Here is a 57,671-nt window from a genome sequence, read left to right as displayed (position 1 = left end):
CAATGCCGCCGAGGCTTTCGGCGTAAGTCGTGGCACGGTTCGCGAAGCGCTGAACCGGTTGCGCGATCGCGGGCTGGTCGAGAAATCCGCATATTCGCACTGGCTATGCGGACCGCTCACCGCACGTGCGGTGCGTCAGGACTACGAGCTGCGCGCGTTGCTGGAGCCCGCCGCGTTGCGAGCAGGTGCGCCATCCTTAACGCGTGCGCAGCTGGAAGCGGCACTACACGATGTCGAGCGCGCGATCGAAACTCCCGATTCCGTTGATGCGGTTGCGTTGCACAAACTTGAAACGACGTTGCATGACACGTTCCTCGCCGGCGCACCGAACCCCAAACTGGTTGCCACGATCAGTCATGCGCATATGCCGTTGATCGTCAACCATGCATTCTACGATGCGTTTCGATTACATCCGGAGCCAGGGACGCTGGCGGAGCATCGGGACATTATTCTGGCACTGTTGCATGACGATCTCGACACCGCTTGCAATGCGCTGGCGACGCACCTGCAACACGGGGAAACGCGAACGCGTCAACGGTTGAAGGTGCTCGCAGTGCTACCCGATCCCGATCTGCCCGGTTATATGCAGCGAATTGCGTAGTGGTTAGTGCCAGCTCACTTTTGCTTCAAGGTTCAACACCGTTGGTTGTCGGGATGATCTTCGTCAAAGAACGCCACAAGCTTCCGGCATCTTCACGCACAACCATCCTGCTGCCATCGCACATTCGTTGGAGCAGTTGTCTGAGCATGGCCTGAGTCTGCGCGATGATCGCGACCGCGGTTGCGGCGTTTCTGAAACACCTGAAACCGAGCATCACGTTCGTTCTCGACTTGATGTTTCGATGGGCCTGCTCAACCACATATTGTTCAGATACTTCGAGGACCGGACTTTCATGTCTTCAAGCAGCAGGCCATCGGCGTTCGTCTCCCGCACCGCACGGTGCGATGCAGGGTAACGATCGAGCGTGATAGTCTCTGGTGGCTGGCCCTGGTGTAGGATCGCCTTGCGAAAAAAGCTTTGGCTGCGGCTACTTTGGTTTGGCCCTAAGTAAGAAGTCCACTGTCCGGCCATCTCGATCAACCGCCCGGTACAGGTAGACCCATCTGCCACGAATCCTCATGTAGGTCGCATCGACCCGCCACGAGCCACCCGCAGGGATCGCGATGCGGCGCCACCATTTAGCGAACTCCGAGGTAGAGCCTTTCACCCAGCCCATCGTGGGAGCCAGCGATAAACCGCGCTCAGCCATCATTTTCAACAGATCGCGTAGGCTGAGCTTGTAGCGAAGGTACCAGCGCACGCACAGGACGATGGTTCATTCACCTCTGGCGTTGATTTCCGCAAGACGCTCGTCAATTGTATCGAAGTAAGCTTCACCCTTCGCATCCATCACCTCTCGAGGATGGGGCCGACCGAGGCTCTCGAACATCTCGATGACATCGTCCCCGCGCAGCCGCTCCGGAAGCTTGGCGAACGCCGCCCTGAGCGTCTCCGCTGGAGACGCTTGCTCCTCGACGATTTCATCGGCTTCGTGATAGTCCGCGTGCTGAACATGCGTGTTCTGCAAGATGCCGGGTAGAATTTCTCTCGCCTCGTCAGCAGACGTGGCTCCGAGTGCCTTCAGACTGTTGGCGATCTCGTACAGGAGACTCTGATTCTCCGTCTTCTGCAGTTCTTGGAACTCGTGGATCACATCGGCGGGATCGACATTGCCGAGGTCGGCGCCTTCTAGTGCTTCATGAGGCACGATCCCTTGCTGGATACTGGCGTCAAAGGTTCCCGCAGGATGGCTTTTTACGAGCATGGAGAGATTTTGCGCGGCAAACAGTGCATCCCGCCGTCGCGCGGTGTTGCTCCTCCTCAACTCAGGCGAAGAATCCACCACCACATTGTGTGTGGAGAATCGTTTGGAGGCTATCCTGCTTAGCTTACCGGTCTCATCGACGACCTTAGCCTGTTCGGCGAACCCCACGCTTTTGAGAGCATGTCCCGGCTCCGCATGACGAAGAAATGCGGTCGTGAGTTCCGTCTGTTGCTCGGCGTGCATGAGCTTCACCAAGGAATTCTCGGGAAGTGGCTTGCGCTTGAGCGCACTGCGAGGCGGCATCGACGACGTCGCAGCGGATGCCGCCGAGGACTTCGGGCCGCGATTTGTCAAGAGTGGTAGCGAAAATGGAAAAGACAGGCCCTTCCTGCCACCGCTCGCCGGGGCCTGCTTACCACTGGTCGCAGAGGCCGTTGTCGTGCTGGCATCTGTGCTCGAAGAAGCGTGCTGTGTCCTGCTGCGAAAAAAGCTGATGGCACTCATGGTCGGCTATCTTTTTCTGAAGGTGACAAATAAAATCGGCCCAATACCTTCATAGTCCCCCTTGGAAAGACGCGAGGTTGCAGTGCCAGCGAAAAAGAAGCGAAATCAGCGAATATTTGATGCGCGTGGCATGCTGGGGATTGGAAGAGAGCCCCTCTCGAAGTACGCGAGCTCTGCCACCTGTCAGTTACGAACCGGCCAGACCCGTGCGCATTCTCCCGACGCCACGCAGTTACGCCTTAAGCACAAAAAAGATATTCATAAATACAGCGCAACGCGGTCAAACGGGTTTTATCAATACGTCTATTTTATGTGGAATCCCTGCACCCTCGGCGGCGAAGACACAATGCATGTTCGTTTTTCACCGGCGACGATAGCGTCCCTCAATTTCTCGTCATTTGCAGAAAGCCACTGCCCTTCGTGAGAAATTCGCTTTCCCGCTTCATCCCATTTATTCAGCTTTTCAATCAGACGCCTGTTGAACTCTGGAGCAGGACAAGCGATATTCAACCATGGGTCGCAGATAATTATGCCTTCGTCCCATTTACTCATATCGCGCTCCCAAATTTTTTGTTCCGCGCACCCATAAGGCAGAATAGCGGCAAAAGCATGTGCAATCGTGGACCCACCAATCACGATATGAGCAGCCTTAACATTCCTGCCAGATAGCCTTTCCATCGCCAGCCTCGACAACTCACCGCAGTTATGTGCCGTTGCATTTTCGATGTCGCATAGGTTTCGCAAACTATTGCCGCGCAAGCGGCTTAAACTGGCGCTGGCCGCCTTCAACCTTGCGACTTCCAATTCCTGATCGACTTTGGTTCGCCATTTATTGCTGGACTTAAAATTCGGGCTTTTATAATACGTCGTTCGGATATCCTTTAATACTTCCCGCGCAATAGACAAGTTTGCGATCGTGGTGTTTCCCGGGGTATCGATTGCAGGAATAGCGCGACTTGGGCCCGGCGCGGCGCCCTGAACGGTTCGCGGTAGCGCACAGTTCGCCGCCTTAAACAAACCAGAAAGACCACCTAAGTGGACAGTGCGGCTCCGTCGCGGCGACCCGGGCCGTGCTGCCGCTTCTGCCGGGTTCACATCAGCATTCCCCGATTGCGTTATACCAGCAACGTTAGCTACTGTACCAATTATGGGTTTCATACTGACTGAAGATTGTAAGCAACGGGGGCGTCATCAACGATGACAAACAACAAAGCCTTTCGCGAATGTCTGGTGCGAAAGATCAACGCACGGGACAACGTAAAGCGCCGATCCCGTCTCATTTTCGGGTCGCTTTAGACAACATGCTTCGCGCAATAGGCAACGGTTCGCTCCAAAGCGGTATCCATGCGGTCTCTGAGCATCTGCTTGCCCGCCTTGCCGTCCGCTAGTTCCGCGATCAGTTCATACCCACCACGAAAATCTTCCGGCAAACCGCGCGGTTCGCTGCCCGGCGTATGTAGATCCCTGATCGCGTCGAGCGCGAACAGCACCTCCTCGGTCGAGTGGCCGCCGTTGAACACCAGGCAAATCATGATCGTCAAATGCAAGTCTCGCTGTGACAACTGCGGACGACTTTGTCCGAGATGGTGACCAAAGGACGCTACCATGCCGGTCTGGCCTGACGCACCGTTGACGATCGGCTGGCCGCGCGCGAGGGCGTCCTGTTCGAAAGCGGAAAGACGTTCCGGAGTGACCACGCGACTGTGCGTCCAGCTTTGTCCTTTCCAAGGACTCTTCGTGTTGGCGGCGTTTGGCTGATAGTGCAGCCAGTTACCCGGATCCTGCGCGCGCACACCGGACAGTTGAGACTTACCTCCGGGCTTTTGTGTGCTAAGGAAATCGCAGTAGAAATCGAAGCATCGGCGGTACCACTCGGGACGTTCTATTTCACCGCGCTCAGACACGTTGTGAATCGCCAAAACCATGCGCTGTGCGACGTTGACAGTTTTAATTGCTTCAATGCCGTTCGAGGTGTCCGCCATACATGCCTTTAGCGTGTCCATCGTCGGGTGATCCAAAAAGTTCCGCATCGACTGCGACAGCCCGAACCAAGGCCGCACGTCACTGCGGAGTATGCTCACCAGCTCATTGAACACGGCAGGCGGATACGACTCCATTGTTTCAACAATACCGTGCCCGAGCTCACGTGAGACGCGTAAAACGTTTTTTGGCGGCCAGCGTACCAGATCTTCTACCAGCAACGATTCGAATGTGCGGCCGTACAGGTTGTCAGCGAGCTGCGGGACGGTTACCGGTTTCGCGATTTCGGCCGCGAGTTTGGTGAATTGATCGTGCAGCAACACGTCGTCGCCAACGCGAGCGAGTGCGTCATGGACAAATGCTGCGACCGCAAGACGGCTGAACCCACTGGACAGGAAGAGCTTTTTTGCATCGACGAGCAACGCCTGGTTGACTGGATTGCGCTCCATGCCGAGCAGATGCATCGCGCGCACCAGAATGTCGCGTTCGGCGCGCGGTGCCTCGCGCGGGCCGCGAGCGTTCGTCGTCGTCAGCGGTTTGATTACCGCGTTCTCGAGCATGGTAACCAGCGCCGGGGATATATGGTGCAGTGGCGCAAGATCCTCGATCCTGCCGAAACCGTCGAACGTAACTGGACTCTTGGCATCCCCAGCGTCGGCGAGAATCTCGTTAGCCACCTTGGGATCGATGGTGGCGCCGATCAACCGGTCGATCCGTTCCAGCATCCGCTCGGGGGGATTAGTAGGCGACACCGCAAATGCTCCGGACGCCGACACAGTCGACCTTTCGGCGCGCGGCATGGCGGGGGGCGACGAACTTGTAACGAGCGTACGAATATCCCGGCGCGGTGGCATTGAACGCACGGTTGCAGCCGCATGCGTCGGAATGTCCGTTGCATTAGGCATCCGCGCGCATGCGGGAAGGCATGCCAATCCCTCAAAAGTCGGTAGCGACAACGGACGGCGTTTCGGCTCGGATGCGGCAGCTTCGGACGAATTCGATGGCGCGCTGCTCCTTGGCGGAGATACCTCAGCAGATTTCGACGAGATTCGCATCATGGGTGCATGTAGCCAGCCAGTTAAGCTGAAGTATTAGCGGTTAGCTCACCAATACTATGCATCAGGCATGCGCGCGCTGACCGTCAGACCGAAGGATAGGTGCCTCTAACGAATAAAAATAGCCTACGAAGCGGTTTTGGTGCAAATAGGTGAGCGTGTTGAAATTTTTTTACATGTAGGATGTCTTATCAAAAAGACAGAACAGCATTCCATACGGCAAGCAGAGCGGCATCTTTGAGACAGAGTTTAGTCACATCGAACGGGCCCTTGCGAATGCGATGCATCAATTGGATGCCGGAGATCGTTACCGCGGCATTTCTGAACCGTTTGAAACTGAGCATCACGTTTGTTATGGACTCGATGTTTCGATGGGCCTGCTATATCACATTGTTCAGGTACTTCGAGGAGCGGACCGTCATGCCTTCAAGCAAGCAGGCCATCTGCCTCCATCCCCCGCACCGCGCGGTGCGAGGCAGCGTAACCATCGAGCGTGATAATCTCTGATGGCTAGCCCTGGTGCATTCTCGTTGCGCAAGCAATGTCGGAGCTGTTGAGATTGGTAACTTCGGACGGGCATCTGTTGAAATACACCGAACTCGTCATCTCGGTGTAGGGAATTACGCCGCCGCAGGCCGCATCGGAAAGCGCATCGATGCCGCCGCAGCGCTGGCTCAAGTAAACAAGGCGTAGGAAAACCGACGTAAGATGTCGTGATGAAAAAAACCAAAATCGCTCTATACCAGTCATCGCTTCCCGCCTTCGGTCATCAGCTGCGCGGTGTGTTGGTATTTCCGCTTCCAGCTAAGTCTGCGTGACACTGCGCAATTGCTTTTCGAGCGTGGGGTCGGCGTGTGCTGCGCTCGAACCCGGTACCGGGCAAGATCGTCACCGATCAACTGCGCAGCTCTCCGGCGGCGAAAGCAGAGATTCCGGATCTAGCGAATGTGAAACACGTGTTCGTCAAAAGCGGCTGCTCGCCTCAACGGCCGAGCCAAGAACCGCCACCAACCTACACGCGGACGCGAACGACGTATTCGCGGTTTTCGCAGCCCGACACGCACTCGGAAATTTCTATAGTGCTTCGGGCCGATCCGTCAACATGTCATGTCACGCTCAAGCGCCATCAGCTGCGCGCGTCAGTTCATCGCAAAAAACTCGCAGCCCAGTTCGAGGCGTGGGGCAAATTTACCAACATCACCCAAAACCGGTCTACTGGTTTCTGACCGGCACTCGCTCCCTGACCTTGTGCTGTCCGTGCTCCCCAAGTTGACAGTGCCCAGCCGACGCTGACTGCTACCATGCCAATGCTGGCTTTCTCACAGAGCCTGGTGAGGTCGTCAGCCTTTGGCTTCCAATCGCACCCACCTTGAACGCCGAAACTGCGTCCTTGAGCTTGATCGATTGCTCTTCGAGTGACTGTGCTGCTGCGGCGGCTTCCTCGACCAGCGCGGCATTCTGCTGTGTTACTTCGTCCATTTGACCTACCGCCTGATTCACTTGCTGAATGCCACGACTTTGCTCCTCCGAAGCGGAGCTGATTTCCCCGACGATATTGGAAACTTGCTTGATGGCTTGCTTTACCTGGGCCATCGTGGCGCTAACCTCTGTTGCTTGGGAAGCACCTGCCTCAATCGTCGTCACGGAAGAGGTGATCATTTCCTTGATTTCCTTGGCTGCAGCGGCGGAGCGTTGAGCCAGATTGCGGACCTCGCTGGCAACCACCGCAAAACCGCGGCCTTGCTCACCGGCACGCGCGGCTTCAACAGCGGCATTCAACGCAAGGATATTTGTCTGGAAGGCAATGCCTTCAATGACCCCTGTAATTTCAGAGATCTTGCTTGAGCTGCTGCTGATCCGGCCAATAGTGCCGACCATAGACTGAACAGATTGCTCACCGGCATCGGCGATGTCGCTGGCTTTGGTCGCCAATGCATTGGCTTCGCGCGCGTTATCGGCATTCTGTTTGACCGTTTCAGTCAGCTGCGTCATGCTTGCAGCCGTCTCCTCCAGCGATGCCGCTTGTTGTTCGGTACGCGTGGAAAGCTCGGCGTTTCCGCTAGCAATTTCATGCGATGCAGTTGTAATGTATTCCGTTGCCTGGTGAATGCCACCAATCGTCGATGTCAACTTGTTGCGCATGACCTGCATCGAATACAGCAAGCTGGAAGCGTCGTTGTTTTTCAGCAGAAAATCGACCGTAAGATCGCCGTCTGCAATCTGCCCGACAACGCTGGCCGCGAGATCCGGCTCACCGCCAAGCTGCCGCTGAATGCTACGCACGATCAAGATACAGACAGTTAGCGCAACCAAGATTGCAACAGCAATCAACGAGAGCATCGCAACCCTGGCAGAGCGGTACGTCGCATGCGCAGCCGCGGCCTGGATTTCCCCTTGGCTCACTACATAATCTCTTAACTGAGCGAGCGAACCGGTCCATCGATCAAGCGCGGGTCCTGCTTCGTTCATCAGAAAATCGGGGCCTGCAGGATCATTCGCCAAGCCGAGCTTTGCTGCCTTATCGACGAGCGGAATAGCGGCTTGCCGACTTTCGGCGGCCTGGAGCAGTAGCGCATCTTTCTGGGCGTCTTTTTGCGGGTCCTTCTCCATGAGGGCGTGAGCCTGCTTCGCGACCTGCAAGTAGTCTTTCATCTTGCTATCGTAAATGCCCTGCTGCACGGTCATGCGCGGCATGTCAGTGAGGATAATAAGATTACGCATTGCGGACGATGCATCCTGAGCATCGTTCAGTGCCCGTGACAAGGTGTTCGCCTCAGCCGTACCGAAGTCAATACTTTGCGTAAGCGCATCATTGAGTTGCTTTAGCTTGACCACGCCAACGATGGCAACCACCAGAAGCACGCAAAGGACCGCGCCGAAACCCAACGCGAGCCTTGTTCCTACTTTTATACGGGATAAATCCATCATGATTGCTATTTTTTTCGTAGGGATTGTTTGTTTTCCAATGGCGTAATGCCATGCCAATGGTTTACGGCAAAGACTGAACTTTCTTTATCGTCGAACGTCTTTAGGGGACAAAAAAAATAAGGCCATGCTGTTGTGTTCACATAGGAGACAGGTACAGCACTGCTAAGTCGTACGACTTGCATGACCATTTACATCCGTAGTTACCTATCAAGCGGTTGCGTAGGCAATCCTTGCTTCCCTGTGCTTACCGTCGTCGGCCGTAGACGAATGTCCCGCAGACGGCAACTGGAATTTAGCTACCGCTTCGACAAGTGCCTGCGCCTGCTGCTGCAGGCTTGCCGTCGCCGCAGCGGCCTCCTCTACCAGCGCTGCGTTCTGCTGCGTCACACTGTCCATCTGGCTCACGGCCACGTTGACCTGCTCAACCCCAACGCCCTGCTCGGTACTCGCCGCGGCAATTTCGGATACCACCGCCGAGACGCGTCCGATGGAAGAAACCAGTGCATGAATACGGCCGCCCGCTTGCTGCGCCAAAGACGAGCCTTCGGTGATTTGAGAGACGCTGGCGGTAACCAGTGTCTTTATCTCTTTGGCTGCACTCGCACTGCGCTGGGCGAGCGCGCGCACCTCGCTTGCCACCACGGCAAACCCACGCCCCTGTTCGCCGGCGCGCGCCGCTTCAACCGCCGCATTTAGCGCAAGGATGTTCGTCTGGAACGCGATGCTTTCGATAACCCCGATGATCTGCGTGACTTCCTCGGACCGAGTGGCAATGGACTGCATTGTCTCCACAACCTGGTCGACTGCCACCCCACCCTGCGTGGCTGATCCGCTCACGTCCTGCGCCAGTCGGTTCGCCTCGGCAGCACTGTGGGAATTCTGCTTGATCGCTGTCGCAAATTGCCCAATCGATGCGGCAGTCTCTCCCAGCGACGCCGCCTGCTGCTCGGTTCTGCTGGACAGATCCTCGTTTCCAGATGCAATTTCGCGGCTAGCCACACCGATCGTCTCGGCGTTCTGGCGTACATTGGCAACAATACTGGAGAGACTGCTGTTCATATTGCGCAATGCGGTAAGTAATATCGCGAGTTCATCGGACCCTTCTACATCAACAACGGATCGAAGGTCGCCCGCCGCGACACGCCGCGCCACATCCAGCGCCTGATCCAACGGACGGGTTATCGACAGAACAATGGCGCGCGCGAACCACGCTGCCAAACAGGCAATCCCGAAAATCGACAACAGTAAAATAGTTTCGGTCCGACGTAAGTCACTGAATTGCGTCTCCAGCAATTCACGCAATACCGTGACGCCCACAGCATTGAACGCAAATTGCGCATCGATTGCCGATGTCATCGCCCGCCGATAGTCGCTTGCACTAAGTGTGGCCAAGTCGGCATTGACGATATTGTCGTCGGCCATCTTGATGGCCGTATCAGCCTGATCCACGGCGGTCTTGAAAGCCATGCCAAAACGATCGCGCAATCTAGGATCGGCTTTGAACGCCTTTCCAATAGATCTCGTCATCTCCTGATGATGCTCGCGCGCACGTTCGATCAGGTTTCGGATGGCTTCGCGGTCGGCAAGCGTAATCGTGCTCGCCGCAAGGACCGCGGTGCCGCGAGCACGTAGTTTTCCAAGTTCTTCGGATGAGGCGGGCAACCCAATCAGCAATCCCGATATCAATTGATAACTGTCCAGGTTCGAGTCCAGACTGAGTTCGTAGTTATCAAGCAAAAGGTCATTTACATCAAACATCTTTGATAACAACGCCGTGTGCGACTTATAGATTTCAAGTGCGTTCCTCGGCGTCTTTATCGAATCGGCTTTCACTGCCGCCCAATCGCGCTGCACCTCGGCGAGTGCGGCAACCAGTTCGGCATTATCGGTTGTTGCAAGCGACTTCTGCAACGTATCAAGCAATTGGTCGATCTGTCGGGCCTTTTCGTCCTGGGCCGCCCCTGCGGAAGGGTCTATTGCTAGCCCGCGATGTTGTTGTATCGCCTGCAACACGGCCAGCCATTGCTGTGCGGGTGCAACTCCGTCCATCTCGTGCCTGATCTGTGCCACCGCTTTATTCGCCTCGCGCAGGTAAAACGCTGTCGGCGCCGAAACAAGGACAAGCGCTATCGTGCCAAGCAAGAAAAACTTCCGCCGCAAGCGTAGTTTTCTCAAAATATTTGTCATTCGAATCTTCTCTTTTTTGCGGGGCAACATGCAAACGGCATGAGAGCCCTTCTTGTAATACATATTATGTATGCCGAAATACTATTCCCGCATGACTGCTTGTCCGACGCGGGCGGCGCATCTCTCGCAAACCCGTCGATCTTGCGTGGCACGTCAATTCTTATACGGTGCCGACTGGGTCGATGTGCCTACGATGATACGGTCTCGCGATCCGCTCATTTCGGATGAAACCTGCCCAGACTCCTTCTTTCGTAAGTCATTCGTAGTCGACGGGTTAACCCCATCAGGCTTCCAGAGCCTCGAAAAAATCGCCGCGTCACCTAGCGGGGAAAAGCCATTGCGCGTGGCATAGCTTCGCGGCGGTTCATCATGAAGCCCACTCCGAAACCAAATTTGGTAATTTGGCAACGAGTACCCCGATATTTGCACCGCTGCGACATGCAATGCATGGCACATTCACGAAGATGAACACAAGGCATCACCCGCGGCTTGCCAGTTGCGAAAATTGTAACGCAGCCGCGGAAAATTGATAGAAGTGAATGCGGTCGTTGCTGCAACACCACTGATAATGACTAGGGAAACCACCATTCTTCAAGCGTCACGCAGCGTTCCATAAAACCGAAACGCCTATGCATTCCATATAAATGGTAAAAATGAGAGGAAAACCTGCATTATGTTCCTGCAAGCAAGCGAGGACACGTAACTCTTACCGAATAAATGCAGCTGTCCATGGCATCTCCAGTTATCAAGATGAGAGGAACAAGATGCTGCCGCGGCAACTCGTCGGATAATATGCGGGCGCGATTCGACATCCCCATGAGCGGTTCATCACGAAATAGCAGCAAGCATGATCAGATCTACTGGTTATTTTCTACCGTTCGGTCACTCGTCGCGCCATCACCGGCGTTGACAACCCGGCGTGGCTCTATCAATAACAGCTTTACCTCGCTGTTTTCGCGAGGCTTGTGTTCGACATCCTTTGGTACCACCGCCATTTAACCCGCGCGCAACACGATCAATCCATCGTCCGCCGACGCGCCGCGAAAATAGATACGCAACGCCACGTCGAGGACGACGAACGTCTCATCAGTATCAGCGCGGCGACGCCATTCGAATTCGCTTTCGACCATCACTACTTTAAATTGGTGGTCGCTCATTCCCGCAACGACACCGTGCTGCTAATACCCTTCAATTTTCCCGATCTTGTCGATTAGATCGATGGCTTGCCATTGGCCGCGCTTCGTTGATAGGTGGCGTGTAGGCTAGGTCCGAACAACACTGACACCTGCTGCTTCCAAGTCGGCGGAGAATGCTTCGCTCGTGTCGCTCTCGACAATGATTGTTTGCGCGAGCGTCACGTCGCCTATAGCATAAGCCGACGCCGCATTGAGCTTTTCCATCGACGCCAGGACGATTGTCTCGGCAGAGCGCGCGGCAAGCGCGCGTTTCACATATGCCTCTTCAAGGTCGCCGGTGCTGAGCCCTTCGGTCAGATGCACGCCAGTCACGCCCATGAAGTAAAGATCCGCACGAATGTGAGACATCGCTTCAATAGCGGCGGACCCCACATTCACAATCGAATGTTTATAAAGTTTGCCTCCAATCATGATGACCTCGATTGCCGGATGATCGACTAATGCGACGGCGACTGTTGGGCTATGCGTCACGACGGTAGCCGACAGTGTGTGCGGGATATGCCGGACCAACTCCGCGGAAGTAGTGCCCCCGTCAATCACGACGACCTGACCCGGTGCGATCATCGATGCGGCGACACGCCCAATAGCCGTCTTTCCCGAAGCGTCCATCGCGCGACGCGCTGAAAATGGCGCGACGGCAGGCGAAGCGGGGAGCGCTCCGCCGTGTACGCGCTGAAGCAAGCCTTCCGACGCAAGTTCACGCAGGTCGCGTCGTATCGTGTCTTCCGATACCTCAAATGTCCCGGCGAGGTTTCCTGCCAGGACTTGCCCGTTTTTCGCGAGCATATCGAGTATCAATTTCTTCCGCTGCGACGTCAGCATGATTTTGCACGTTTTATCTTGATATTGCATGAAGTTGCACGATATCATAAAAGCACTCAACACAGAAGGAGAGTGCCATGACCCCAACACGCGACCGCGTACGTATTATCGATTCGGTGACGCTGTCGGATGATTGGTATGTGCTGAAGAAAACGACATTTGATTTTCGTCGCCGCGACGGAACCTGGCAGCGGCAGAACCGGGAAACCTACGATCGTGGCAACGGCGCGACCATCCTTCTCTTTAACCGCGCCCAACGGACGGTGATACTGACACGCCAATTCAGGTTTCCCGTTTTCGTGAACGGCCACGACGGTATGCTGATCGAAACCGCAGCCGGCCTGCTTGATAACGCGTCGCCGGAGGAACGCATCAGGGCTGAGGCAGAGGAGGAAACAGGCTATCGCGTGCAACACGTTCGCAAGGTATTCGAGGCTTACATGAGCCCTGGTTCCGTAACAGAAAAGCTTTTCTTTTTCACGGGAGAATACGATGCGTCGGCTCGGGTCAGTCCCGGAGGCGGCGTGGAAGCCGAGGGCGAGGACATCGAAGTAATAGAGCTTACGATAGACGATGCACTGTCGGCGATAGCCCGCGGGCAGATTGTCGATGGGAAGACGATCATGCTACTGCAGCATATTGCATTGGGAGAGTTAGCGGAGCCCCCATTCAAATCCGCCCCCACTGATAGCCAACCTCGAAGTAATAGCCCCAACCCGTAGAGCGATTCTGGAAATTTCCGCTACCGAAGTTCAAAACCGAGCCGCTCCACTGACCACCGTTGTGGAAGTATCGGGCCACCGCTACCAGACGTAAGTGCTGATAGGAATAGATCAGGGCGTTCGTCTCGACAAATGCGTTGTCAGTGCGCGTGTTACCTCCCGTTTTCTCTTGCAGCCGTGATCCAAAGTCATAGTTGAAAAAGCCTGAATAGCTCCAGTCGCCCCCCAGGTAATGACCAATCGGATAGAAGTAGTTCATCTGGTAACGGTAACCGTCCCATGAATACTCGTTAGCCGCGCCATAGTTCTGCCAATTACGATTGACGTAGAGGTTCGCCGAAAGAGAAAGGGGCGTGTGCGTGTCGATGTCGGTACCGAGCCCTATATATAGAGTATTTTGCTCGTCCGCGCGGCTTCCTCCCTGTTCATAAATCCAGTCTGACGCCAGATAGATATGCTTGAAAGGGCCAAAGCGAAACGCTTTTCCTGCAAGCGTATCAAGCGCGACACGGGGTTCCTGCTCACTGAAAAAAGGCGGCCCCTGGTCCCAGAGCCCCGACGTATTTTTTGTGCCCGCATTGAATACCTTCAACACATCCACGTAGCCGTAGAGGTTAAACGGTCCCTTCGTACCAAAATATTCATATTCGAGATAGGTATTACCGGTGCGATACGGTCCAAACCGCGTCAGGCTGCTGTTGATGATACTGACCGTGTTATGTAGCCAGGGTCGATTCTCAACGGCCGGTTCGGCAATCGCGGGAAGCGGCGCCGCGCTGTCTGGATTTTGCTTCCCTTCCGCGCTTTCGTGAGGCGACGCGCGCACCGTATTCGGTGATGCATTCTTTGCCGTATCGCTTGCAGGCAGGCCAGCCTCGGCGGCGTTGCCGCCGTCATCGGGTGACCCTGTTGCCCACGACGGGGCCGACACTAGTGCGCATGCCGCGAGCAAACTACCGGACGCCGCGGTCCGCACGATATTGACAGACGTTTCTGAATACTGTGCCCACATTACTTCGCATACACGTTTCATAGCCCGCATACGTGTTCTCCGATAGCAAGAAATAATCGTGCTGATTGTTGATGTATGTTCCGCACCAGGAAAGACGGTTGTCCGTACCGCAGTCAATACCGACTATTGCTTACTGATTCTGTCGTCAATGCAAGGACAGAAAGATGCCGGCAATTGCCGCACTCATCAGATTTGACAAGGTGCTTGCGGCGACCACTCGCAAGCCGTAGCGCGTCACTTCGGCGCGACGTTCGGGCGCGACGGCGCTGAAGCCGCCAGCAAGAATTGCGATCGAGGAGAAATTCGAGAAACCACACAAGGCGAATGAGACGATGGCGATCGTTCGGGGATCAAGTACCGTCAAGCCCGCGGCGAGGACGTCATTGGCGCTCTTCAAATACGGCGACAGGTCGGCATAGGCGACGAACTCATTGAGAATCATTTTCTCACCAATGAAATTGCCAGCGATCTGGGCGTTTTGCCAGGGCACGCCAATCAGCCAGGCAAGCGGCGAAAAAATATGGCCAAGAATGCCTTGCATTGTCAAATTCGAATAGCCAAACAGACCCGCGACGTTGCCAATCATGGCGTTCAACAGCGCAATCAATCCGATAAAAGCGATCAGCATGGCCCCCACGCTCACCGCGATTCGTAGACCGGTCATCGCGCCGGACGCCGCCGCGTCGATTACATTCGCCGAGCGGTGTTCGCCCGCCGTCAGGTGCGTGAAATCCGCAGTGCTGGTTTCCGTGGTGGGGAAAATGATCTTCGCAAATAAAAGGCCACCAGGAACTGCCATGAAAGACGCCGCAAGCAGATATTCAAGCTTGACACCCAGACCGATATAGCCAACAAGGACCGAGCCGGCAATCGAGGCCATGCCACTCGACATCACCGCAAACAGTTCCGCGCCGGTCATACGAGAGATGAACGGCTTGACGAATGCGGGGATCTCACTCTGACCGATAAAGGTTGTTGCAACGGCGGAACACGCCTCGATACGACTCACGTCTAGCAGCTTGCCGAGTATCGCGCCTACAACATTAATGACCCATTTCATGATGCCGATGTGATACAGCACCGCGATCAGCGCCGTCACGAAAATGATCATCGGCAGCACACGCAGCGCGAAGATGAAACCGTGACCACCAAAGAGTTGGAACATCTTGTCGTCAACCAGCCCGCCAAACATGAACGACACGCCGTGGTTACCCATCTCCAACACGTCGTTGACCCCGCGCGCCGCGCTCGAAAGCGCCGCGCTACCCTGCGGCAGAAACAATACAAGCGCGCCAACCGCAACCTGGAGCAGCATTGCAGCCAATAAAGTACGCATCCGGATCGCCCGCCGATTGACGGACAGCGCATAAGCAATAACCAACAACAGACCCATGCCCACCAAACTACGCAGAATATCCAAAACGTGCTCGCATCGAAAATGAGAAAAGGCGAGCGCGGCGAAGCCGCACGCTCGGGCAACGTACCTGCCATGAATGAGTGGACGTCAGTTGTCCACTCACGGGGTGGATGATGTGTCATCCTCAGGCACACCGTCTTTCCAATGCGGCCAGTCTTTTACGATTGCGTCGACCAACGGCTTCCCCGCGCGATACAGGTTATCGACGGCAGGCACGAAACCACCCTGCTGCTGGTAATCCAGCAAATTGTTGACGTTCGATCCACCTGGCGGCGGTCGATCGAAGTCCGAGCCGGTGCGTAGCACGGCAACACGTCGGGGGTCGGCCAATCCCGCCGCGGCGCCGCGCTTGATCACCTCGAATGTCGCGTTGTCCTCCTGCTGCGTGGTGCAATACACCCCTCGCCCATCCGTCAGCAGTTTCGTCCAGTCCCGCGCACGCTGTCCGAGCGCAGTTCCCGAGAACCAGGTGTCACCCGACAGCGTATCGCACTGGATCACGCTTGGCGGTTGATTGGCCGGCGCACCAGGGTACTTTGCTCGATAGGCTTGCGCCTCCACGCTATCGGTCAGCACCGCGTTGCGCGACAAAGCATACGCGCGCTGCAGTAAAGCCTCATCGAGCTGGAACACCTCAGTGCGATAATCCAGAGGCGGTTTTTCCGTGCCGCTTTTTGTATTTATACCGAGATAGCCCGACTGCCAATTCGCCGGAATTTCTCGCGCGTCGATCTCCCATTGAATGCCAAAGTCCACGAGATAGCGCGCCCATGCAGCCGAGCCAAGCGTACCCTGTGCGGGGTCGATTCCAGCTATTCCTGCGATCAGGAAATACGTCTTGCGCAGGTCGAAGCGCCCCGAATACAGTAATGCAGCCATTGATGCGGCTGCGTTAGCGTGCCCCATGCCAGTGGTAAGCACACAGACATCATCCCGCGTGCAATGCACATCAGGGTAGTCCGGTGACAAACCCGCGACGCGAATAGCTCGCGTCTTACCCAAGTGGTCGAGCCAGACCTTTCCCTCTGGGCCGAACATCGAAACGATCAGCACTTTTACCGGCTGTCGCACCGGCGCCTTTGGCGCGGCATAGGCGCTAGCGCCGAGAAACCAGGCCATGCATGTGACGCCGAGTGCGTGGATCAAGGTATGTCGCTTTATCGAACCGAACACAACCATCTTTTACTTTTCCCATAATGAATTGATAAACAGCAATCCTAATCAGGATGTTTTTTTATAAGCTTAATGTAAGGTTTAGCACGGGTGTTATGTTTGCGTCACGTTAAGCAAGCATGGTGCCACCAATCGCGAATCTATCTGTTTTCAAGCAAGGGAATAGTCCGAGCTGACGCAGTTGCCAACAACGCCCTACATTTCGTTCGTTAGATGACCCGATTTGGCACATGAAATTGCATCGGATGCACTTCGTCGGTGCGAGTGCCCGATTGCCGTGCGCGTCAGGCATACCGGCATAGCCCGTTTGATGCGTTAGCGCTTGAAAGTATCCGCAAGAAGATGCAATGGGATCTTGTGAAAGATCATGGGAGTCTTGCCCGACTTGCGGCTTAAGCATGTAGTAGTTCGTCCGGACTTCCATGCTTATGCTGTGATGTGGTGGTCACTCCCAAGTCAGCCCGAGCACCCGCGTCAAGACAGCTTGGGTGCAAATAGTAGGCGCGAATCAGTTAAAGTATTGAGCCCAACAATCGGGTGATCGATGACGAGCAAGCGCAAAGACAAGCCGGGGCTGTTTGATGGTCGACATTTTGATCGAGAAATCATCGTTCTGTGCGTGCGCTGGTACCTTCGCTACAAGCTCAGCCTACGCGATCTAGTGGGAATGATGGCAGAGCGCGGTTTATCGCTGGCTCACACCACCATCATGCGCTGGGCGAAACGCTTTACCCCGGAGTTCGTTAAATGCTGGAGCCACATCGCGATCCGCGCAGGTGGCTCGTGGCGGGTCGATGAGGCCTATATAAGGATTCGTGGCAGATGGGTCTACCTGTACCGGGCGGTTGATCGAGATGTTCAGACAGTGGACTTCTTACTCCGGGCCAAACGCGATGTAGTCGCAGCCAAAGCTTTTTTCGCAAGGCGATCAGGCACCAGGGTCGGCCACCAGAGACTATCACGCGCGATGGTTACCCAGCATCGCACCGTGCGATGCGGGAGATGAAGGCCGATGACCTACCGCTTGAAGGCATGACGGTCCGCTCCTCGAAGTACCTGAACAACGTGATCGAGAAGGACCATCGAAACATCAAGTCGAGAACGAACGTGATGCTCGGCTTCAAACGGTTCAGAAATGCCGTGGTAACGATCTCGGGCATCGAATTGATGCATCGCATTCGCAAGGGCCAGTTCAATCTGACCAAACTCGTCCTCAAGGATGCCCCTCTGCTTGCGGTATGGAATGCTATACCGTCTGCTGGATAAGATATCCTACAGGTAAGAACGTTCTCAACACTCTTACCTATTTGCACCAGAACCGTTTTGGGATGTCCCGCGCAATCTCGCTCATCAGAATGCCGCCTCGTCATAAAGTCCTGATACGCGCCTTACGTACATCCGTCATCAGGCCAAATATGCTCGCCATGACAACACCTCAGATTTTATAACAACCAATATCGGGGGGTTGCAGTGACCGGTTGAATCCGCCGCCCTTAAAAACGGGGGACTACCGAGAATTTTCACCAGATGGCATTTACTCAAATAAAGACTTCGAAAAAGGCTACAACTTTTCGGAGGCACTGGAGTTTGGCTAGTGGAAGCACGTGCCAGAATGATCAATTGTTTCATTTTATCTAAATCAGAATGAAGATATCCGACGCAACCTCATCCGATGGATGTTCTGATATCCGGCACAGGGAATCACCGCTGCCGGAGTCAACCCCTAAGCTATCGCCGGAAACTCGCCGATTCGACCCCCTACTACACCCGTTACAAAGTCATAATCATCGCAATCCGGGCACGATAATGATCGCGAAAAACAACGTGATGGAGTGGCAGCGTGTTGCTTGCACGCCTGGTTCGATGTTGCAGAACGTTGAAATACGCCGTGCAAAAGGTCTGCTGAACCTCACCGGGTCATCTGATTTTGCTATCGGTACACGCAGCCAGACGCAGAAAAGAGACCTGCAACGCACGGTCGCAGCTGTCATCATGGCCTACAACGAGGTAGCGGCCGAAGCTGGCGCACCGCTTATCACGATTCACGAAAACCACGTGAAGGGTGATGGAAAAGTGTATGAGGACAGGAAAATTCCACGCGCGTCCAACGAACGTGACTACGACTATTACCACACGTTGGGCGTGAATTACGCAGATAATGGCCGGATGTTGCCTCACTATCATCTTGAGTTCGGCAAAGCACTGAACAAACAAAACGTTGGTGCGGTGCTATGGAATCTACACAGGATCGGCCGTGACGTGTTAGGCGGAGAAATTCTCCACCCAAACGACATTGCTAACATACTGAACAAGCTCCCTGAAGGACAGATTCTTCCAGGACTCGATGCGCAGAAAGTGGGTGAGCGGCGTCAATTGTTACCGAATGAATTAGCTACGCCTAAAGATCGTGCGAATAGTAGGGATACGCTTGAGTCGGTGTTCATCGCGCTATCGAGTGCCAACACCGAGATCGCGTCGAAACACCCTTCCCTTCGCAATGCGCACATGAATTCGTTTCGTATTGCCGAACCCATGTTCGAATGTTTTTCTTCAGGCCATACAGCGCTAATTGATGATCTTCAAAGAATCGAGAACGCATCGATACACGGTGACGGCTTGGGGGTAAGCGATTTGATGTCCATTCATCAAGGTTTAAAGAAAGCTATGGCCGAGCTGAGCAATTTTTCCGGTGGGACAGCGCAAGAGCGAGACGCACTAGCCGTTAAGTTGAACGCAGCAACAGGAAAAATAAAACGACTTTTAAAAACGACGAGCGTGCCGCTTAGGCGCGAGCAATCACATTAGATGGTTCTGTCGCCGACATCTCCCCTTTTTCAGTAGCACTCGGCTCTAGAGTCCGGGGGCACAGCGACGAAGCCCCCGCGGCGGTTCGTCCCGGACTCGCTCAGCGTCGATCAAAATATATCGTTTCGTTGACGTCTCCATTTTGTCATGCTGGTATACCAGTCATCGACCACCCGGAGACGCCGACGCGTGCATATCGAAGAACAAAACGAAATCGATCCCGGAGACGCATATACGCGGCTGCGTCACCTCATTGTGAGTGGCGAAATTGCACCGGGAACACCTGTCTCGGAACGCGGGTTATCCGAAAAATTGCAAATCGGTCGTACCCCGGTTCGCGAAGCGGTGAAGTCGCTATCGCGTGACGGTTTGCTCGAAATAGTACCGATGCAAGGCACTTTCGTGCGCCAGATGTCGCTTGCCGATCTGTCGGAAATTCACGAAATGCGGGTCGCGCTTGAGGGTATGGCCGCATTTCTGGCTGCGACGCGCGGCGATCTGGCGCGACTGGAGACCGTGGCCGAGCAGCTGAGAATTCTTGCCTCGCATGCACCGTTCGATTCCGTCAGATCCCAAAGCCTGGGTTGGGCTTATCACGACGCGATGTTCTCGGCCACGGACAATGCGCGCCTGCAGCAGGCGTATCGCAATCTGCGTGATCAAAGCGGACTCGTGCTGCAAAAAGTCGTGGATTACGACGCCAACGATGCATTCCAAGCCCTGCAAGAACACTTGGCGCTGCATGCGGCCATCGTCCGTCGTGACGGCGACGCGGCCCGCCGCATTGTTTGGGAACACCTCGAACATGCGATGCAACACCGATTTCGCTATCTGTCGCGCATCGGCGCGACACGCTAAGCACTCATCCTACCTATTCGACGAGACGGATCATGATTCGGCAACAACGGCGCCCCATCGCGCTACCGCTGCAAATGCTTATTGGCTTGGCTTTAGGGATGATTTTTGGTTTTGTGCTGCCACATTGGGCGAAAGCGATCGAGCCAGTGGGTGCGGCCTTCGTACAGGCGGTCAAGATGGTGATCGTGCCGCTGGTATTCACGGCGATTACGCTGGGTGTGTATCAGATGGGAAACCAGACACGCGCGCTTGGCCGTGTCTCTGCGATCAGCCTGGCGTATTTTTTCATTGCCACCTTGCTTTCGATCGCCTTGGGGCTACTACTTAACGGTGTGTTTCACCCCGGCATGGGTGCGAATCTCGCTGATGCGGCCACGCCGGCGAAGGCTATCGCGACATCGATCGACTGGACAAAGTTCTTCCTGGATATGATTCCCACGAATATCGTGGTCGCTATGTCCGGCGGAAATATGCTACCGGTGTTGGTGTTTTCTGTCTTGCTCGGTCTTGCACTGGCCTCCATCGGTGAGCGGGCGCTGCCGTTGGTGAACGTTCTGGATGCATTGATGGCCAGTGTGTTCAAGATCACCGCGTGGGTCATCGCGCTGTCGCCTGTCGCGATTTTCGCAATTGTCTCCTGGTTGTTCGCGAGCAAGGGGCTTGCAACGCTTTTTGCACTCGCCAAACTTGTGGCGGTAATGTATCTCGGATTGGCAATTCTGCTGCTCGTTTTCTTTGGGATATTGCGCTTGATCGGCGAAAAGCCGTTGAAGACGGTCAAGCAGATCAGCGAGCCGTTTTTGTTGGCCTTTGCCACGCGTTCCTCGGAAGCCAGTCTGCCGTTGCATCTTGAAAAGCTGATCGCAATGGGCGTTCCGAAAGCAGTGGCATCGGTTGTCCTGCCGCTGGGCTATGCGTTCAATCGTGACGGTTCCATCATGTATTTCGCGCTGGCCGTGGGCTTTCTGGCGGATGCCTACCATGTGCCGATGGACTGGCATATGTTGTTGTCTATTACGATTGTGACAACGCTCGCCAGCAAGGGCAGTGCCAATGTGCCGTCTGGTGGTCTCGTGGCCGTGGCGATGGTCTTGTCGACGATCGGCGTGCCGCTGGAAGCACTTGCCGTGATTGCCGGCGTGGACGCCTTCCTGGACATGGGACGCACGGCTATGAATGTCTTTAGAGGCCGTTTCAAAAAGACTGCTCGGCACGTCTGAAGATGTTCCAGCAGACGAGCGCGCAACCAAGTTTAAGGAATGCCTCGTGAATGTCGGCTCGACGCTCGAAGCGAATGCGAAGACGACGAAAATTGTGCAGCCATGCATGCGTACGCTCGACTACCCAGCGGAATTTGCCGAGTCCGCTGCCGTGTTCCGTACGGCGCCTAGCGATCACCGGTTCGATATCGCGCGCACGAAGCCGCTCGCGATGCGGCTCAGAGTCGTATCCACGATCTGCGTAGATGACTTTGGGCTTGCGAAGCGGTCGACCGCGTACGCCGCGAATAGGCGGGATCGCGTCGATGAGCGGCAGCAACTGGGTAACGTCGTTGCGATTCGCGCCAGTCAGGATGGCACTGACGGGGACGCCAGTGGCATCGACGAGGATGTGATGCTTCGAGCCCGGTCGCGAGCGATCGGTGGGGTTCGGGCCAGTTTTTCGCCCGCCCCAACGGCTCGCACCGAAGATGAATCGGCCACCGCCCGTGAGAAATCGAGTTCGCCGACCTCGCGTAACTTCGCGAGCAGCAGTGCGTGCAACGCGCCCCACACGCCGACCCTTTGCCAGTCGCGCAAACGCCTCCAGCAGGTCGGCCCGGAGCCGAATCCGAGTTTGGTCGAGAGGTCACACCAGCGTATCCCGGTCTTGAATACGAACAAGATGCCGTTCAGTGCAGCCCGGTTGGAAACCGGGAGTCGTCCTGGGTATTTCTTGCGGCGTGGCTTTGGCGGAGGCAGCAAAGGTTCTATCAATGCCCACAGTTCGTCATCAATGATCGGTGCACCCATCACCTTGGTTCCAGTTGTTCAGATGACCAAGGTTAGCAGTTTGACGAAAAGGTTAACAGCCCCCCTCGCGGTCTTTTTGAAACGGTCTCTTAGTAACACAGTGGCGGTGAAACTTGTCATGAAGTTCGCCGGGATCCCTTACGATGCGCCCGAGCCGATCCCATCCGTATCATCCAATCCCTTGGCCCCCGCCATTGCGCCGGCGTCGCTGGGCAAGTAAGCCCCCTTGTATCGAGGGGACGGCGGTAGATGAACGATTGGAAAACAATGACTGAGATACTTGACAATACCCCTGTACCCGTCGGCGCCATCAGCCACGACGGCATCGTCGATCTTCGCAGCGATACGGTGACGCGACCGACTGACGCCATGTGGGAGGCGATGAAGACCGCAACGTTGCGGGATGACACGCTTGAGGGTGATCCGACCGTGGCCTTGCTCGAGCACGAGGCAGCCCTGACGCTAGGGAAGGAAGGCGCTCTGTTCGTGTGCAGCGGTACGATGGGCAACACGATTGCAACATTGGTGCACGCGCCACGCGGTGGCGAAGCCATTGTCGATGCGCACGCGCATATGGCGCATTCTGAGGGTGGTGCGCTATCGCGGCTTGCAGGATTGTTCTGTCGGATGGTGCCGTCGACGCGCGGCGAAATGGATCTGGCCGTACTCGCGGATGTGGCACGCGGTGGCTTTTCACGCTATGGCGAACCGACGGCGATAATCGCGGTGGAAACCACACATAATGCATCCGGTGGGTATGTACCATCCATGCACTATATGCAAGGGATTGCGTCGCTGGGAGCCGAGCGCGGCATTGCGATCCATATAGACGGTGCTCGCTTGTTTAATGCCGCTGTCGCGTTGCGGCAACCCGTCTCGGCATTGGCTGGATGTGCGGACAGCGTCACATTCTGCTTGTCCAAAGGTCTGGGCGCGCCGATGGGCGCAATTCTCGCGGGCGATGCTGACTTTATTTTGCGCGCACGGACCCTGCGGCGCCAGGTCGGGGGCGGCTTGCGTCAGGCGGGCATCATGGCTGCGGCCGGACTGGTGGCGTTGAGAGAGATGCCCGCGCGTTTGCAGGAGGATCATGACCGCGCCCACCGCCTCTGGAACGGGCTGGCACATACGAATCGAATCGAACGGGACGATATCGCGCCACAAAGTAATATCGTTCGCCTGCGTGTTCCGGATGGTCGGGCCGAGGCCTATTGTCAACGCCTGGCCACGGCGGGCATCCTGGTCCGCGCCAACGGTGCGCATGCGATCAGAGTAGTGACGCATCGTCATGTCACGAATGCTGGCATCGATCAAGCGATTCATGCCTTCCGGGCTTTGTAGTCGACGTTGCGTTGGACAGCGCGTTTCATCGGTTACCGGCTCCATTTTCCCGCTCACCTTGCCTGCGCTTACCCCTCTTATGGGCCGCGCCGCCTATTTGCACCAGAGCCCGAAGAAAGTCAAACAATCCTTGGGGGCATCGTCACGCGTCGCACAGTAATGATCTGGTTTCAACACGGCCTGGACCCGAAGGAGACATTGAGCCACGCCGTCTGGATGACCGCTCTCGGCATCAGTGGACGGTTGCCTGTTCCCGAAGTCCGACCGCATTCAAGCCCGAACCACGACACACCGCTGGCGTATCGCCTGCGTTTAGAAAGCGATTCAACCACTGCCGTTATTGCTAGAACCGAATGGTCTTAAGAAACCGGGCAGATCACCGCGTCCATCGCCTTCTCAATACTGGACGCGCCCGACAAGCGCGTGAGGGTCGAGCGCCCGCTGGACTATGCCGGACGCAACCTGTACTACGGGTGGCACGAATTTTCGGTAATAAGCCACATTACCGGGGCCAATCCCGTGTTCTGCACTAAAGCTACCACCATGCCGAAGTACCCTTTGATAGAGTTCTCGTCGTAATACGATTTGCCGCATCGGTCCGTATTGCTCGATGAGGGCCAGTGGTATCGCAATGATGAGATGACAGCCACCGTCACCGAAATGACCGAACTCGTAATAGCCCAGCGACGGATGTTGCGCGGCAAACCATTGCGCTGTTTCGACAAGAAACGGTGCAAGCGCACCCCGCGTGAAGGATATATCGAATGACAAAGGCAACGCATCTTGCGCGACTGCGAGTGGCAAACTATCGCGGATGCGCCAGAAGCGTTCGCTTTGTGCAAAGACAGCATCAAGGACTGCATGATTGTCGACGAGCGCTTCTACCACCTCAAGCGCACGGGCCTCAAGGAGCGAATCGAGGCCAGGCATCCCACTCGCGATCTCGACAAGTACAAAACATGCCGCGTCACTGTCGGCAAAGGGTGTGGTGATATGAGGAAACGCCGCGGCGACGCGCCTCAGCGCGGTCGCCGAGATGAATTCGTAGGCGGACAGCAATTCGCCGAACGCCGCCTCGAACGCCATGAGCGAGCTTGTCGCCGCTTCGTACGATGCTAGCGCGATGAGCAATGTATGCGATGAACGCTCGATCGGCGCGAGTGAAAACGACACGGCACTGATGAGGCCGTTCGCCCCGCCTGCGCCAATAAATAGCTGCTTCAGGTCCAGCCCGACATTATTCTTGCGCAATGCCGCAAGCAGATCTAGTACGCTGCCGTCACGATCCGCGAGTACGGCTTCCACACCGAGCACATTGTGTCGTGTACTGCCATACTTGACCAATCTACTGCCCCCCGCATTCGCACCGACCAGGCCGCCCACACAGGGGTCACTCCCGAGATCGATCGGCAGGCACAGTCCGGCGGCTTCAACATGCCGGTTCACTTCGGACAGGAGTGCACCCGCTTCGACCGTAATGCTACGATTCACCCGATCGAAATGGCGGATTCGTTTCATCCGTGTAAACGACACGACACATTGCGCACCGCTTCGATCCGGGATAGCGGCGCCGGTAAGGCCGGTTCGCTCGCCTTGCGGCAATAGCGTGACGCGATGCGCGACGGCGGCACGCACGAGTGCGCTCAGCTGCGCTACGCTATCAGGCAGTGCAACACCGAGCGCGTTCCCCTGGTAGTGCATGACATCGGTGAGGTATGGCGCGCACGCCTCGCCGGTCAACCACGCACCCGGGGGCAGCGCTGCCGCAAGCGCGTGGTTGGCGGACCGCGCGGTGTCGAAGGCGGTACCCATTCTTAGCTGGCCGCTACCGCTTGGCGGCGCAGCCGGCCTCGGACCAACACCAACGCGAACAGCGGTACGACGCCTCCCAGAATTGGGCTATGGCGCATCAAAATCGAAACCGCCAGCGCCACGAGCGTCACGGCTATCATTACCATCGATAGAAAACGCGTACGCTCCCGATCGGCGGCGGCGCAGTCGATAAAGCCGCCGTTATTCCACACAGTCTGCAGAATACCCACTACGAGCACGCACACCAGCACGGCGGCCGGCCCGAGTTCTTCTCCCCACAGGCGACTTGCCGCAGCGGAAGTAAAGGCTAGCACGCCCCCAATCACCAGATAGAGATCGACGCCCAGCGCGATGCTGTTGCCCTTGTGGCGACGCAACAGCCACAAACCGTGCAGCACCGCCAGTACACCTCCGATAAGAAACGCGTGCGTCCAGCGCTCGTCAGGTTCTCCTGGCCCAAGGCGACCGTAGAACAGAAACACGATGGCGGGCAGGAGATTACTCAAGTGAGACAAATAGTTGGTAACGGGGTTATGCGATTTCATCAAGGTCCTCCTTCGGATAAGACATGCAATAACGTTTATGCGTCGTGCCAGCGGAACATGCGCGCGGCAAGCAGCATGAAAATCAGTGTGCTCACCGCCATGCCGAACAGTTGCGGCAAGAAACTGGCATAGTGCCCACCGTCCAAAAGTACGCCGCGCAATGTCACGGCAAACTGGTTAACCGGAATGAATTTAAGGCCGTCCTTCAACCATTCAGGAGCGCCGTGCATTGGAATCGTCAGATCGCTGAGGAACAGCAGCGGGTAATAGGTGATGTTGCACGCCAACTCCGCCGCCGCGAGCGACTTCGCGCGGCTCGCCAGCAACACGCCGAAACTGAGCACCATCGCCGCGCCCAGCGCCACGATAGGAAGCGCGCGCAGTCCAGCACTGCTCCACAGCGGTAGCGCGATACCGAAAGCAAGACGCGCGACCAGGAACAGCACGATCGCGGAAAGCGCCATCATGATCATCCGCGCGGTGATCAACGCGGCCAGAAATACGAAACGCGACACCGGAAAGCATACGTAGAGCTTGAAGGTGTTGCGCTCGCGCAGTGCTGCGATGGCGGTAGCGGTGGAATTTAGGCCAATCGTCATGAACGACATCACAAGAATGCCTGTAACAAAGAACATGCCGTAATTGAACGGGCGTTGAAAGGGCACGGTATTCTCGAACCGCACAAGGTCGGCGGAGACAATACCTTGTTGCCGTGCGGCGCACCGCGCAAGCGCCATTTCTATCAGCCGCGCTGCCGCCTTCTCCACGATCGGGCCATTGAAGTCATAGCGGACGATCGACGGTTCGCCGAGGTGCGCGCCGAGTCGAACGATGACGGCATTGGCACCAGAATTGCTCCCGCTCACAAAGCGCACCTTGATCGCATCGCTGCGCGTCAGGCTATCCGTAATCTCGGCACGACAGGCTGCGCTATAAGTCGATTCGCCCGTACCCGAAGGAAGCGGGGTGAATGCCACCTTGACCTCGCCGAGCGAAGAGCCGGCACCACCGAACGCGAACAACATCACGCTCAGCAGGAATACCGGAAACGCCAACGTCCAGAATAGCGACGAACGGCTCCGCAAGAACCCCAGCAATTCGTTGCGGACCAGTATCGCAAATACATTAATCATGACGAAGTCCTTCAGTACACAGACGCAGCAGATCATTGTCGGTGGTAGGCGAGAGCTCAAGGTGCTGAATGCGCTGCTCGCCGACCAATTGTTGTACGTACGGATGCAGCGTGGCGTCGCCGAATACTTCGAGCACGAGCGGTTGTGGCGTACGTACGCCGACTACACCGTCTAGCACTTCGAGCCTCTCCCGCAACGCCGCCGCCTCTCTGTCGTCGCGGCAATAAAGGAGTGCGCGCGCCTCACCAACCAGCGTGGCTTTCAGCACATCTTTCTGTCCTTGATAAGCAATGCCGCCTTGCTTGACCCAGACAATGTCGTCGACAGCGGACAGATCTTCACCGGCATGGCAGATCATTGCGACGCTGGTTCCTTCCGGACGGTCGCGCAGCAGATCCGATACGACGCCGGTATAACGGCGGTCTAGGCCGGTGAATGGTTCGTCGAGTATCAGCAGCTCAGGGCGATGCGCCAATGCGACATACAGGTCTACCCGCTGGCGCTGCCCTTTCGAGAGTCCGCGGCAGGGCTTCCCGATCAGCTCGTCCAACGCGAGCGCCGCGGCGACGGCGGAATCCTGTTTACGATACATCGCGCGATGCAAGTCGACGATCTCGCTGACCTTGGTGTGATCCGCGTACTCGACTTTTTGCAACTGCGCTCCCAGCCGCCGCAGCGCGGAGGGATCGGCAAGAAATTGCCGCGTGGGCATGCCCAGAATCTGAGCGCCCGAACCACGGTTGTGCCGGAAACCGAGCAGCGCTTCGAGCAGCGTGCTTTTGCCGGCACCGTTCGGACCCACCACCGCTGTAATCGCCCCTTTGCGGAAACGCACGTTCGTCGCGCACAAATGGAATTGGCCAGCACTGACGTCGATCGAATCGGCGCTCAGCGCATAATCGTGTACACGATCGCCGTGGCCAAAATCTGCGCCGAAGAGGCGCCATGCGTCAAATGATTGCCAAGGAGCGAACGCAAGGCGCAACGACGTAAAGAAAGACTTCGTCATGATCGGGTATCCGGATAGTCGAGCAGCATGACGTGGGTCTGACGCGTCCCGCGATAGGGATTGCGGCCATGCGCGGTCAACAGGTTATCGATCACCAGCACGTCGCCCGTACGCCACGCGAAGGCGACCTCCTCATGGTCCATCGCGTCATATACGGCAACAAGGTCGTCGTAAGGCATCTCCGAACCGTCGCCATAGCGGATCTCGTACGGAAATGCGGCACGCGTACCGAACACTCGCTGGAGCTGGCGGTAGCTGAGATCGCCCATTGAACGCGGATTCGGATGTTGCGCGCTGGCCTGATTGAACCATACGATGTCGGCGGTGCGCGGATGCGCGACCATGGCCGGGCCCACGTGCGAGACGGTGATGCTGCCGTCGTCAAGCCATGTGCAGCCGAGTTTGCGCTCCGCGCACAACCGCTCCACCTCGGTGCGCTCGGTGGTGTCGAAAGCCTCGTCCCACGGCCGGTGATATTCGGCAAAAAGTGGGTTTTGGTGAGTGCCGTCGCGACGCTGTGGCGGGGCAAAGTTGCGCAGATACATGACGCCACGCGCGGAGAACCGCTCTCGCACGGTGGCAGGCAGACGCGCGGTGACGCGCCGCATATCGCAGATCGGCGTCTCGCCTCCGGCTTCGGCAGGCACGGAACAGTAAAATGCAAGCAACCGCGGATAGGTCGCCATGTAGGCCATTTCCTGATGCAGGCCTATCTTGAACGGTGGCGGCATCCGCGTCGATTCATACACTTGGTCGGCGATCGCCTTGCGCGGCGCGGCGCCGGCGGTGTAGCCATGCAAATGCGGTGGATAGAGTGCGCCCAGCGTGCCGAACGAGGCGGTATCGGGAACAGCGAATCCGCGCCACAAGATTGCGCCGTATTCGTCGAGCAACGCACCGATGATATCGAGACGCTCGCCATACCACGCAACGAATGCAGTGCTCGAACTTGCCAGCACCGGGTCGCGCGGGCTCACGCACAATGGGAGCGTGCCACACTCCGCGAGGTGCGTACAGATTACATCGCGTGCGCCGAGGCAATTTGCGGCATGTACGAGGCGCGTATCGGCGTAATCGGTGGCGTGGATCGAATCCACGGTGATCCGGCGCGGAGTAGATGCGTTCATGATGTCAGACCAGCGGTGGTTTTTTCAGCAGGATCTCAAAGCCGAGCGCGCCGAGTCCTGTGCTGGGACTGTAAATCGTTGCGACGTCCGCGAGGCCAGCGTCATGGACCAATGCCTTGGCTTCCGCTAGCGTGACCTTTTCCTCAACGTGAGTCGGCGGATAATCGGCTGCCGCCCGCATCTGCGTGAAGCGATCGAGTAGGGCTTGCGGCGCGTCGCGACGCATGTCGTGCACCAGCGCTATACCACCCGGTGCCAACACGCGAAACATTTCGCGCAGGCTTAATGCCTTATCCGGCAGATGATGCAGCGTTGCTCGGCCGACCGCCATCGTCAGGGTGCCGTCCGCGAGCGGTAGCGCCAGCGCATCGCCGACTTTCATCTCTATGCGTTCGGTTAATCCCAGTTCTTGAATGCGTGGCATGCCTTCGTCCAGCATTTCCGGATCAAGGTCGATGCCGATGAAGCGCCACGCGTGCATCGCCGGATCAGTCGCGAGGCGCACCGGCACGACGCCGGTGGCAGTACCGATGTCAGCGATATAGCCTGGCGTCAAATCGCGCGCTAGCTGGCGAATTCGACTTATAAACAGTAGATCCCAAGGTTCCAGGGTCTCGGTGGCGAAGCGGTCGTAGTCGTTCGCGGGGCGTAGATTCTTGAGTAGCATGTATTGTCTTGAATGAACGGGAAAAAGAAGGTCACAACCATCCGACAGGAACGGCGGCCAACAATTTGCGCGCGGTCGCACTGTTGACGCCGAACGCCGGGCGTTTGCGTCGCTCCACCGCATGCGCGGCCATTGCCGCGATGCGCGAGCACAAGCCAATGCCGACGCCCCAAGAGGGCACGATCACCCCGAGTTCAAGCAGCGCGGCGGCGGTCAGAAAATCGATGTTTGGATTCAGTTGCTTGCGCTGCGCCGCCCGGACACAACACGCGTCATACAGCGTAAGAAACGGACCACTGAAGCCCGCATCAACGAACAGCCCGCGCAAATGCGGGGGCCGTGGATCGGCGACAAATAGCGGATGGCCGAAGCCGAAGAGCAAGGTCCCGTCGCTGTCGAGGGCACGATCGACCGCGTCCGCGCCCACGCGTTGCAACCCCTCCGGCAGGTATTGCAACGCTGTGTGGGAAGCAGCGAGCGCTTGTAGCCAATCAAGCGCTTCACGGGCGGCACCAACGTGTGCCGGACCGCTCGCCATCAAGCCCGCCGCAATCGCCTGGGTCAGCGTCACGCCTGTGCCGATTGCGACGCGCGGCACAAGCACCGTCGGCGTGATGTAACCAAATCCCGCATGCCACGCGACAAGCAAGGCATCCATCACGCGCACAGCCTGTGAATCGTGGCGCGTCGCGCCACTCAATACCAGCATCCGTTGCGCGTGGGTCATGCCCGCCTCGATCCGTTGCGCGCCACGCGATGCCGCGAACGGCCTACCGTTGATCGCCGCATGCAGCAAGAACGGCGCGACGCTGGCGCACACCAGCAGCGTGTCGAGGTCCGCATCGTCGAGTGACGCGCCGGATGTATCGGCAAGCGTATCGTCGAGACCGCGTAACAGACCCGCGGCGGCGGCAAACACCGGTTCGACCCCTGCTGCACCGAGCTGTGCCGCCAGATCTTGCGCCGCCGAGCCTTGCGCGAGACAAACGCCGATCGCGGCAAGACGCGCGCCGATCGCGGCTTGCTGCACGCCGTCTACCTCCCGGTCAAACCACAGATGGGCAATCGCACCCTCGAACGTCGTCGTGCCGATCAGATCGTTGAGGTTCTTGTCTCGCACCCACAAACCTTCGGGCGCGAGCGTTGCGCCATCGATCTCGGTACCGCGATGGCGCGAAGCGGGGCGACCCAACAGGTTGCGCGGTGCATCGATTGCCCCGTCGGCGTGTTTGGCGGGTGCGACGATATCGGGAGTAGCGATGAACTCGTTCATATCACTCCACCTGGACAAGTTCATCGCTGCTCACGCCGATGGCCGCCTCGCCGATCGACGCTATCGCCCGCGCATGCTGGTCCACGAGCGGCAGCACGTTGGCAAAGAAGTAGCGCGCGCTCTTATATTTACCGCGATAGAACGACGCCTCTGCCGATTCCGCTTCGGCATCGAGGACGGCCAGACGCCGGCTCGCAATGCACGCGGACTCCAATAGAACCCATGCGGACGTAACCAGCCCGAACATGTCGAGAAAACGCGTATAGAACTGGCTGCTGCGATGCGTGTGGCCGTCCTGCACTTCTTGCGCGATATGTGCAAGCGCGACTTCGATCTGATCAGCACCGGCGCGCAACTGCTCGAACAGAGGACGCAGATCGGCGTCGGTGTCACTCTGGCTGCAAGTCGCAAGGAAAACGTCAAGTTCGTCGCGGTAATAGCGAATCAGGCGCGAGTTGCGCCCGAAGCCGAGCTTGTCGCGCACCAGATCTTGCGCCTGGATGTAGTTGGTGCCTTCCCATATCGACAGAATCTTCACGTCGCGCGCGTTTTGCTCGACGGGACTTGCATCGGTATAGCCGAGACCGCCATGTACCTGGATCGCGGTTTCGCAGATGCGCCACGCTTGATCGGAGATGAAGGCCTTGCAGATCGGCGTCAGCAACAATTGCAGCTTGCGGTGTTTTTCAATTTCCGACGGATCCGCGCCGGGCGTCGTTTCAAGAATCGCCGCTCGCGTGGCGGTGGCGGCCAGCTTGCCCAGCAAGCCGCGGCAGCCGTCGACGCGGCTCTTCATGTCGAGCAGCATGCGTTGCACATCTGCGTGCTCGATGATCGCGACACGCGCGGCATTGGTATTTGATGCGCGTTCGATCGGTCGGCCCTGCAGCCGATGACTGGCATAGTCGACGGCATGCAAGTACGCGCTCGATGCGACGCCGACCCCGAACATGCCGGTGCTCATGCGCGCCTGGTTCATCAGTGGCATGAGTTGCAGCAACCCGACGTTACGGCGACTGCCAAGCAGCCAACCGCGCGTCGTGCCGCTCGAGCCAAATATCAGATGGGTGTTCGCGCATCCTTTCAGACCCATCTTGCGCGGCAGGCCGGCACAGGTGATGTGGTTCGATGTGAGTTCGCCGGTACGCTCGTCGGGCCAATAGCGCGGCACGACCAGACAGGACAGCGCGAATGAATCCGGTGCGGCGGTGTCGATGCGACCAAGCACGAAATAGAGCGTGTTTTCAGTTAACTCGTGCATGCCCGCCGAGATATAGACCTTCTCACCGCTGATCGCGTAGACATCTTGTTCGAGCGGTTCCGCGCGCAACGCGACCGCGGTGAGATCAGTGCCGGCTTGCGGTTCGGTGGCACAGAAACAGGCATCCCAGCGATAGCTTTCCAAGGCAGGCATGAAGCTTTTCTGACGCGACGTGCCGTGCATCTTCAGTAGCTTGATGGCCGGGCGTGTGAAGCCGCCGTATGTCATGAACGACGGATTGGCGCCCATGAACATCTCGTAGATCACTTGCGTGACGATGGGGGGCAGGCCATGCTCGGTACCAAACAGCGTATTCGACCACTCGTCGCGAAAGCGCGCCCACAGCGCATGGAAATGCGAGGGGATCTGTACTTGGCCGTCTTCGAGAAGGTGGCACCCTTCTATATCAGACATCTGGTAGCTGTTGCCGAGATCCAATGCGAAATCCCGGGCTCTTTCGAGCAATGCGTCGAAGTGCTCCCGATCATGGGCACTGTAAGGCCCTTGGCCAAGAAAGCGCCGATCCACCTCGAATAGTTCCCAAAGGAAAAAGCGCAGCTCGCGAAGACTGACTTTATAAGTGCTCATACGGTACTTCCTTCGATGTCGAGTACAACACGAAAGCCTCCAATCACGTCGAATACCGCGGCCGCTGCAGCGCCGTGCAGCGCGACGTCCCAGACCAAGGCAGTACGACGTTCCGCGCGATCGAGCGAAGAGGCCAGACGCAGCAGCGAGACCATTGAATCCGCGGAAGACAGATGGCCGCCGAGGTCGTGTCGCACCAGACATTCGCGCGGCACGGCAGTCATGTCCGCGACGTGCACGGCAAGTGTCGGATCGATGCCGGGTGCGACGAACCAATCGATTTCATCTCCTTTTAACCGTGCGTCTTCGAGCGCGCGGCGAATCGCGCGGGCGGCGAGCGGCGCGAGCGCGTCGCGCACCGCGGCGGAACTGCTCGCCCAGGGGTCAGTGATCGCGTCGCCAAACTCAACGGCGACACTGCGTGGACTGCCCCAGACGTTGCAGTTAGACATATCGGTGGCGCGGCGCACCAGAATCGCCGCGGCCGCATCGCTGTAGCCGACCAGATCGCCAAACTGGCGGAAAAACGGATATAGCCACTTATCGCTCAGGATCACCAGCGCTTGGTCGTCGTCGCCGAGCAGGCCTTCGAGCAGTGTCAATGTCGAGTACATGCCGAGCGTGCCATTCTGGCCCAAGGCCAATGGCAGCACATGATTTAAGCCTAGTTCATATTGCATGCGCCCCACCACCGAGTCGCCTATCGCCTCGTTCAACGCACAACTGGCAAGCACGATGTGCGTCGTGCGCGCGAACTGTCCGGAGCCGAGCTGGTCGCGCAAGTCGATCGCCGCGTCGGCCGCGAGATCAGACAAGCTGCGGCCCGGAGGCGCGATGCGCAACACCGGCCGTCCATTCGGCTTCAGATGCTGTATTTCCTGGTCGGTAATCTTGCCGATGCCACGCGGGCGGGCGAAGTGCGCCTGCGGCAGCAACAGGTGCCGGTAGCCAGGATGGCGCTCCTGTGCCTGCACATCGCTAAACGCGTTGGACGGCGGCAAAACGGCAACACCTCCCAACATCGCCAATCTGCCGTTTGCGGCGAGCCCCGATTGCGATCGATATGCGTCGGCCGATGCGGGAGTATCAAGCATGAGAACGGTCATGCAGTGCTCTCCTCTATGTTTGATGGAGTAAATACGTTGTTATGGCGTGCCTTCAGCGCAGGCCGGTCAATCTTGCCGTTAGGGTTACGCGGCAGCGTGGTTTGCAGGTCAACGATAAGCGGCACCATGTAGCCGGGCAGCGTTTCGCGACACGCACGGATGATGTCGGCCCGTGCCGCGTCGGCATCGAGCGTGGACACCACGCAGGTCGCGATCGCTTCGCCGAGCGCCGGATGCGGGACGCCGAACGCGGCGGCTTCACGAATGTGCGGCAAGGCGAACAGCAAGTCCTCGATTTCGGTCGGACTGACGCGATAGCCGGAAGTCTTGATCATGTCGTCGCTGCGGGCCACGAAATACAGGTAGCCCTCCGCGTCGCGCCGCACGAGGTCACCCGACCAGACAGCAAGGCCCGAGCGCGGAATCTGTTTGTGCATGCCGGGAAAAGGCCTGAAACGGTGTTCGGTAAGTTGCGGCTGGTTCCAATAGCCGAGTGTGACGAAAGCGCCGCGGTGGACCAACTCGCCGGGCTCCTCTGGATCGCATTCGCTGCCGTCTGGACGCAGCACGAGAATCTGTGCATTCGGCACGGCCTTGCCGATCGAGTTCGGACGCGCGTCCACATCGGCAGGCGAGAGATACGTAGAGCGGAACGCTTCGGTCAGCCCGTACATCAAATACGGATCCGCACTCACGTAGAGGGCGCGCAGGCGGCGCAACAACGGTGTTGCTAGATGCCCCCCCGTGTTGGCGAAACGCCGGATCCGAGTGCGTGCCGGGTCGCTCCAGGAGACCGAGGCCAGTTGCATCCACAGCGGCGGCACGCCGGTAATCGAGGTGACGCCTTGTGCTTCGCAATAACGCGGCACATCCGCAGCCTGCAAGAAATCGAGCGGCGTGTAGCAGGCGCCCGCGATCAATGCGCTGGTCAACTGACTGAGGCCGGCGTCGAAGCTCAACGGCAGCACGCCCAGAATCACGTCGGTATGATCGAGGTGCTGATACGACGCGACGCTGTATGCACCTGACACGAGATTGCGTTGGGACAGCACGACGCCTTTCGGCTTACCGGTTGAACCGGACGTGTAGAGGATCGCCGCGGGATCGTCGTCGACTGCCGACAGCGGGCTCCAGCGGTTCCGGTCTTGCGGAACCGCACCACTTGTATCCACGCTGCCAGCCGCCTGCGTCAGCTCTGCGAGTGCTTCGATCAGCAGCACCTTGGGTACGTCCGTCTCCGTGGTCAGCCACGGCATGCGCTTTAGCCGCTGCGCGCCGGTGATAAACAAGATTGCGCCACTGTCCGTCAGGATGTGCCGGATCTGCGCCTCCTTGAGTTGCGGATTGATGGGTACGAACAATGCGCCGACCGCATTGACAGCAAGAATGGACACCACTGTTTCGTATTGCTTCGGCGCATAGATGGCGACGCGGTCACCGACCACAACGCCTTGTGCTCGCAGCGCACCGGCAACGCATAACACCGCATCCGCGAGTTGTGCATACGTCACCTCGCGCTGGCCGTCGGCGTAAGCGAGGTGTTGCGGCCAGCGACGGACACCGTCTTCGAGCACATCGGCGATACCGATCATGGGATTCATGAACGACTCCTTGAAATGCATCTAGGCAGGTTTGATGTAGACATGCGCAGCACGGTGAGACAGGAAATCGCTCATCGTATAAGTGCGGTTGTAAGCGCCGCATTGAGAGAACACCGCCAGGTCACCCGGCTGCGGCGCGGCTACATCCTTACTGTGACCGATCACGTCGGCGCGGCTGCAGGTGCTGCCGACGAACACGGTCGACTGCGCCGCAGCAGCGGCAGCGGTCGAGCGACGCACCAGTCGCGGCGTCTTCAAATGTCGAATCACGGACTCGGTCTGCGCAAGCAGGAAGTTGTGACTGATGCCCCCATCGCATACCGCGATCGTGCGGTTAGCCCAGTGCTTCACCGCCATGATTCGTGTGACGAAGATTCCGGCGTCCGCGAAAATTGCCCTGCCTGATTCGTGTGCGAGCGAGTAGCGCGCCGCCAGCGGCTCGACGGCGGCACGATAGCGCTCGAACGCTTCCAGCTGAACCGGTTGTTCAGGGAAGCCGCCGCCAAGGCTCAACGCTTCGAACGGCGCGCCATTGGTCGATGTCAGGTCGCGGGCGAGCGACTCCAACGCCGCGGGCAAGGCGAGTGTCTCGGGCTCCGTCCCGTCGCCGCGCAAGAACGAGTGCGGGCCGGAAAATACATGCAGACCGTTGACCCGCATGCCGGCCGCCACTAATGTCTGCAGTGACGCTAACGCTTCATTGGATGTCATACCGAAATGGTCATGCCAATTTGAGCGTGAGCGGGCACCTGCCAGATCGCCGGCATTCAGACGCAGCAACAGCTTGCCCAGCGTCGCACCGCCGGCAACTGCCTCGCGGGCCAGAGGAATGAAGCGTGCAACGTGATCGAGGCTGTCGAGCACGAAGTTGCAGCGCGACGCAAGCCCGGCGCGAATGAAATCCTCGTTCATCGACGGGTTGTTCAGATAACGGGGAGCCTTGATGCGGCCGACCACGATGTCAAGCTCTCCGCGGCTCGCGAGTTCGACGCCGTCCTCGTAGGCATGGCCGCAGCGCATCAGCATGTCTTCGTTGGGATTGGCTTTCAACGAAACGATCAACCGTGTGCCGAGTTGCGCCTTCAGTGCGCGATAGCGGGCAATCGCGATCTCGGGTTCGTACACATAGCAAGGCGTCTTGAGGTCGGCAAGCCACGCATCGTCTTGCCCGGCGATCTCGGCGCCCTTTTGGGTTTCACTGTGCATGGCTTACCACCGGATGCAGCGAGACCGCCGCGTACGCGCCACAATTCGACTGCATGATGCCCAGCACGCGCTGACCTTTGTCAATTGCGTCAAGACCGACCTCCGCCATATTGATGGGGAAATCCGAGCAGCATGCGTGGCCGCGTGCGTAGATGTTATGCGTGTACAGCCGGTCGGCCGGCACCCGCATTGCGCGGCACAGGGAGTTCCAGCCGGGCAGATCAGCGTTGTGCGGCAGCAGCAAATCGTAGTCTTGCAGCGCGACATCGTCCAAAGCGACAGCCGCTTCGATCGCCTTGCGCGTATAAGGCCATTCCATCGCGATCAGATCGGCCTCGTTTTCGGCAACCGTATCCGAGCCGCGATACCACTTCGCATGCGTCTGGATAGCGATCTTTCCAAGGCGATTCTTGGTGCTGTTGCGGGTCAGCAGCATCGCCGCCGCGCCGTCACATTGCACACCGGTGACCTGACGCATGCGGAAATCCTCACCGTACACGCGGTCCGACGACACGATGACGGCCGCGTCCATTTGCGGGAAACGGCGCATCAGTGCATGCACTGTTTCGATGCCGGCGGCCACCGATACGCAGTTGAGCTGGGCGACCGAACCAAGCCACAATGGCTTGATGCCAAAGCTCGCCGCAATTTCATGCGGCAAGCTGCGCGGTGCCGGCGGCACGCTGAACTGCTGCGTATGCACATGAACAATCGCGCCGATGTCGGAAGGATTAAGCCGGGCCGTATCAATCAAGCGGCCCATCGCCCCGATGGCCAGATCGGTTTCGCTGATGTCGAGCGCCATATGGAAATAGCGGCTGCCGGAACGGGCAATCGCCGCGGCGCGTTCGGCCGGATAACCACGTTCCGCGGCCCAGGCTTCGATGTCGACGGGTTCGCCCGGCAACTCGTAGGCAGCCGCTTCTATGCCAAGCCACGAGCCGGCCGCGCTATGTGCGGAATGGAAGGTCGTCGTCATGTTTGATCGGATTAATTTAACGGCATGTCGGCGTAGTCGAGCACATCGAGCTTCTGGAAGGTGTCTCGCACGGTTGGCGTCAGCAGGCCCATTTCCCGAATGGTCGGCACCAGGCGTCGGAAAATCGAGCGACGGATCGAACTCGATACCGGTGACTCACGAACCATGGCGCTGCATTCGCGTTTCGACATACCCATCGGCTCCCAGATGTCGTCCGCGGTCAAATGGTCGTACAACACGGAAGCGCCTTCGCAGATGAATTCCTCGCGCTCGCGCAATTCGTAGGAGCTCATCTCCTGGTACACCCGGCACAGCGTGATGCGGCCCACCGCAAAGTGACGAGATTCATCGCGCTGGATGCGCTGGAAGAGATCCTTGATGAACGGATCCTGGCTGTACGCGACCACGCTCTGGAAAATCGACAGCGCGATACCCTCGACCAGCACCTGCATGCCGAGATTGGTCATATCGAGCGCATTGCTGGTAATCGTGTCTTCTAGCAAGCTCTTCAATGAATGGCTCATCGGATAGCGTACGTCGATCTTTTCAACGAGACGCGAATAGGCTTCAACGTGTCGTGCCTCGTCCATCACCTGAGTGGCGGCGCAAAGGCGTGCACTCAGACCATCCTCCGCGGAAGCGAGCTTCGACGCACAAATCAGTGCCGCCTGCTCACCGTGCAAGATCTGCGACAACAGCCAGCCCTGTGCGTGGTGACGCACTTCGCTGCGTTCGCGCTCGTTGAACTTGCTCCACAATTCGGAACCGTAAATCAGTAGGGTCGGGTCGCGCATCCCAAGTGGGTTCGATACGTCAAGCTGATGGCTCCAGTCCACATCGGTCGCGACGTCCCATTGCGCACCTTTGGCCTTCTCGTACAGGCGGTTCAGTGCCGCCTCTCGCATCTCGTAGTCACCTGACATCAGAGCTTCGACTGGCATCGACCAGCGAAGATCCTGGTGATCGGAAAGGGCTATCGTTGCGGTATTCATATTCTGTGCTCCCCGGCTGCGCCGCAGTGTGGGATGGGGTTAGTGGGATGAAAGGGGGCATGACGCAAACCAATACCAAAGTGCGACCAGTCCGAGCGCATGAGTTCATCGAACGGCTCGGTCAATGACTTTGGCCAGACACCGCAATGCACACTGTTGTCGCCGGAAAAGTCAAGATCGCGCCGGATCCTGTCTCCGACCCAGACGACCGGTTCACCACGCGCCGCATGCCAGCGCGCTTCTTTCGAGAGTGATACCCCCAGCAGCACGTCGGCATGTAATAGTGCATCCGGCAACGGTCCGAAGTAAGGCGCGCAGACTTCAATGAACAAGTGAACATCTGCATGGATTTCCCGTCGAATTCGTATGCTCAGCTCGGCGAAAAAAGCGAAGTACTGCAGGTTGTCGAGCAGCACGCGACGCGCGTCTTCCGGCCTGTCCATATGGTCGAAGCAGACAGGTTCGCAAGGGCTTTCAGCCTGCATGGCGCGCGCATAGTCGGCTGCCGTTTCGAGCGGCATGCGATATGCGTTGGCGGGCACGGTAAACAGCCGCTGCGGATAACGGACCATGTGATACACGAGAGGAATCAGCGCAGACATGATCAAAGCTCCAGCGACAGTTGAGCACCGGGGGCAAACCCGACTTCGGCGATCGAGTAATACCCGTTCAGCGCAAGTGAACTAACGATCACGTTCTGACGTATGTCCGCGTCGCGTGCTTCGGCTTGTGCGAGTAGCAGCGCGATCCACGGGTCGCTGCCGAACGAGTGGCCGAAACGCGCATGACCATCCGGGCAAAGCGGCGTCTTGCCGATGGCCGCCAGCATCGCCCGACGCGATGTCGGGGGGAAAAATGGCAAAGCGACGCTCACGCCCGGCCGCTGCGAGCAGAAACCGCGTAGCTCGCGTCCCATTTGCACGACGGCCACTTGTGGTGGCGCTGACATGTTGCGCAGCGGAGCCGCCACGCTGTCTGCAACGTCGACCAGCATGGTGCAAACGCCGAAACCCGAATTACCCCATGCCGGATTACCATGCCAGTAGGTAAAGCCATGCACGTCGACATCCACGATCTGCAGCAGCAACACATGCGAGTTCGACGAGGCAGCCTTCGCGAACGCCCGGCGAAACACGTATCCCCAGCCGGCACATTCGTACGAGCAGGTCATCCAGTCGGGCGGATAATCATTTTGTCCGGCAACCCCCTCGATGAACGCGTGATGCTGCGGCGAACCGTTCATCAACAACATCGACAGGATCGTAGAACTGATCACATAGTCGGCGGCGCGATCATGCCCGCAAATGTGTTCGCGTTCTTCCGCGACGAGCATGCCGAGCGCGCGTGCCTCTTGCTCCAGCCTTTTCACCTCGTGTCCGCGCACCGGCTCGATGCGCCGGTAGCGAAGTGCCTGCAACGTCAGCGCCGGACGAGCCGACTCCGTATTGTGAGCGGCAGAATGCTGAAAGGGCGTGGGCATTGGCGACTCAGGCGGCCTGCTGCTGATGACGCAGCTGCGTATCAAGTTGCTGGAGGGTCGTGTACTGCGTGATATTGAGCGCTTCCGGATCGATCGAACCGTACAACTGCTCGCAGAAAACGATCATCTCGACGATGTTCAACGAATCAATGCCCAATTCACCGATACCGGCGTCGGTCGTGACTGTCTCGACATTGAGGATTTTCGCTACCTCGCGAGCAAGGATATCGAGCGAGTCGGCCGGAACGTTTGTGGTTGTCATGTCTAGGTCCTTCAGGTTGAAAATGGCGATCAAGGTTGATCCCTGGATTGCCGGGGTTTAACTACCGGAGTGACTGCGCAAGCTCTTGCGCAGTTCGTGAAAACAGCGATACGAACTGCCTTCCATCTTCGAGAACGCGAGCAGATCACGCTGGTCATCGAACATTGCGACCGCACCGCTTTGCACAAGATTCGTAAGAAATTCATTGGACAACATCTTGATCGCGAGCACGCGCTGCACTTTACGGAAGCTGTAGAGTTCCTGTTGCGTCTGACTGTAAGAGAAATCTGCAATGAACCGATGCAGTTCCTGTTCGGCCCGGCCAAGTACAACGCGGCCTTCGCGCTCCAGCCAACTGATGTGGGCCATCAGCGCGCGTACGAAGTACGGACGCACTACGGTCAGATGTTTGTTGAATACGGTCGGACCACCAATCCTCAACCGGTCGGCCGAACCAACACGCACGTTACCGGTCACGTTGGCGAGTTGCAGATTACCGGCAAGAAAAGGGGCACCGAACGTCTCGCGCTTGAGCGTGCGATACTCGTCTGGCCATACGAGATAAGCCGCCGGAAACATCACACCCGGCAAGCGTGCGGCGATCACGGCCATGCAGTCGCGCTGCGCCTCGATACCCCAGACTTTGTCGACCTTTAGCTGGATACCGCTTTCGTCGGCCGTCGCGCAGGTACGCCACGCGCCGAGTGTCGGCCCACCGCCGTCGCTCATCAGAAACGCGAAGGGATGGCCAGCATCGATGCAGTCAGAGGCTCGCTTGTTTTGCTCCGGAGAGAAGAACAAGCCGAACATGATGCGGATAAACGCACGCATGAACGGTTTGAAGTTGCGATGCAGTCCGTCGCGTTCGATTTCGAGCAATATTCTTTCGGTAAGTGGCGCTTCCTCGTGGCGCAGTAACATTGACGCATCGGCACCGTTATGCGCTACGGGCAAGGCCGACTGCAATCCGATCACCATTTCACTGTCGAGCAGCCTCACGGCGGCGGCTTTGATAAGGGCGCGCGCGGCTGCGGACGGTGTGCCGAGCACGTCGAGATGACGTAGCACCGCGAAGGCGGTGTTGTCAGCCAGCAGCGTCGCGTCGCGCTGCCTTGCAAACGGTCTGTTCGAGGAAATTTCAGCAATATCAAGCATGGTCATGATGGGAAGAATCCTGATTTAGAACCGCACACGAATGGCGGCGTCAATTTCGGTATCGAGTCCAACCGTCCTGTACTCCGAGTCGGAGCCGGCAAACGCGTGCGACAGCGAAAAATCAACACTCACCCGTCGGTTCACGTCGGCGACTACCTGTGCTATAGCAAGAAGGCCTTTGTCTTGTGGTGAATAAACACCACGTATCGAATATTCGACGGAACCAATTTTCTTTCCGAGCCTAGCGAATAGATAGTCGCGCAGACTACCGTCGACACTTACGTAGTTCGCGGTCGCCTCAAGTCCTTCGAGCGCAGCGCCGGGATCGGTGTGCAGCAATGTGTTATTCGCGTTGATCGCGGCATTCACCTGGCGCCACTGGTGTGCGTCGAAGCGGGCTTCGTCGTGCGACCACTCGACAATCAACGAAAAATTGCCAGGCAACGCGCTTTGCATGCCAACGGCGCTGCGCCACATATACTGTCGGTCGTTGCGGCGGTCGACTGTGCTATAGGCAGAAGCGGAGTCAGGCGATAGATCATCGGCGATGAAAGCCGGCACAGGTCGTGTCGTGCCGCGTTCCATCCAGCCACTTGCATAGACCGTGCTCGAACTGGCGACATCAAACGAGACCGTACCGCCTACCCCGCCGCGCCCCGCGTGGCGACCAGCCAGTAGCGACGAAGATGCACCCGACCAGTTGTAACTAGCACGCAGTAGCTGCGTGGAACCTTCCACCTCGCTGTTGTCGACATCGCTGCGCAACGTGCGGTTATAGCCGACAATGGCCTGCAAAGACGTATTTTCGCCGGCCCACTTGGCTTCAACGAGCGGCGTACCTTCGACATCGCCGTAACGGTCGTAGACATCCGCGGTCGAAGGGCGCTTTTGGAAAAAACCGAGCGGAAAGAACGCCTGTGAAGGGTCGAGCGATTCGATCCGCTTGCCGGCGGTGACGGTGATACCGTTATCGAAAGCGTAGCGCGCGCCGATTTCATTGAAGCGGCTAGATTGCGCGCCGATTGACGGATCCGTAACCAGCACCCGTGCATTCATGAACAGGTTCTCGCCGTCGATCTTGAAGATCGCACCGGCTTCCTGGTGCGAGTGTGGATTGTCGCCTGTCAGGGTGGACAACGTTGCGTCACCATTCATATAGTCGACAGAACGCACATAGCCGACGCCGCTCAGCGTACTCAACTGATCCATCAGCGTTTCTCCGTGCGAAAGGCTGATATGAGCGGCAAACGCCAATGGCACCGCAAGACGTATGAGCCAGCGGGCTTTCGATCTCGCGCATACGAGAAGACGGGTGCGAGACGGAGCATGGCGGTCGGTTCCAATGGCGCGCGCATCAGTTATCATCGGCCAGCGTATCGGGGTTGAACCTGCCCGCGGGGATGCTCTGCGCTTGGCTACCGAGAATGTTGATCACACTGGAGCGTTGCTTCTCGATCTCGTTGTGGTAGGTAATTTTTCTGATGACCTGACGGCCATTCACGACCACGGGCGTACTGAAGTCGGCGCTGCGAAACAGCAAACCGCTGGCAAGGAAGAACTGTGCGCGCAACGGCACCGCGCTACCTGAAACGACCCAAAGCTTGATCTTCGGATACACGTTGTCCGGATCGGTCGCATTCAAATCGAGTTCGGTTGCGGACTGGTCGGCTACCGTCGTCGTACCGGGTACGGCAACGGCCCGATAGCTTGTAGCCCAGTGCGTGCGCGTTATGTCGCTGATCACGACTTCCCCCTGCAGACGCTGCATGCCGTTGATGCGCACGGCACTGTGCGTATTCGGCACATAGAACCAGTGGCCACGGGTCGTCGCCAGATATTTCTGTCCCTGGTTCTCGCCGTTCTGAGTCAGCGCGAGCGTGTCGCCGTTCGCGCGCGTATAGACGACGTACTTCGTATCGTCGCCCACCTGGCCGTCAGTGACGTTGGTAATCTCGATGCGGGTCTTCGTATCGGATGCGGCGCTGCGATACGCATCGGCCCGTGCAAGTATGGCGTTTGCGTTTGTGTCACCGCTCTTGCCGTCATCGGCCTGAGCGAAGGATATAGCGCCCAGTACGCATGACAATGCGGCACAGGCGGCAAGCCGGGGTAGAAAATCAACGCGTGAAGAGCGGAACAACACGCGACACGAGTTCAAGATCGTCATGCCAGTCCTTTAAGGATGTCCTGTTTGGCGAGCCGGGCCGTTGCAAGCACCGCGGCCAGCACACCAAGCACGATGAAAACGCATTCGACAGCACCGACAGCGAGCGGGGATACCGTAAATTCAAGCAGGATGGGTTTCACTCGACCAGGAGGCGGTGGCAAGTGGACCTGCGCATGGTTCACGCCGGCCATCACAAGCACGGCGACAGCGATACCGACGGCAGCACCGAGCAGGCCCAACAGCGCGGTTTCCTCGACCAGCACGGAACGCACCGTCAGGGCCGGCACGCCGAGCGCGCGCAGCGTCGAGATTTCCCGTCGGCGTTCTACGATGCTCATCAGGATCCAGTTACCCATCGACAGCAGGATCGTAACGCTCAGGATCACGCCAAACACGGAGAACTGGTTGCGATACAGTGACACGATCTGGTGATAAAGCGAGACTAATTGATCCCACGTCCGCACGTCGACGTCGGGCAACGCGCGACGGATTTCAGCGGCCGCTTGCGGTGCCATCGGCGTATGCCGCAGGAATACCGCGATACGCGACGCTTTGTCAGTACGCAGTAATGCTTGCGCGGCGGCAAAGGTGATGTTGACGATCCGTTCATCGAGATCCTTGTTGCCGGTACTCATCACACCTACCACCTGCGCATCGGTCGCATTAATACCGCCATGGGTCGTCGATACCATCAGTTGTACGACCGAGCCGACACGGATGTTCAACTTGCGCGCAAGTTCAGCACCGATCACGATCTCGGTGCCAGCCGAGGACGGTGCGAGATAGCGACCCGAGACAATCGCGTGATAATCTGCAAAGCCCGGCGGCTCGTGATCCGGCTCGATACCTTCCCCGACAGCGCCATAGCTCAAATCGCCGTTCGAAATCAAGCCATCGAAATCGATCTCACGGACGGTAGAGACAACGCCCGGCAACGCCGCTATCGCATGCAGGGCCCTGGCTTGCTCATCGGCGGTGAGGCCATATTGCAGCGGATGATCGCCAATCAGATCGAGGTAGCCGCGATGTAGCACTTGCAGATGGCCCACACCGCTATCGATGGAGCCTTCTCTCACGGCGTCGAACGTCGCGATGACATAGCCAAGCGAAATGCTGGCGGCGAACGCTGTGACGCCGATCATCAACATAGTCAATAACGTACGGCGCATATTGCGCCACAGGTTACGCCACGCAAAAATTGACCAGTTCACGGCTCACCCCGGTTTCAGGTTGGAGGATGCCATCGCGCATTTCTATGCGGCGTGGCAGATGTGCGCACAGGCGCTCGTCGTGTGAAGCAATGAGGAACGCCGTACCTAGCTGCATATTGGTAGCCAGTATCAATTCGGCTACGGCTTGCGCATTTGCACTGTCGAGGTTTGCGGTCGGCTCATCCGCGATCACGATCGCCGGTTCCTTGACGAGTGCGCGGGCCAGCGCGACGCGCTGTTGTTCACCTCCGGAGAGTTGCGTCGGCCGATGCCGCTCACGGGCGGAAAGGCCAACGGCTTTCAGCATGGCACGCGCTTTCTCACGACGCAGCCGCTTGTCGGACAGGGTGAATAAGCCCAACTCCACGTTTTCGAGCGCGGACAGTACCGGGATGAGATTAAAGTTCTGAAACACGAAACCGATGCGCTCGCGACGCACCTTCTCGAGCGCCGCGGGCGTATTGGCAATACCGTGCCCTTCTAGAAAACGCGAACCGCTGGTGGGGGTATCGAGAAATCCGGCCAGGTTGAGCAACGTGCTCTTGCCGCTGCCGGACGGACCGACCAGCGCCACTACGTCGGCGCGGGCGATCTTCAGACTTGCCTGCCTCACTGCAAACAATTCCTCGGAGCCACCGTCATACACGCGCGTGATGTCGCGCAGCTCAAGCGTCGGAGAGTCGTTACGACGTAAGCCAAGGTGTTCGGCGATCATGCACGCGCCCCCGTTGCAGTCAACGCGTTCGCACCGATTGCGCGGGTGATCCCGGACGGCGTCGGGGTGCTTCGCATGGCGGGCACCGTGATAACTTCCAGCCCGCCGCTGGTGTAAAGGTCGCGGCACTTTACCCTCTGCAGTTTGCCGCTCGTAGTACGCGGCAGTGTGCCGGGCTCGACGAAACAGATATCGTGTGCAGCGAAGCCAATGTCCTGTTGCAGCAGCAGCTGACATTCACTGCGCATTTTCGATGTCGCATCGACCGGACGTGCCTCGACCGCGATAACAAGGCGTTCAGTCCCGTTTTCATCGTCGGGCAGACCAAACGCAATGCAGCTGCTCTTGTGAAGCGCCGGATGTTGCGCGAGCGTCTCTTCTATTTCATGTGGAAAGTAGTTACTTCCGCGAATGATGATTATCTCCTTCTTCCGGCCAAGTATGTACAATTGGCCAGCCGATACATAGCCGATGTCGCCGCTCATGAACCAGCCGCTATGATTCAGTGCCGGTTCGATCGAACCATTGCCGGGATTAAGGTAGCCCAGCATTACCGAGCTGCCACGAATCGCGATTTCGCCAGCCATCCTCTCAGCGCATGCATGACCTTGATCATTGACGATCTGAAATTCCATGCCATGGATGGGTGTACCCATCGCCAGCACGGTTTCCGAATTGTCGACCGTACCGATCACATTGGCTTGTTGCCGTTCGATCAATGCCTGCCTGTCAATCTGGTCCACCATGACGTATGGCGCGCCTTCCACGCGGCCGACATGCCACGCCTTATGCATTGAAACCGCAAGGGTCGATTCAGCCATGCCATAGCATGGTTGCAACGCCGACGCGTCGAGTCCGTACGGCGCGAATGTTTCAGCGAAATCGCGCAACGTCGCCTGGTCGACGCGCTCGCCACCGATGAAGATGTTTCTGCAAGCGGATAAATCGACGTTCTGCATGGATGAGGCATTGAAACGCCGTACGCAATAGCGCAACGCAAAAGTCGGAACAGACGTCGTCGTCGCGCGAGTTGCCGCAACCCGTTTGAGCCATCCAAGCGGGTTGCGAATGAAACTGTTGGGCTGCATCATTACCAGCGGCGCGCGATAATGCAGGTTCGACAGCAAGGTCAGCAAACCCATGTCGTGATAGAGCGGCAACCAGGAGGCCGTACCGTCGCCACGCTCGATGTCAAATCCAACGGAGCCGCCGATTCCGAGCACGTTCGACACCACGTTCAGATGACTCAGCACGGCGGCCTTTGGATACGATGTCGAACCCGACGTCAGTTGAACATGATGCGCATCGTGCCCGTGCTTCGACGTGATGACCGGTTGAGTGCCTGCGGCAGCCGCGGCCTGCAATAAGGCATCGTCAACAATGCGTACGCCAGTGCGGGTTGCCAGGTCCTGCATTGCCGCCGCGCCCGTTGGCGATGCAAAGATGAAACGAGGCTCATAAATTTCGCAGGCAACATCGACGACCTGCTTTGCGCTGGCGGTCATTCGCTTGCCTGGAATGGGTACGGTGCAAGGCAAGCCGCCGAGCATCACGCACGCCATCATCGTCACCACATGGTCGACGGACGCCGGTAGCGCCAGCATCACAAGGTCGTCCTGGCGAACGCCCAGCTCGCGCATGGCCCCTGCGCGTTGAACAGTCTGCATGGCCAGATCACGGTAGCTGATGCTTGCTTCATTGCCCGCATCATCAACGAAGGTCATCCGGTTGGCCGCGCCTTTGTCGCACTCCAGCACCTCGAGCAGACGATGAATGGTGGATGCACATTGCGTCACATGAACTCCCCTTCTTGCGAATGCTGCGTATAGACAATCAGACAAGGGCGGCTCGACTGCATGGCCGTCGCTGATCAGGCAAGGAGGATTTTTATCAAAAGAGGCCGAGACGACAAACGTTATCTATGCACGTAATGCATGCGTCGAGAGAATGCACAACGGTGATGCGATAAAGGTAAGCGCATGACATGAATACGGGATACATGCCATCGTTTTCTGACAGCCTACCGAACGGATAAGCCTCGCTATAAGCGCGATCCGTAAAAGAGGGCAACTTAATGACGATTTTTTGAATTTTGAAGAAAGACTCGCGACGTCAGGCCCTTGATCGTTCTGTTCAAATACTCATTCAATCAGCTTAATCACGTCCGAATCATCATCAAGTATGTGATCCGTTACTTGGATGATAGGCTGCGGAGAAGATTGAATGGTTGGGACAGCATTCGACAAGACAACTTGATTGACCATGCGATTAATCAAAGGCCGCTTGTCGAGCGCGATGCCGTGGCTGTCCAAGGTTTCATGAATCGATGGATCGCATTGGCTCAGATGCAATGCACCTGCCGGTCCGAGACACGGTTCGCCCCGCGCTTTAAGCAGTTTGTCCCACGCATGACAAGGCCATTCGCCGCACGTGCCGATTTGACTGAATGCAATCGCACGACATGAACGCATGGTGAGGGAGACCGTTTGCTAGCAGCCTGCCGAAACGGACCAGCCTCACTATCAGTGAATCCGCGGAAGAACGAGCGCGAGGATAACGCTGTTCTCGTTCAAAGAAAAACGCGCAACGTCAGACGCTCGATCGGACTTCTTCACGTATCCAGTCGATCAGCTTGGTCACGTCCGAATCATCATCAGGGTCGTTATCCGTCACCAGATAATAGGCTCCTGAGGAGATTGAATGCTCAGGGAATAATTCGACAAGTCGCCCTTGATTGATTAGGCGATTAATCAAAGGCCGCCTGCCGAGAGCGATGCCGTGACCATCCACTGCTGCCTGGATCAATTGGTCGAATTGGCTTAGATGCAACGCCCCTGCCGGTCTGATACGCGGTTCACCTAGTTCTTCAAGCAGGTGATCCCACGAATACCACGGCCATTCACTGCAAGCCCCGTCCAGATGAAGCAAGACCTGCTGTTCCAAATCGGCGCAGGTCCTGATTTCGCGATTGTCTCGTGTTCTCAGACTGGGGCTACAGACTGCGACGACCCGCTCTTCGAAAAGCAGGCGCTCATCCGGGAGATGCATATGGGGCTGCGCATAGCGCACCGAGAGATGAAGACGCTGGCGCTTCATGTCCTGCACTTCATTAGTTGCAGACACGCGTACGTCAATACCAGGATAGCGCATGCGAAATCCGCCAAGACGCGGGATCAACCATAACGCCGCAAACGCAACGGTGGTCGACACCGATATGGAGCGCTGCTCAGAAAGCGACACCAACGAACCTATCGTGGATTCCAGCTCCAGCATTGCCGTAGAGAATGCATGGTACAACGCACGACCTTGCGCAGTGAGTGTAAGTGCACGGATATGCCGATGGAATAGCTCAGTACCTAGTTGATCCTCTAATGCCTTTACTTGTCGACTCACTGCCGACTGAGTGATATTCAGTTCCTGCCCTGCCTTGGTGAAACTAAGATGACGCGCGGCGCATTCGAAGCCGCGTAGAAAATCCAGGGATGGCAGGTTCTTAAGTCGCTTTCGAATTGCCATGCTTCACCCTCATGCATTGAGTTCGAAAAAGTCGTTTGTCGATACGATCGACGGCTACCACAATTTGCATCCGCAACGAACGTTCACCTACCTAGCCAGACGCTCTCGTCTTGTCGATAAGGTCGACGTAGGTCACGCATGTTCGATTAACCCGATCCAGGAGAGATTTTTTGAGCGCGACCGACCAACTTTCTAACAAACCCAAATTAGCTCAGCAGCTAAAAAGTCGTCCTAGTAGCGTCGTCTTTTCTCTCAAGCTAATTGTGTATGTGGTTCTACTGGCACACGGCGTGTCCCTCGCGTTATCCACGAATTCCTTATTAAAAATTTTAGGAATTGTGTTGACAGGCGTCATGTTTGCGCACGGTGTTGAGCTACAACATCAAGCACTGCACTACCAAGGATTCAAAAGCAAGAAATGGAATGCCTTCTTTGGAATCCTGCTTGGGTTGCCCATGCTGGTTTCATTTCACGAGTATCAAGACAGTCATTTGCGTCACCATAAATTACTAGGAACCTCTGAAAACAAGGAGTTTTTCGACTACGGTGACCAATACGGCGGCCGATCGACCGCATCTGTTTTTTTGTGGATTATACGACTAGGAATGATTAAGCACTACTGGAAATTTTTTGTGACAATAGTGAATATCGTATTTTCCAAATCAAATGAAAAGAACTCGAAAGCGATTCGTATGGATTATATGTGCATGGTCTTGGCAATTGCGCTATTATCGGCACTTTCACTTGTTTGTCATTCCACTTTGATTATATGGTCGTGGCTAGCACCGCTGATGCTCGTGGCGGCGCCGGTTCACGCACTGATCGAAATGCCGGAGCATTATCGATGTGACCTGACAAGTACCGATCCCTACCGGAATACACGATCCATCACGAGCAACGCTTTCATGACATGGCTCACCAATGGCAATAATTTTCACGTCGAACATCACATGATGCCCGCGCTCTCCATGGATCGGTTGCATGATCTGCATAGTTCGATCGAACCCAAAATTCATTACTACCATCGCACTTACCGTGATTTTTACAGTGCATTACTGAGAGGCAAGCTCGTGCCGCGCGAACTTGACGCCGGCGCGATACAGAACGTTCTTATGAAAGACGATGAGTCACCGTCCCCTCCTGATGTGCCCCGCTATAATCAGAGCACATGAACCCCTTGCCTTTCGGCAAACGGTCCTCGAAAAGGAGCGTGGGCGTAAAGCAAGTGCAACGATGAGCCAAGCCAACGGCTTTGCGTCCGTGTGCCATGGTCTGGTCTAGGTCGGTGAGTTCCTACAAAGGCGTAACACGGATGGCCTGCACGGGGTTCATCTGGTCAGTTGTCGTAGGTATCTACACGCACGGCGTTCATCGCGGCATGGTCGTCCTGCTCCCGCATGACTTCGATTGCCAGGCACGAGCAGGCTTGTATCCTCGAAGATAGATTTCGGCTCAAGCGCAGGGATAGCGTGAAAGATGTCGCACGCGATTTAGCTTATAGCAGCAGAGGTGCATTTTCTGCTTTATTCAATACACTTCTCGACCAATCACCCAGTCCTTAGCTGGCAAGGAACCGGCTGATATCCTTATCTGTTATTGCCGTTGAAAAATGATCTTGGGGACAAGCCCATCGCGGATGTTACTTGTGCGGTAGCGACGTAGGCCTGAACACATTTGCACTTATTTTGTGAGAAAGATCTGCTTCTTATGGCATTTCTCAGGAAATTCCGTTTAACGCCTTCATCTCTCCGTCGCTGCCTGGAACGCATACGCATACCCATCAAAATAGTCATCACGAACAAACCCCATACTCCGATACAGGCTTTGCGCGGCGGTGTTCGTCTTAGCCGTTTGCAGTGACACCCACGCCACTGATTTCTGTCTGGCGGTATTGATGGCCGCGTCGAGAAGCACACGGCCGACACCCTGCTTTCTATATGCCGTACCTACGAATAGATCATTCAAGATCAGCGCTTCTTGTGCGGACACGGAAGAAAACGTTGGATAGAGCTGGGTGAATCCCGCCATCTCGCCATCGTTGGCAATGGCCACAAGTATCGTCGAGTCCTGTTTCCGAATGCGATCGGCGAGAAACGTATGCGCAAGCGCGAGATCCGGTGCTTTCCCATAGAACTGGCGGTACGCGTCGAACAGATATGACAAAGGCAGCACATCGTCAGCGTTGGCTGACCTGACCAAAACAGTGTGATTGGTATCCGAATGAATCGTCATGGTTTTACGATAAGCCAATAGAAACGCTTCTTGAGCGATCGCTATCGATTCTATATCGGCCGGCGGAAACCATCAAAGGAACCGTCTTGGCGGCGTACCTTGTATCTGTACACCGCTCCAATCACTATATCAATGCGCACGCTGTTTCCGTTGCAATGCTCGATCCGGCAGTCCGGCCCGCTCCTCCCTTTCGACCGAGGGTGAGGTCGAATGAATCGCAGCGTTCGGATACTGTTCCGGATAAAGCACCGCCTTCGCAATGTCTTCATTAAACGTGCGTGACCATTTTGCGACCACGACGGTGGCAAGACTGTTGCCGATCGTATTGCAGGTGGCGATCGCCATCGACATGAACCGGTACACCCCGAAAATAAGCGCCAGACCTTCGATCGGCAAGATACCCGTTGACGTTACGGTCGCCGCGAAGACCACGAACGAGCCGCCGGACACTGTGGCGGCACCTTTCGACGTCAGCAGCATCAAGAGCAGAAATCCCAACTGATGTTCGAGCGTGATCTGAACGCCGTACGCATGCGCAATGAACATCACCCCCATCGCCATGAAAATCGACGTGCCATCGAGGTTGAACGCATACCCCGTCGGCAAAACCAGGCCCACGGTCTGCTTAGCGCAGCCCATTCGCTCCAACTTGCCGAGAAGTCGCGGCAGCGCACTTTCCGAAGATGCGGTACCCAGAACGATAAAGATCTCTTCTTTGATATACCGCAGGAAACGCCACAGACTCACGCCTGCGAGTTTTGCGATCAGCCCCATCACCACGACGATAAACAGCGCCACCACTGCGTAAAAGCTGAACACCAGTTGTGCAAGTGCGACCAAAACGGCGGTGCCGTTGCTACCGACGGAGTACGCGACCGCGCCGAACGTGCCGAGCGGGGCTAGCTTCATTACCAGGTTGATAAACGAAAACAAGACCTGGGATATCGTGTCCAGTCCTTCCGTGATGCGCGCACGCCGACTTTCGGGAATCGACAGAATGCCAATGCCCACCATTACCGCCAACACGACGACCTGCAGTAGTTCACCTCGCACGAACGCGCCGATGAAGTTATCCGGCACGAGATGCATGACGAAATCAATGAAGCCCTGCGGCGTTGCCTTCGCCAGTGCCGGGGGCACCGTGCCGGCGGTGACATGCGCCATCCCTTTTCCGATCTGCAGTACGTTGCCGGCCACCATACCGGCAAGCAAGGCTATCGTCGATACCACTTCAAAGTAGACGATCGACCGCCAGCCAACCCTGCCGGCGCTACGAATGTCACCGGCTGACGCAATGCCATGCACAATCGTCAAAAATACCAACGGGGCAACCCCCGCCTTGATGAGCGCGAGGAAGATATCGCCAAGCAGTTTCAGTTGCGTGGCGAACTTTGGAAATACGAGACCCATCGCTATCCCAAGCATCAAGGCAAGCAAGACTTGCATGCCCAGACGGCGGTACCAAGGAAGCACTGTTTTCTTTTTGTTACGATGCGCGTCGGCAACAGACGTTTCGTCATTCATCATGTTCTCCTCCATGCCGTCTCTTTAGACCGCCTGGGACAAACGAATAGCCTGATCAACCATGTCAGGTGCTAGTCCCAGATAGTTGGCCGGATCGGTCATCTTCTCGATCTGGTCCCGATTGAAATGCGCCATCACGGTAGTCAACGCGGACAGCGCTTCGGCCAAGGTGCCGCCTTTTTCGTTAACCGTACGGCAGGCATCGTAGACGATGTCATGCGCTTGCTGCCGCCCCGTGAACGGTGCCACCGCCATCATCACCGCCTCGGCGACGATAAGCCCTTTTGAGATCCCCAGGTTATGCTTCATGCGGTCGGCATCGACGATCAGGCCACGCAATGCAAACTTGGCTTGATGCAACGCCCCTGACGTCAAGATGAAGCTTTCCGGGATGGCGATCCACTCGGCATGCCAGGGGCCGGTCGCACGCTCGAAATCCTGCACCATCGCATCGACCATCAAACCGGCATGTTGGCGAACCGCCTTCGATGCGGCGAGCATCAATTCGCTGGAAATGGGATTGCGCTTTTGCGGCATGGTGCTGCTGGCCCCACGCCCTTTCACGAATGGCTCATAGACTTCGGCGAATTCCGTCGACGCCATGATCATGATGTCGAGCGCGATCTTGCCCAGCGACCCGGTAACCAATGCGAGCAGGTTGACCGCTTCGGCAAAACCATCGCGCGCCACGTGCCATGTTGTCGCGGGAACGCCCAACCCCAGCGCATCCGCCAGTGCCTTCTGCACGGCGAATCCCTTGTCGCCAAGCGACGCCAGCGTACCGGCCGCGCCACCAAACTCGACCACCGCCACGCGGGGACGCAGTTCCGCCAGACGTTGCTGATGGCGATCGAACATCGCCAGCCAGATCGCGACCTTATAACCGAACGTCACCGGCAGCGCTTGCTGCAAGTGGGTGCGGCCCGCCATCGGCGTGTCGCGGTGTTTCTTCGCAAGGTCGGCAAGAATGCCTCTGAGCGCGCGAACGTCCGCGGCAACGCTATCGAGCGCATCGCGCACTTGCAGCGAGACCGCCGTATCCATGATGTCCTGGGTGGTTGCGCCCCAATGCACGAAACGACCGGCATCGCCGCACATCGCGACGAGCTGGTGTACCAAGGGCAAGATCGGATAGCCGACGATATCGGTCTCATGTCGCATGTGATCGAAGTCGATCTTATCGATCGTCGATTCGCGCGCAATCACGTCGGCCGCCTCTGCCGGGATGACGCCGGTCTTCGCTTCCGCTCGCGCCAGCGCCACTTCCACGTCGATATAGCGTTGAATCAATGCGTGATCGGAAAATATCCCGCGCATGGCCGACGTGCCGAAGGCGTCGCGAAACAGTATCGAATCCATGACCGTGCTGGCGTAACTAGTCATTCTGACCTCGGTGCAAGTAAGATGAGCCTGGGAATGTCACAAGACAATATGTCCCGACTTATTTGGCTGATCATATATGTCCGGACTTATGCCGTATGCTGTGGAAATCCCTAGGTATGTCCTTCCTCGCATTACCCATTCGATTTATGAAGCGACCGCATTTTGCCCAGATTGCCCGTCACCTGGCCGACGCCATCGCGGACGATGTCTATCCCGTGGGCTCGACACTGCCAACCGAACTCGAACTTCGCGACCAGTTCCAGACGAGTCGACACACGATTCGCGCCGCCTTGCACGAATTGCAGCAGTTAGGGCTGGTGTCGCGGAAGAAGAACGCCGGAACACGGGTCGAATCTCGAACACCGGTAGGTGGGTTCCGGCCCTCCCTGGCGTCAGTCGACGACGTGGTGCAATTCGGCGCCGAGCATCTTCGGCTAGTGCAATCCGTGGAAGAGGTGCCGGCAGTTGGCGAGTTGGCCGGGCTGATAGGCTGTCCTGACGGTGCACGGTGGTTGCGCATTTCGAGCTTGCGCATAGATGGAGATCGCGCAAGTGCACCGATTGGATGGACTGACGTCTATATCAACGCCGACTACACGGACATCGCCGAGGCCGCTCGGAAGGAGCCGGACGTGCTGGTCAGTGCCTTGATTGAAAAGCGCTATGGCACGACCATTCACGAAATTCAGCAGAACGTGCACGCCACCCTGATATCCGATGCCATGGCCGCACGATTGCGCGTGCAAGCCGGCGCCGCGGCGCTTGAGATCGTGCGACGATATTTCGATGCCGATGGCGAGGTATTCGAAGTATCCGTCACCGTCCATCCCGCCGAGCGTTTTTCAGTTTCGATGCGGTTGACACGGTGATGCGCCGGTGCTGCCAGCGGACTCGCTCGCCTGCATGGCGACCGAAAACCCGAAGGTGTTGACGCCATCAGCGCTGCGCGCCCATGCGCTACCGCCGTGCATGTCAGCCACTGCCTTGACGATGGCGAGGCCCAGTCCGTGATTTTCCCGGCTGTTTGTTCGCGATACCTCGGCGCGATAAAACCGATCGAACAAATGGACAATGGTCGCGGAAGGAATCGCGGCACCGGGATTCGCCACCGCCACCTCGGCATGCGTTTCGTTGGCGGTGATCGTCACCGTGATGGCGTTACCCGGCGTGCAATGCTGGATCGCATTCATCAACAGATTGACGAGCGCACGGCCAAACATCGCGGTATCCACCGGCGCCGTGGCATCGCCTTTGAGCGTCACCGTCAGTTGCGCATCTTCCAGCGTCATTTCAAGAAAATCCAACGTCCGTTCGCACTCGGTGGCCAACGATTTCCGTGTCAGCGCGGTGGCCCGATCGCCTTGATCCGCTCGTGCCAGGAACAGCATCGTATTGACGATGTCACGGATGCGGATCAGTTCCTCAAGGTTCGACTCCAACGTGCTGGCCAAATGGTCCGCGCTGCGACTACGTGTCAATGCCACTTCCGTCTGACCGATCAAGATCGTAATAGGGGTCCGCAGCTCGTGCGCCACGTCGGCGTTGAACGCCTCCAGTCGACCATGCGACGCGTCCAGTCGTTCCAGTGCCCCATTGAACGACTCCGCCAGCGCGCTTAACTCCGCCGGCAGCGGCGCGGCCCGCAGACGCTGTGAGCGCGTGTGCGGACTGATGGTCGACGCCTCGCGCGTGAGCCGCGTCAGTGGCGCGAGTCCAATTCGCGCGACCGTGTAACCCAATGCCAGCACGATCAACGTGCCAACGCCATACAACACCCGTAGCGACACGCCGAACGCGTGCATGATGCGCGTTTTCTGCGCGTAGCTGACCGCGACTTGCAACTGGAGTGCCGGTCGCTGGCCGCGCGCCGGCACCGCCACCGTTTGCACAAGTCTGTCCGGACCGCCCGGCACCGCAATCCGCTGGTACCCGGCAGGCCAGGTTCGTAAGATTTCCCCCGTTATGGGCGTGTTGAATCGATAGGCGGGATCAGCACTCGTCACCGCGAAATGCGGCGCTTCCTGCTGCGGCTCACCTTGCGCATCCTCCGGTGCCAGTTCCGCAAGCCGATCACGTGCCATCCTCCAACGTTCCGGGGTGGACGTGTGATACAGCGCCTCACGCGCCACCACGAGCTGACTGCTCAGTAGCTGACGCGTCGAGAGTTCCAGCTGACTGCGCAGCGACATCATCAAGCCAGCACCCACCAGCGTAAAGATCGCCAGCGCCATCAATGCAAACGTGACGGCCAGACGCCGCGAGATCGATGGGCGCCCGAAAACGCGAGAGAGGGCGGAATATATTGCGCGCTTCATTTAACGGCGCATGTCGTCGGCATCGCGCACTTCGAGCACATAACCCATGCCGCGCACCGTATGCAGCAATTTGGTATCGAACGGGCCGTCCAATTTTGCCCGCAAGCGCTTGATGGCGGTCTCCACGACGTTCGTGTGACTGTCGAAGTTGACGTCCCAGACAGACTCGGCAATGGCGGTCTTCGAGAGAATGTCACCCTGTCGTCGCGCAAGCAAACTCAGTAACTGAAATTCCTTTGCGGTCAAATCGAGGCGTGACCCTTCACGCGATGCGCGGCGACCGATCAAGTCGACGTGCAGGCCCGCGATCGAGATCAGCGTGGGTTCCTGCAACCGGGTACGACGCGCCAGCGCATGCAGGCGCTCAACCAATTCCAGGAAAGAGAATGGCTTTGTAAGATAGTCGTCGGCACCGCCGCGCAGACCGCGCACACGATCGTCGATCTGGTCACGCGCGGTCAGCATGATCACCGGTGTCGCCTTGCGGGTACGAATCGCTCGCAACACGGCGAAACCATCGCGGCCTGGCAGCATCACGTCGAGTACGATTACATCGTACTCGAACTCCAGCGCGAGATGCATGCCCTCATCCCCA

The 57,671-nt window shown here is 57.4% G+C and carries 49 protein-coding genes and 4 pseudogenes (2 of these 53 running past the window's edge); 11 read left to right on the top strand and 42 right to left on the bottom strand.

Features of this window, described 5'->3' with window-relative positions:
• Positions 1-601, top strand: the 3' portion of a protein-coding gene (locus SJQ66_RS05965) for a GntR family transcriptional regulator (protein WP_081765178.1). The gene continues 512 nt to the left of window position 1, outside the view; 601 of the gene's 1,113 nt are visible here — the last part of the coding sequence; its start codon lies off the left edge, out of view; the stop codon is at positions 599-601.
• Between the two features lie 25 nt (positions 602-626).
• Here SJQ66_RS05965 and SJQ66_RS29855 read toward each other — a convergent pair.
• A pseudogene (locus SJQ66_RS29855) lies at positions 627-1,313 on the bottom strand (IS6 family transposase).
• Positions 1,314-1,316: 3 nt separating this feature from the next.
• Positions 1,317-2,060, bottom strand: a complete 744-nt coding sequence (locus SJQ66_RS05950; protein WP_157685201.1) for a hypothetical protein — start codon at positions 2,058-2,060, stop codon at positions 1,317-1,319.
• On the opposite strand from SJQ66_RS05950, the gene SJQ66_RS05945 reads away from it, so the two are divergent.
• The gene (locus SJQ66_RS05945) at positions 2,047-2,364 is read left to right on the top strand and encodes a hypothetical protein (RefSeq protein WP_024905610.1); all 318 of its coding nucleotides are present in this window, start codon (positions 2,047-2,049) and stop codon (positions 2,362-2,364) included. The genes SJQ66_RS05950 and SJQ66_RS05945 overlap by 14 nt on opposite strands.
• Positions 2,365-2,612: 248 nt before the next feature.
• On the opposite strand, the gene SJQ66_RS05940 is transcribed toward SJQ66_RS05945, so the two are convergent.
• From SJQ66_RS05940 to SJQ66_RS29850, 3 genes and pseudogenes are all read right to left on the bottom strand, one after another.
• On the bottom strand, positions 2,613-3,404 hold the full coding sequence (locus SJQ66_RS05940; protein WP_320534080.1) for a hypothetical protein: 792 nt from the start codon (positions 3,402-3,404) through the stop codon (positions 2,613-2,615).
• A 197-nt stretch (positions 3,405-3,601) separates the two neighbouring features.
• Entirely contained in the window at positions 3,602-5,041 is a 1,440-nt protein-coding gene (locus SJQ66_RS05935; protein WP_157685688.1) for a hypothetical protein, read from the bottom strand.
• Positions 5,042-5,535: 494 nt separating this feature from the next.
• A pseudogene (locus SJQ66_RS29850) lies at positions 5,536-5,854 on the bottom strand (DDE-type integrase/transposase/recombinase); the annotation flags it as partial.
• A gap of 258 nt (positions 5,855-6,112) precedes the next feature.
• Between SJQ66_RS29850 and SJQ66_RS05925 the strand changes: the two are divergent.
• Positions 6,113-6,570 (top strand): annotated as a pseudogene (locus SJQ66_RS05925) (DDE-type integrase/transposase/recombinase).
• Positions 6,571-6,640: 70 nt separating this feature from the next.
• On the opposite strand, the gene SJQ66_RS05920 reads toward SJQ66_RS05925, so the two are convergent.
• From SJQ66_RS05920 to SJQ66_RS05905, 4 genes and pseudogenes are all read right to left on the bottom strand, one after another.
• On the bottom strand, positions 6,641-8,329 hold the full coding sequence (locus SJQ66_RS05920) for a methyl-accepting chemotaxis protein (protein WP_301291030.1): 1,689 nt from the start codon (positions 8,327-8,329) through the stop codon (positions 6,641-6,643).
• A 150-nt stretch (positions 8,330-8,479) separates the two neighbouring features.
• A complete protein-coding gene (locus tag SJQ66_RS05915) occupies positions 8,480-10,459 on the bottom strand; it encodes a methyl-accepting chemotaxis protein (protein WP_024905617.1) in 1,980 nt (659 codons plus the stop codon).
• An 857-nt stretch (positions 10,460-11,316) separates the two neighbouring features.
• Positions 11,317-11,679 (bottom strand): annotated as a pseudogene (locus SJQ66_RS05910) (cupin domain-containing protein).
• Positions 11,680-11,721: 42 nt separating this feature from the next.
• On the bottom strand, positions 11,722-12,525 hold the full coding sequence (locus SJQ66_RS05905) for a DeoR/GlpR family DNA-binding transcription regulator (RefSeq protein ID WP_201779115.1): 804 nt from the start codon (positions 12,523-12,525) through the stop codon (positions 11,722-11,724).
• A gap of 29 nt (positions 12,526-12,554) precedes the next feature.
• Between SJQ66_RS05905 and SJQ66_RS05900 the strand changes: the two genes are divergently transcribed.
• Positions 12,555-13,199, top strand: a complete 645-nt coding sequence (locus SJQ66_RS05900) for an NUDIX domain-containing protein (protein ID WP_024905619.1) — start codon at positions 12,555-12,557, stop codon at positions 13,197-13,199.
• Here the strand turns inward: SJQ66_RS05900 and tsx are convergent.
• The 3 genes from tsx to SJQ66_RS05885 all read right to left on the bottom strand — a co-directional run bounded on the left by tsx (position 13,147) and on the right by SJQ66_RS05885 (position 16,747).
• Positions 13,147-14,241, bottom strand: coding sequence for a nucleoside-specific channel-forming protein Tsx (gene tsx / locus SJQ66_RS05895; RefSeq protein WP_260843901.1), 1,095 nt, complete (start codon positions 14,239-14,241; stop codon positions 13,147-13,149). The genes SJQ66_RS05900 and tsx overlap by 53 nt on opposite strands.
• 115 nt (positions 14,242-14,356) lie before the next feature.
• Positions 14,357-15,631: a NupC/NupG family nucleoside CNT transporter gene (locus tag SJQ66_RS05890; protein ID WP_024905621.1), complete on the bottom strand. Its 1,275-nt coding sequence runs from the start codon at positions 15,629-15,631 to the stop codon at positions 14,357-14,359.
• Positions 15,632-15,727: 96 nt separating this feature from the next.
• Positions 15,728-16,747, bottom strand: coding sequence for a purine-nucleoside phosphorylase (locus SJQ66_RS05885; RefSeq protein WP_036012908.1), 1,020 nt, complete (start codon positions 16,745-16,747; stop codon positions 15,728-15,730).
• Between the two features lie 598 nt (positions 16,748-17,345).
• Here SJQ66_RS05885 and SJQ66_RS05880 point away from each other — a divergent pair.
• The 4 genes from SJQ66_RS05880 to SJQ66_RS05865 all read left to right on the top strand — a co-directional run bounded on the left by SJQ66_RS05880 (position 17,346) and on the right by SJQ66_RS05865 (position 21,684).
• Positions 17,346-18,067, top strand: a protein-coding gene (locus SJQ66_RS05880; protein WP_253463929.1) for an IS6 family transposase whose coding sequence is annotated in 2 segments (ribosomal slippage) — positions 17,346-17,709 and positions 17,709-18,067 — 723 coding nt in all. Because the reading frame shifts where the segments join, the coding sequence is not laid out codon by codon here.
• A 540-nt stretch (positions 18,068-18,607) separates the two neighbouring features.
• Positions 18,608-19,606: a hypothetical protein gene (locus SJQ66_RS05875; protein ID WP_320534079.1), complete on the top strand. Its 999-nt coding sequence runs from the start codon at positions 18,608-18,610 to the stop codon at positions 19,604-19,606.
• Positions 19,607-19,795: 189 nt separating this feature from the next.
• Positions 19,796-20,464, top strand: a complete 669-nt coding sequence (locus tag SJQ66_RS05870; RefSeq protein ID WP_253463933.1) for a GntR family transcriptional regulator — start codon at positions 19,796-19,798, stop codon at positions 20,462-20,464.
• A 32-nt stretch (positions 20,465-20,496) separates the two neighbouring features.
• A complete protein-coding gene (locus tag SJQ66_RS05865; RefSeq protein ID WP_320534078.1) occupies positions 20,497-21,684 on the top strand; it encodes a dicarboxylate/amino acid:cation symporter in 1,188 nt (395 codons plus the stop codon).
• On the opposite strand, the gene SJQ66_RS05860 is transcribed toward SJQ66_RS05865, so the two are convergent.
• Positions 21,659-22,476 (bottom strand): IS5 family transposase gene (locus SJQ66_RS05860; protein WP_320533580.1). Its coding sequence is split into 2 segments (ribosomal slippage): positions 21,659-22,128 and positions 22,128-22,476, totalling 819 coding nucleotides; the frame shifts between segments, so codons are not numbered across the junction. The genes SJQ66_RS05865 and SJQ66_RS05860 overlap by 26 nt on opposite strands.
• A 267-nt stretch (positions 22,477-22,743) precedes the next feature.
• Here SJQ66_RS05860 and SJQ66_RS05855 point away from each other — a divergent pair.
• Entirely contained in the window at positions 22,744-23,817 is a 1,074-nt protein-coding gene (locus SJQ66_RS05855; protein WP_051504541.1) for a threonine aldolase family protein, read from the top strand.
• Between the two features lie 396 nt (positions 23,818-24,213).
• Here SJQ66_RS05855 and SJQ66_RS05850 read toward each other — a convergent pair whose 3' ends face one another.
• The 24 genes from SJQ66_RS05850 to SJQ66_RS05735 form a co-directional block, all read right to left on the bottom strand.
• Positions 24,214-25,629, bottom strand: a complete 1,416-nt coding sequence (locus tag SJQ66_RS05850) for an FAD-binding oxidoreductase (protein ID WP_024904171.1) — start codon at positions 25,627-25,629, stop codon at positions 24,214-24,216.
• 2 nt (positions 25,630-25,631) lie between these two features.
• The gene (locus SJQ66_RS05845; RefSeq protein WP_320534077.1) at positions 25,632-26,174 is read right to left on the bottom strand and encodes a permease; all 543 of its coding nucleotides are present in this window, start codon (positions 26,172-26,174) and stop codon (positions 25,632-25,634) included.
• A gap of 35 nt (positions 26,175-26,209) precedes the next feature.
• Positions 26,210-27,307, bottom strand: a complete 1,098-nt coding sequence (locus tag SJQ66_RS05840; protein ID WP_024904173.1) for an ABC transporter permease — start codon at positions 27,305-27,307, stop codon at positions 26,210-26,212.
• Complete coding sequence (locus SJQ66_RS05835; RefSeq protein ID WP_253463935.1) at positions 27,300-28,316, bottom strand: ATP-binding cassette domain-containing protein; 1,017 nt, start codon at positions 28,314-28,316, stop codon at positions 27,300-27,302. The genes SJQ66_RS05840 and SJQ66_RS05835 overlap by 8 nt, the downstream gene beginning before the upstream one ends.
• Complete coding sequence (locus SJQ66_RS05830) at positions 28,313-29,443, bottom strand: TauD/TfdA family dioxygenase (RefSeq protein WP_024904175.1); 1,131 nt, start codon at positions 29,441-29,443, stop codon at positions 28,313-28,315. Before SJQ66_RS05830 ends, SJQ66_RS05835 begins: the two co-directional genes overlap by 4 nt.
• 4 nt (positions 29,444-29,447) lie before the next feature.
• Positions 29,448-30,110, bottom strand: a complete 663-nt coding sequence (locus SJQ66_RS05825) for a class I SAM-dependent methyltransferase (protein WP_024904176.1) — start codon at positions 30,108-30,110, stop codon at positions 29,448-29,450.
• Positions 30,111-30,141: 31 nt separating this feature from the next.
• A complete protein-coding gene (locus SJQ66_RS05820) occupies positions 30,142-31,323 on the bottom strand; it encodes a citrate/2-methylcitrate synthase (protein ID WP_036010905.1) in 1,182 nt (393 codons plus the stop codon).
• Between the two features lie 61 nt (positions 31,324-31,384).
• The gene (locus SJQ66_RS05815; protein WP_046152103.1) at positions 31,385-33,232 is read right to left on the bottom strand and encodes an acyl-CoA dehydrogenase; all 1,848 of its coding nucleotides are present in this window, start codon (positions 33,230-33,232) and stop codon (positions 31,385-31,387) included.
• Positions 33,229-34,338 (bottom strand): hypothetical protein, encoded by a 1,110-nt coding sequence (locus tag SJQ66_RS05810; RefSeq protein ID WP_024904179.1) that lies wholly within the window; start codon positions 34,336-34,338, stop codon positions 33,229-33,231. Before SJQ66_RS05810 ends, SJQ66_RS05815 begins: the two co-directional genes overlap by 4 nt.
• Positions 34,335-35,939, bottom strand: coding sequence for an acyl-CoA ligase (AMP-forming), exosortase A system-associated (locus tag SJQ66_RS05805; RefSeq protein WP_253463939.1), 1,605 nt, complete (start codon positions 35,937-35,939; stop codon positions 34,335-34,337). The genes SJQ66_RS05810 and SJQ66_RS05805 overlap by 4 nt, the downstream gene beginning before the upstream one ends.
• A 21-nt stretch (positions 35,940-35,960) precedes the next feature.
• Entirely contained in the window at positions 35,961-37,145 is a 1,185-nt protein-coding gene (locus SJQ66_RS05800; protein ID WP_320534076.1) for a PLP-dependent decarboxylase, read from the bottom strand.
• Positions 37,135-38,124, bottom strand: coding sequence for a beta-ketoacyl-[acyl-carrier-protein] synthase family protein (locus SJQ66_RS05795; RefSeq protein WP_024904182.1), 990 nt, complete (start codon positions 38,122-38,124; stop codon positions 37,135-37,137). The genes SJQ66_RS05800 and SJQ66_RS05795 overlap by 11 nt, the downstream gene beginning before the upstream one ends.
• A gap of 11 nt (positions 38,125-38,135) precedes the next feature.
• Positions 38,136-39,116 carry a ferritin-like domain-containing protein gene (locus tag SJQ66_RS05790; RefSeq protein WP_320534075.1) on the bottom strand — a complete coding sequence of 327 codons (981 nt, stop codon included), beginning with the start codon at positions 39,114-39,116 and terminating at the stop codon, positions 38,136-38,138.
• Positions 39,113-39,637, bottom strand: a complete 525-nt coding sequence (locus SJQ66_RS05785) for a hypothetical protein (RefSeq protein WP_320534074.1) — start codon at positions 39,635-39,637, stop codon at positions 39,113-39,115. Before SJQ66_RS05785 ends, SJQ66_RS05790 begins: the two co-directional genes overlap by 4 nt.
• An 83-nt stretch (positions 39,638-39,720) precedes the next feature.
• Positions 39,721-40,596 (bottom strand): hypothetical protein, encoded by an 876-nt coding sequence (locus SJQ66_RS05780; RefSeq protein WP_024904185.1) that lies wholly within the window; start codon positions 40,594-40,596, stop codon positions 39,721-39,723.
• Between the two features lie 7 nt (positions 40,597-40,603).
• A complete protein-coding gene (locus tag SJQ66_RS05775; RefSeq protein WP_024904186.1) occupies positions 40,604-40,858 on the bottom strand; it encodes an acyl carrier protein in 255 nt (84 codons plus the stop codon).
• Between the two features lie 57 nt (positions 40,859-40,915).
• Positions 40,916-42,019 carry a hypothetical protein gene (locus SJQ66_RS05770; protein ID WP_320534073.1) on the bottom strand — a complete coding sequence of 368 codons (1,104 nt, stop codon included), beginning with the start codon at positions 42,017-42,019 and terminating at the stop codon, positions 40,916-40,918.
• 18 nt (positions 42,020-42,037) lie between these two features.
• Positions 42,038-43,285 (bottom strand): hypothetical protein, encoded by a 1,248-nt coding sequence (locus SJQ66_RS05765; protein WP_024904188.1) that lies wholly within the window; start codon positions 43,283-43,285, stop codon positions 42,038-42,040.
• Between the two features lie 82 nt (positions 43,286-43,367).
• Positions 43,368-44,171, bottom strand: coding sequence for an outer membrane lipoprotein-sorting protein (locus SJQ66_RS05760; RefSeq protein WP_390174013.1), 804 nt, complete (start codon positions 44,169-44,171; stop codon positions 43,368-43,370).
• Between the two features lie 5 nt (positions 44,172-44,176).
• Positions 44,177-45,391, bottom strand: coding sequence for an ABC transporter permease (locus SJQ66_RS05755; protein ID WP_024904190.1), 1,215 nt, complete (start codon positions 45,389-45,391; stop codon positions 44,177-44,179).
• Entirely contained in the window at positions 45,363-46,106 is a 744-nt protein-coding gene (locus SJQ66_RS05750) for an ABC transporter ATP-binding protein (protein ID WP_024904191.1), read from the bottom strand. The genes SJQ66_RS05755 and SJQ66_RS05750 overlap by 29 nt, the downstream gene beginning before the upstream one ends.
• Positions 46,103-47,902: an AMP-binding protein gene (locus SJQ66_RS05745; RefSeq protein WP_320534072.1), complete on the bottom strand. Its 1,800-nt coding sequence runs from the start codon at positions 47,900-47,902 to the stop codon at positions 46,103-46,105. Before SJQ66_RS05745 ends, SJQ66_RS05750 begins: the two co-directional genes overlap by 4 nt.
• Positions 47,903-48,247: 345 nt before the next feature.
• On the bottom strand, positions 48,248-48,577 hold the full coding sequence (locus SJQ66_RS05740) for a hypothetical protein (RefSeq protein ID WP_024904193.1): 330 nt from the start codon (positions 48,575-48,577) through the stop codon (positions 48,248-48,250).
• Between the two features lie 118 nt (positions 48,578-48,695).
• Positions 48,696-49,622 carry a LysR substrate-binding domain-containing protein gene (locus SJQ66_RS05735; RefSeq protein ID WP_024904194.1) on the bottom strand — a complete coding sequence of 309 codons (927 nt, stop codon included), beginning with the start codon at positions 49,620-49,622 and terminating at the stop codon, positions 48,696-48,698.
• Between the two features lie 170 nt (positions 49,623-49,792).
• On the opposite strand from SJQ66_RS05735, the gene SJQ66_RS05730 reads away from it, so the two are divergent.
• Positions 49,793-50,794, top strand: coding sequence for a fatty acid desaturase family protein (locus SJQ66_RS05730; protein ID WP_024904195.1), 1,002 nt, complete (start codon positions 49,793-49,795; stop codon positions 50,792-50,794).
• 568 nt (positions 50,795-51,362) lie between these two features.
• On the opposite strand, the gene SJQ66_RS05725 is transcribed toward SJQ66_RS05730, so the two are convergent.
• The 3 genes from SJQ66_RS05725 to pcaB form a co-directional block, all read right to left on the bottom strand.
• A complete protein-coding gene (locus tag SJQ66_RS05725) occupies positions 51,363-51,854 on the bottom strand; it encodes a GNAT family N-acetyltransferase (RefSeq protein WP_253463950.1) in 492 nt (163 codons plus the stop codon).
• Between the two features lie 129 nt (positions 51,855-51,983).
• Entirely contained in the window at positions 51,984-53,381 is a 1,398-nt protein-coding gene (locus SJQ66_RS05720; RefSeq protein ID WP_244141691.1) for a cation:dicarboxylate symporter family transporter, read from the bottom strand.
• 21 nt (positions 53,382-53,402) lie between these two features.
• Positions 53,403-54,761 (bottom strand): 3-carboxy-cis,cis-muconate cycloisomerase, encoded by a 1,359-nt coding sequence (pcaB, locus tag SJQ66_RS05715; protein ID WP_320534071.1) that lies wholly within the window; start codon positions 54,759-54,761, stop codon positions 53,403-53,405.
• A 146-nt stretch (positions 54,762-54,907) separates the two neighbouring features.
• On the opposite strand from pcaB, the gene SJQ66_RS05710 reads away from it, so the two are divergent.
• Complete coding sequence (locus tag SJQ66_RS05710) at positions 54,908-55,630, top strand: GntR family transcriptional regulator (RefSeq protein ID WP_046152111.1); 723 nt, start codon at positions 54,908-54,910, stop codon at positions 55,628-55,630.
• Here the strand turns inward: SJQ66_RS05710 and SJQ66_RS05705 are convergent.
• A complete protein-coding gene (locus tag SJQ66_RS05705; protein ID WP_320534070.1) occupies positions 55,604-57,076 on the bottom strand; it encodes a heavy metal sensor histidine kinase in 1,473 nt (490 codons plus the stop codon). The genes SJQ66_RS05710 and SJQ66_RS05705 overlap by 27 nt on opposite strands.
• Positions 57,077-57,671 carry the 3' portion of a heavy metal response regulator transcription factor gene (locus SJQ66_RS05700; RefSeq protein WP_024904200.1) on the bottom strand. The gene runs 95 nt beyond the window's last position, so the window shows 595 of its 690 coding nt (coding positions 96-690); the start codon falls outside the window, past its right edge — the gene reads right to left on this strand; it ends in the stop codon at positions 57,077-57,079. It abuts the gene before it with no gap.

Source organism: Robbsia andropogonis (assembly GCF_034047095.1).
GTDB lineage: Bacteria > Pseudomonadota > Gammaproteobacteria > Burkholderiales > Burkholderiaceae > Robbsia > Robbsia andropogonis.
Note: the sequence above shows the minus strand (reverse complement) of the source record. Positions and strands in the feature narration are given on the sequence as shown.

Excerpts from the sequence above, each read along its gene's own strand:
- SJQ66_RS05945 (WP_024905610.1), top strand. The coding sequence starts at position 2,047 with ATGAGCTTCACCAAGGAATTCTCGGGAAGTGGCTTGCGCTTGAGCGCA.
- SJQ66_RS05915 (WP_024905617.1), bottom strand. The coding sequence starts at position 10,459 with ATGACAAATATTTTGAGAAAACTACGCTTGCGGCGGAAGTTTTTCTTG.
- SJQ66_RS05905 (WP_201779115.1), bottom strand. The coding sequence starts at position 12,525 with ATGATATCGTGCAACTTCATGCAATATCAAGATAAAACGTGCAAAATC.
- SJQ66_RS05900 (WP_024905619.1), top strand. The coding sequence starts at position 12,555 with ATGACCCCAACACGCGACCGCGTACGTATTATCGATTCGGTGACGCTG.
- tsx (WP_260843901.1), bottom strand. The coding sequence starts at position 14,241 with ATGCGGGCTATGAAACGTGTATGCGAAGTAATGTGGGCACAGTATTCA.
- SJQ66_RS05885 (WP_036012908.1), bottom strand. The coding sequence starts at position 16,747 with ATGGCCTGGTTTCTCGGCGCTAGCGCCTATGCCGCGCCAAAGGCGCCG.
- SJQ66_RS05875 (WP_320534079.1), top strand. The coding sequence starts at position 18,608 with ATGATCGCGAAAAACAACGTGATGGAGTGGCAGCGTGTTGCTTGCACG.
- SJQ66_RS05865 (WP_320534078.1), top strand. The coding sequence starts at position 20,497 with ATGATTCGGCAACAACGGCGCCCCATCGCGCTACCGCTGCAAATGCTT.
- SJQ66_RS05855 (WP_051504541.1), top strand. The coding sequence starts at position 22,744 with ATGACTGAGATACTTGACAATACCCCTGTACCCGTCGGCGCCATCAGC.
- SJQ66_RS05850 (WP_024904171.1), bottom strand. The coding sequence starts at position 25,629 with ATGGGTACCGCCTTCGACACCGCGCGGTCCGCCAACCACGCGCTTGCG.
- SJQ66_RS05845 (WP_320534077.1), bottom strand. The coding sequence starts at position 26,174 with ATGAAATCGCATAACCCCGTTACCAACTATTTGTCTCACTTGAGTAAT.
- SJQ66_RS05840 (WP_024904173.1), bottom strand. The coding sequence starts at position 27,307 with ATGATTAATGTATTTGCGATACTGGTCCGCAACGAATTGCTGGGGTTC.
- SJQ66_RS05835 (WP_253463935.1), bottom strand. The coding sequence starts at position 28,316 with ATGACGAAGTCTTTCTTTACGTCGTTGCGCCTTGCGTTCGCTCCTTGG.
- SJQ66_RS05830 (WP_024904175.1), bottom strand. The coding sequence starts at position 29,443 with ATGAACGCATCTACTCCGCGCCGGATCACCGTGGATTCGATCCACGCC.
- SJQ66_RS05825 (WP_024904176.1), bottom strand. The coding sequence starts at position 30,110 with ATGCTACTCAAGAATCTACGCCCCGCGAACGACTACGACCGCTTCGCC.
- SJQ66_RS05815 (WP_046152103.1), bottom strand. The coding sequence starts at position 33,232 with ATGAGCACTTATAAAGTCAGTCTTCGCGAGCTGCGCTTTTTCCTTTGG.
- SJQ66_RS05810 (WP_024904179.1), bottom strand. The coding sequence starts at position 34,338 with ATGACCGTTCTCATGCTTGATACTCCCGCATCGGCCGACGCATATCGA.
- SJQ66_RS05805 (WP_253463939.1), bottom strand. The coding sequence starts at position 35,939 with ATGAATCCCATGATCGGTATCGCCGATGTGCTCGAAGACGGTGTCCGT.
- SJQ66_RS05800 (WP_320534076.1), bottom strand. The coding sequence starts at position 37,145 with ATGCACAGTGAAACCCAAAAGGGCGCCGAGATCGCCGGGCAAGACGAT.
- SJQ66_RS05795 (WP_024904182.1), bottom strand. The coding sequence starts at position 38,124 with ATGACGACGACCTTCCATTCCGCACATAGCGCGGCCGGCTCGTGGCTT.
- SJQ66_RS05790 (WP_320534075.1), bottom strand. The coding sequence starts at position 39,116 with ATGAATACCGCAACGATAGCCCTTTCCGATCACCAGGATCTTCGCTGG.
- SJQ66_RS05785 (WP_320534074.1), bottom strand. The coding sequence starts at position 39,637 with ATGCCGCTCGAAACGGCAGCCGACTATGCGCGCGCCATGCAGGCTGAA.
- SJQ66_RS05780 (WP_024904185.1), bottom strand. The coding sequence starts at position 40,596 with ATGCCCACGCCCTTTCAGCATTCTGCCGCTCACAATACGGAGTCGGCT.
- SJQ66_RS05775 (WP_024904186.1), bottom strand. The coding sequence starts at position 40,858 with ATGACAACCACAAACGTTCCGGCCGACTCGCTCGATATCCTTGCTCGC.
- SJQ66_RS05770 (WP_320534073.1), bottom strand. The coding sequence starts at position 42,019 with ATGACCATGCTTGATATTGCTGAAATTTCCTCGAACAGACCGTTTGCA.
- SJQ66_RS05750 (WP_024904191.1), bottom strand. The coding sequence starts at position 46,106 with ATGATCGCCGAACACCTTGGCTTACGTCGTAACGACTCTCCGACGCTT.
- SJQ66_RS05740 (WP_024904193.1), bottom strand. The coding sequence starts at position 48,577 with ATGCGTTCATGTCGTGCGATTGCATTCAGTCAAATCGGCACGTGCGGC.
- SJQ66_RS05735 (WP_024904194.1), bottom strand. The coding sequence starts at position 49,622 with ATGGCAATTCGAAAGCGACTTAAGAACCTGCCATCCCTGGATTTTCTA.
- SJQ66_RS05725 (WP_253463950.1), bottom strand. The coding sequence starts at position 51,854 with ATGACGATTCATTCGGATACCAATCACACTGTTTTGGTCAGGTCAGCC.
- SJQ66_RS05720 (WP_244141691.1), bottom strand. The coding sequence starts at position 53,381 with ATGATGAATGACGAAACGTCTGTTGCCGACGCGCATCGTAACAAAAAG.
- pcaB (WP_320534071.1), bottom strand. The coding sequence starts at position 54,761 with ATGACTAGTTACGCCAGCACGGTCATGGATTCGATACTGTTTCGCGAC.
- SJQ66_RS05710 (WP_046152111.1), top strand. The coding sequence starts at position 54,908 with ATGAAGCGACCGCATTTTGCCCAGATTGCCCGTCACCTGGCCGACGCC.
- SJQ66_RS05705 (WP_320534070.1), bottom strand. The coding sequence starts at position 57,076 with ATGAAGCGCGCAATATATTCCGCCCTCTCTCGCGTTTTCGGGCGCCCA.